This window comes from Sediminivirga luteola, from assembly GCF_014639315.1.
In the GTDB taxonomy this organism is placed as follows: domain Bacteria; phylum Actinomycetota; class Actinomycetes; order Actinomycetales; family Brevibacteriaceae; genus Sediminivirga; species Sediminivirga luteola.
The window spans coordinates 55,337-113,007 of sequence record NZ_BMFY01000007.1; the positions used below are offsets into that span (position 1 = coordinate 55,337).

At 67.4% G+C, this 57,671-nt stretch carries 54 protein-coding genes and 1 pseudogene (1 of these 55 cut by a window edge); 41 read left to right on the plus strand and 14 right to left on the minus strand.

Annotated features, from left to right (window positions below; translation table 11 throughout):
- Positions 1-176: 176 nt before the first annotated feature.
- The 15 genes from IEW13_RS09105 (at position 177) to IEW13_RS09175 (ending at position 19,921) form a co-directional block, all read left to right on the plus strand.
- Entirely contained in the window at positions 177-449 is a 273-nt protein-coding gene (locus IEW13_RS09105; protein ID WP_188550736.1) for a DUF6112 family protein, read from the plus strand.
- 42 nt (positions 450-491) lie between these two features.
- On the plus strand, positions 492-1,904 hold the full coding sequence (locus IEW13_RS09110) for a TrbL/VirB6 family protein (RefSeq protein ID WP_188550629.1): 1,413 nt from the start codon (positions 492-494) through the stop codon (positions 1,902-1,904).
- Between the two features lie 7 nt (positions 1,905-1,911).
- Positions 1,912-3,387: a PrgI family protein gene (locus IEW13_RS09115; RefSeq protein ID WP_188550630.1), complete on the plus strand. Its 1,476-nt coding sequence runs from the start codon at positions 1,912-1,914 to the stop codon at positions 3,385-3,387.
- Positions 3,388-3,403: 16 nt separating this feature from the next.
- The gene (locus tag IEW13_RS09120) at positions 3,404-4,378 is read left to right on the plus strand and encodes a hypothetical protein (protein ID WP_188550631.1); all 975 of its coding nucleotides are present in this window, start codon (positions 3,404-3,406) and stop codon (positions 4,376-4,378) included.
- Positions 4,379-4,441: 63 nt separating this feature from the next.
- Complete coding sequence (locus tag IEW13_RS09125) at positions 4,442-5,272, plus strand: hypothetical protein (protein ID WP_188550632.1); 831 nt, start codon at positions 4,442-4,444, stop codon at positions 5,270-5,272.
- Entirely contained in the window at positions 5,269-6,759 is a 1,491-nt protein-coding gene (locus IEW13_RS09130; protein WP_188550633.1) for a putative type IV secretion/conjugal transfer ATPase, read from the plus strand. The genes IEW13_RS09125 and IEW13_RS09130 overlap by 4 nt, the downstream gene beginning before the upstream one ends.
- On the plus strand, positions 6,756-7,340 hold the full coding sequence (locus tag IEW13_RS09135) for a hypothetical protein (protein WP_229745047.1): 585 nt from the start codon (positions 6,756-6,758) through the stop codon (positions 7,338-7,340). The genes IEW13_RS09130 and IEW13_RS09135 overlap by 4 nt, the downstream gene beginning before the upstream one ends.
- Entirely contained in the window at positions 7,337-9,112 is a 1,776-nt protein-coding gene (locus IEW13_RS09140) for a type IV secretory system conjugative DNA transfer family protein (protein ID WP_188550634.1), read from the plus strand. Before IEW13_RS09135 ends, IEW13_RS09140 begins: the two co-directional genes overlap by 4 nt.
- A 182-nt stretch (positions 9,113-9,294) precedes the next feature.
- The gene (locus tag IEW13_RS09145) at positions 9,295-9,846 is read left to right on the plus strand and encodes a hypothetical protein (RefSeq protein WP_188550635.1); all 552 of its coding nucleotides are present in this window, start codon (positions 9,295-9,297) and stop codon (positions 9,844-9,846) included.
- A 38-nt stretch (positions 9,847-9,884) separates the two neighbouring features.
- Positions 9,885-14,912 carry a helicase-like domain-containing protein gene (locus IEW13_RS09150; RefSeq protein WP_229745048.1) on the plus strand — a complete coding sequence of 1,676 codons (5,028 nt, stop codon included), beginning with the start codon at positions 9,885-9,887 and terminating at the stop codon, positions 14,910-14,912.
- A gap of 117 nt (positions 14,913-15,029) precedes the next feature.
- Positions 15,030-16,067 (plus strand): DUF4238 domain-containing protein, encoded by a 1,038-nt coding sequence (locus tag IEW13_RS09155; RefSeq protein WP_188550636.1) that lies wholly within the window; start codon positions 15,030-15,032, stop codon positions 16,065-16,067.
- A gap of 205 nt (positions 16,068-16,272) precedes the next feature.
- Positions 16,273-16,746: a single-stranded DNA-binding protein gene (locus IEW13_RS09160; protein ID WP_188550637.1), complete on the plus strand. Its 474-nt coding sequence runs from the start codon at positions 16,273-16,275 to the stop codon at positions 16,744-16,746.
- Positions 16,747-16,761: 15 nt separating this feature from the next.
- A complete protein-coding gene (locus tag IEW13_RS09165) occupies positions 16,762-17,397 on the plus strand; it encodes a hypothetical protein (RefSeq protein ID WP_229745049.1) in 636 nt (211 codons plus the stop codon).
- An 11-nt stretch (positions 17,398-17,408) separates the two neighbouring features.
- A complete protein-coding gene (locus IEW13_RS09170) occupies positions 17,409-17,609 on the plus strand; it encodes a hypothetical protein (protein ID WP_188550638.1) in 201 nt (66 codons plus the stop codon).
- Between the two features lie 152 nt (positions 17,610-17,761).
- A complete protein-coding gene (locus IEW13_RS09175) occupies positions 17,762-19,921 on the plus strand; it encodes a recombinase family protein (RefSeq protein ID WP_229745050.1) in 2,160 nt (719 codons plus the stop codon).
- A 12-nt stretch (positions 19,922-19,933) separates the two neighbouring features.
- Here the strand turns inward: IEW13_RS09175 and IEW13_RS09185 are convergent, their stop codons facing one another.
- The 3 genes from IEW13_RS09185 to IEW13_RS09195 all read right to left on the minus strand — a co-directional run bounded on the left by IEW13_RS09185 (position 19,934) and on the right by IEW13_RS09195 (position 21,464).
- Positions 19,934-20,326: a hypothetical protein gene (locus IEW13_RS09185; RefSeq protein WP_188550639.1), complete on the minus strand. Its 393-nt coding sequence runs from the start codon at positions 20,324-20,326 to the stop codon at positions 19,934-19,936.
- A 193-nt stretch (positions 20,327-20,519) separates the two neighbouring features.
- The gene (locus IEW13_RS09190) at positions 20,520-21,092 is read right to left on the minus strand and encodes an ImmA/IrrE family metallo-endopeptidase (protein WP_188550640.1); all 573 of its coding nucleotides are present in this window, start codon (positions 21,090-21,092) and stop codon (positions 20,520-20,522) included.
- 3 nt (positions 21,093-21,095) lie between these two features.
- The gene (locus IEW13_RS09195) at positions 21,096-21,464 is read right to left on the minus strand and encodes a helix-turn-helix domain-containing protein (RefSeq protein ID WP_188550641.1); all 369 of its coding nucleotides are present in this window, start codon (positions 21,462-21,464) and stop codon (positions 21,096-21,098) included.
- A gap of 306 nt (positions 21,465-21,770) precedes the next feature.
- Here IEW13_RS09195 and IEW13_RS09200 point away from each other — a divergent pair, with 306 nt between their 5' ends.
- From IEW13_RS09200 to IEW13_RS09225, 6 genes are all read left to right on the plus strand, one after another.
- Positions 21,771-22,736: an SMODS domain-containing nucleotidyltransferase gene (locus tag IEW13_RS09200; protein WP_188550642.1), complete on the plus strand. Its 966-nt coding sequence runs from the start codon at positions 21,771-21,773 to the stop codon at positions 22,734-22,736.
- Positions 22,733-23,347: a ubiquitin-conjugating enzyme family protein gene (locus IEW13_RS09205; protein ID WP_188550643.1), complete on the plus strand. Its 615-nt coding sequence runs from the start codon at positions 22,733-22,735 to the stop codon at positions 23,345-23,347. Before IEW13_RS09200 ends, IEW13_RS09205 begins: the two co-directional genes overlap by 4 nt.
- Complete coding sequence (locus IEW13_RS09210; RefSeq protein WP_188550644.1) at positions 23,334-24,632, plus strand: HesA/MoeB/ThiF family protein; 1,299 nt, start codon at positions 23,334-23,336, stop codon at positions 24,630-24,632. The genes IEW13_RS09205 and IEW13_RS09210 overlap by 14 nt, the downstream gene beginning before the upstream one ends.
- Positions 24,633-24,655: 23 nt before the next feature.
- The gene (locus IEW13_RS09215) at positions 24,656-25,186 is read left to right on the plus strand and encodes a Mov34/MPN/PAD-1 family protein (RefSeq protein WP_188550645.1); all 531 of its coding nucleotides are present in this window, start codon (positions 24,656-24,658) and stop codon (positions 25,184-25,186) included.
- Positions 25,183-26,487, plus strand: a complete 1,305-nt coding sequence (locus IEW13_RS09220) for an SAVED domain-containing protein (protein WP_188550646.1) — start codon at positions 25,183-25,185, stop codon at positions 26,485-26,487. The genes IEW13_RS09215 and IEW13_RS09220 overlap by 4 nt, the downstream gene beginning before the upstream one ends.
- Before the next feature lie 109 nt (positions 26,488-26,596).
- Positions 26,597-28,105 carry a hypothetical protein gene (locus IEW13_RS09225; RefSeq protein WP_188550647.1) on the plus strand — a complete coding sequence of 503 codons (1,509 nt, stop codon included), beginning with the start codon at positions 26,597-26,599 and terminating at the stop codon, positions 28,103-28,105.
- A 57-nt stretch (positions 28,106-28,162) separates the two neighbouring features.
- On the opposite strand, the gene mobF is transcribed toward IEW13_RS09225, so the two are convergent.
- A complete protein-coding gene (mobF, locus tag IEW13_RS09230; protein ID WP_188550648.1) occupies positions 28,163-31,711 on the minus strand; it encodes a MobF family relaxase in 3,549 nt (1,182 codons plus the stop codon).
- A 369-nt stretch (positions 31,712-32,080) separates the two neighbouring features.
- On the minus strand, positions 32,081-33,136 hold the full coding sequence (locus IEW13_RS09235) for a DMT family transporter (protein ID WP_188550649.1): 1,056 nt from the start codon (positions 33,134-33,136) through the stop codon (positions 32,081-32,083).
- Positions 33,137-33,161: 25 nt separating this feature from the next.
- On the opposite strand from IEW13_RS09235, the gene IEW13_RS09240 reads away from it, so the two are divergent.
- Positions 33,162-34,106, plus strand: a complete 945-nt coding sequence (locus tag IEW13_RS09240) for a LysR family transcriptional regulator (protein WP_188550650.1) — start codon at positions 33,162-33,164, stop codon at positions 34,104-34,106.
- A gap of 393 nt (positions 34,107-34,499) precedes the next feature.
- Here IEW13_RS09240 and IEW13_RS09245 read toward each other — a convergent pair whose 3' ends face one another.
- From IEW13_RS09245 to IEW13_RS09275, 7 genes are all read right to left on the minus strand, one after another.
- Entirely contained in the window at positions 34,500-35,387 is an 888-nt protein-coding gene (locus tag IEW13_RS09245) for a helix-turn-helix domain-containing protein (RefSeq protein ID WP_229745051.1), read from the minus strand.
- A 150-nt stretch (positions 35,388-35,537) separates the two neighbouring features.
- A complete protein-coding gene (locus IEW13_RS09250) occupies positions 35,538-36,194 on the minus strand; it encodes a flavin reductase family protein (protein ID WP_188550651.1) in 657 nt (218 codons plus the stop codon).
- A 152-nt stretch (positions 36,195-36,346) separates the two neighbouring features.
- Positions 36,347-36,772 carry a DMT family transporter gene (locus IEW13_RS09255; RefSeq protein WP_188550652.1) on the minus strand — a complete coding sequence of 142 codons (426 nt, stop codon included), beginning with the start codon at positions 36,770-36,772 and terminating at the stop codon, positions 36,347-36,349.
- Positions 36,773-36,809: 37 nt separating this feature from the next.
- Positions 36,810-37,130, minus strand: a complete 321-nt coding sequence (locus tag IEW13_RS09260) for a DMT family transporter (RefSeq protein ID WP_188550653.1) — start codon at positions 37,128-37,130, stop codon at positions 36,810-36,812.
- A gap of 42 nt (positions 37,131-37,172) precedes the next feature.
- Entirely contained in the window at positions 37,173-37,625 is a 453-nt protein-coding gene (locus IEW13_RS09265; protein ID WP_188550654.1) for a tRNA-specific adenosine deaminase, read from the minus strand.
- A 23-nt stretch (positions 37,626-37,648) separates the two neighbouring features.
- Positions 37,649-38,269 carry a DsbA family oxidoreductase gene (locus IEW13_RS09270; RefSeq protein WP_188550655.1) on the minus strand — a complete coding sequence of 207 codons (621 nt, stop codon included), beginning with the start codon at positions 38,267-38,269 and terminating at the stop codon, positions 37,649-37,651.
- Between the two features lie 94 nt (positions 38,270-38,363).
- Positions 38,364-38,843 carry a MarR family winged helix-turn-helix transcriptional regulator gene (locus IEW13_RS09275; protein ID WP_188550656.1) on the minus strand — a complete coding sequence of 160 codons (480 nt, stop codon included), beginning with the start codon at positions 38,841-38,843 and terminating at the stop codon, positions 38,364-38,366.
- Positions 38,844-39,398: 555 nt separating this feature from the next.
- Between IEW13_RS09275 and IEW13_RS09280 the strand changes: the two genes are divergently transcribed.
- Together IEW13_RS09280 and IEW13_RS17660 are read left to right on the plus strand one after the other, a co-directional pair.
- Positions 39,399-40,106, plus strand: coding sequence for a hypothetical protein (locus IEW13_RS09280; protein WP_188550657.1), 708 nt, complete (start codon positions 39,399-39,401; stop codon positions 40,104-40,106).
- A gap of 245 nt (positions 40,107-40,351) precedes the next feature.
- Positions 40,352-40,486, plus strand: a complete 135-nt coding sequence (locus IEW13_RS17660; protein ID WP_255662370.1) for a hypothetical protein — start codon at positions 40,352-40,354, stop codon at positions 40,484-40,486.
- Positions 40,487-41,084: 598 nt separating this feature from the next.
- Here IEW13_RS17660 and IEW13_RS17665 read toward each other — a convergent pair.
- The gene (locus tag IEW13_RS17665; protein ID WP_255662369.1) at positions 41,085-41,210 is read right to left on the minus strand and encodes a hypothetical protein; all 126 of its coding nucleotides are present in this window, start codon (positions 41,208-41,210) and stop codon (positions 41,085-41,087) included.
- A gap of 97 nt (positions 41,211-41,307) precedes the next feature.
- Entirely contained in the window at positions 41,308-41,688 is a 381-nt protein-coding gene (locus tag IEW13_RS09285) for a MerR family DNA-binding transcriptional regulator (protein WP_188550658.1), read from the minus strand.
- A 52-nt stretch (positions 41,689-41,740) separates the two neighbouring features.
- Here IEW13_RS09285 and IEW13_RS09290 point away from each other — a divergent pair, with 52 nt between their 5' ends.
- From IEW13_RS09290 to IEW13_RS17815, 17 genes and pseudogenes are all read left to right on the plus strand, one after another.
- Complete coding sequence (locus tag IEW13_RS09290) at positions 41,741-43,291, plus strand: MFS transporter (RefSeq protein ID WP_188550659.1); 1,551 nt, start codon at positions 41,741-41,743, stop codon at positions 43,289-43,291.
- A gap of 72 nt (positions 43,292-43,363) precedes the next feature.
- Positions 43,364-43,978, plus strand: coding sequence for an NADPH-dependent FMN reductase (locus IEW13_RS09295; RefSeq protein WP_188550660.1), 615 nt, complete (start codon positions 43,364-43,366; stop codon positions 43,976-43,978).
- Positions 43,979-44,025: 47 nt separating this feature from the next.
- Positions 44,026-44,385, plus strand: coding sequence for a putative quinol monooxygenase (locus IEW13_RS09300; RefSeq protein WP_188550661.1), 360 nt, complete (start codon positions 44,026-44,028; stop codon positions 44,383-44,385).
- 535 nt (positions 44,386-44,920) lie between these two features.
- Positions 44,921-45,748, plus strand: a complete 828-nt coding sequence (locus IEW13_RS09305) for a helix-turn-helix domain-containing protein (RefSeq protein WP_229586863.1) — start codon at positions 44,921-44,923, stop codon at positions 45,746-45,748.
- 236 nt (positions 45,749-45,984) lie between these two features.
- The gene (locus IEW13_RS09310) at positions 45,985-47,100 is read left to right on the plus strand and encodes an ArdC-like ssDNA-binding domain-containing protein (RefSeq protein ID WP_188550741.1); all 1,116 of its coding nucleotides are present in this window, start codon (positions 45,985-45,987) and stop codon (positions 47,098-47,100) included.
- On the plus strand, positions 47,100-48,068 hold the full coding sequence (locus tag IEW13_RS09315) for a bifunctional DNA primase/polymerase (RefSeq protein WP_188550662.1): 969 nt from the start codon (positions 47,100-47,102) through the stop codon (positions 48,066-48,068). The genes IEW13_RS09310 and IEW13_RS09315 overlap by 1 nt, the downstream gene beginning before the upstream one ends.
- Positions 48,068-48,847 carry a DUF2637 domain-containing protein gene (locus tag IEW13_RS09320; protein WP_188550663.1) on the plus strand — a complete coding sequence of 260 codons (780 nt, stop codon included), beginning with the start codon at positions 48,068-48,070 and terminating at the stop codon, positions 48,845-48,847. The genes IEW13_RS09315 and IEW13_RS09320 overlap by 1 nt, the downstream gene beginning before the upstream one ends.
- Positions 48,844-49,293: a hypothetical protein gene (locus tag IEW13_RS09325; RefSeq protein WP_188550664.1), complete on the plus strand. Its 450-nt coding sequence runs from the start codon at positions 48,844-48,846 to the stop codon at positions 49,291-49,293. Before IEW13_RS09320 ends, IEW13_RS09325 begins: the two co-directional genes overlap by 4 nt.
- A gap of 89 nt (positions 49,294-49,382) precedes the next feature.
- Positions 49,383-50,312 carry a hypothetical protein gene (locus IEW13_RS09330; protein ID WP_188550665.1) on the plus strand — a complete coding sequence of 310 codons (930 nt, stop codon included), beginning with the start codon at positions 49,383-49,385 and terminating at the stop codon, positions 50,310-50,312.
- Positions 50,309-51,319, plus strand: a complete 1,011-nt coding sequence (locus tag IEW13_RS09335; protein ID WP_188550666.1) for a ParB N-terminal domain-containing protein — start codon at positions 50,309-50,311, stop codon at positions 51,317-51,319. The genes IEW13_RS09330 and IEW13_RS09335 overlap by 4 nt, the downstream gene beginning before the upstream one ends.
- Before the next feature lie 50 nt (positions 51,320-51,369).
- Positions 51,370-52,059 carry a hypothetical protein gene (locus tag IEW13_RS09340; protein ID WP_188550667.1) on the plus strand — a complete coding sequence of 230 codons (690 nt, stop codon included), beginning with the start codon at positions 51,370-51,372 and terminating at the stop codon, positions 52,057-52,059.
- A gap of 14 nt (positions 52,060-52,073) precedes the next feature.
- Positions 52,074-53,737 (plus strand): annotated as a pseudogene (locus tag IEW13_RS09345) (M23 family metallopeptidase).
- Between the two features lie 6 nt (positions 53,738-53,743).
- Complete coding sequence (locus IEW13_RS09350; RefSeq protein ID WP_188550668.1) at positions 53,744-54,010, plus strand: DUF6112 family protein; 267 nt, start codon at positions 53,744-53,746, stop codon at positions 54,008-54,010.
- A 162-nt stretch (positions 54,011-54,172) separates the two neighbouring features.
- Positions 54,173-54,457, plus strand: coding sequence for a DUF6112 family protein (locus IEW13_RS09355; protein ID WP_370658518.1), 285 nt, complete (start codon positions 54,173-54,175; stop codon positions 54,455-54,457).
- Positions 54,458-54,498: 41 nt separating this feature from the next.
- Positions 54,499-55,911, plus strand: coding sequence for a conjugal transfer protein TrbL (locus tag IEW13_RS09360; protein WP_188550670.1), 1,413 nt, complete (start codon positions 54,499-54,501; stop codon positions 55,909-55,911).
- 7 nt (positions 55,912-55,918) lie between these two features.
- Complete coding sequence (locus IEW13_RS09365; protein WP_188550671.1) at positions 55,919-57,388, plus strand: SCO6880 family protein; 1,470 nt, start codon at positions 55,919-55,921, stop codon at positions 57,386-57,388.
- Positions 57,389-57,486: 98 nt separating this feature from the next.
- On the plus strand, positions 57,487-57,671 hold the start of the coding sequence (locus IEW13_RS17815) for a hypothetical protein (RefSeq protein WP_370658517.1). Its footprint extends 1,024 nt past the window's final position; the window shows 185 of its 1,209 coding nt (coding positions 1-185); its start codon is at positions 57,487-57,489; its stop codon lies off the right edge, out of view.

Genomic DNA, 57,671 nt, shown 5'->3' on the forward strand with positions numbered 1-57,671 from the left:
GCGATCCATGTGCCTTGCGTGACTACTGCGAAGCTCATCGGCGATCAGTCAAGCCGGGAACGAGGGTGCACCTGTCCGACGAGAACCACCTCTCGTCGAGCTTGAAGGAGCACCCCGCCGTGAACACTCTGACCCTCATCACCGAAGCCGCCGCCCTCTACGGTTCGGCGTTGCCGATGCAGATCGACATCAACCCCAACGACTCCGGCCTGCCGGGCATCGGCCAGCTGCGCACCATCGTGGGCGCGGTCATGACCGTCGGCCTGATCCTGTCCGTCCTCGCGCTGATCGTCTCGGCGATCGTCTGGGGCTTCGGCGCCAACAGCTCCAACCCCCATCTCGCCGGACGCGGGAAGGTCGGCGTCCTCGTCTCCTGCGGGGCGGCGATCATCTGCGGCGCCGCGGTCACGCTCATCAACTTCTTCTGGAACGTCGGCCAGCAGGTCTGAGCCCACCCACCAACTCGACTCTGCGTGAAGGAGTGATCTGCGGTGGGTGTGTGCGATGTCCCCATCATCTCGTCCGTGTGCGATGTGGCCGGTGAAGCCGCTGCCACCCTCGTCTCCGCCCCATTCGACTGGCTGGCCTCGGCGATGGGTGCCGCCGCGGGCTGGCTCTTCGAGGCCGTGTGGGCGGTGTTCGACACCACCACTCTGGTCGACGTCACCAGCGATGAGTACGTCGGTGTCTACAACGTCCTGTTCGGCGTCGCGATCTTCATCATGCTGATCTTCTTCTGCCTCCAGCTCATCACCGGACTCATCCGCCGCGACCCCACCGCACTGTCTCGCGCTGCGCTGGGGCTGGCGAAGTCCGTGCTCGGGTCGTTTCTGGTCATCACGATCGTGGCGCTGCTGCTGGAGATCACCGACCAGCTCACCATCGGGATCGTCCAGGCCACCGGGAACACGATGGAAGGCATGGGCGATCGCATCGCCCTGCTCGCCGCCGGACTGGTCGGCATCAACATCGCCGCCCCCGGTGTCGGAGCGATCATCACGATTTTCCTCGCCGGGCTCGCGATCAGCGCGGCAGCGATCGTCTGGTTCTCCCTGCTGGTCCGCAAAGCCCTTTTGCTGGTCGCGATCGTGTTCGCGCCCATCGCTCTGGCGGGTTCGTCGTGGGATGCGACCAAGGGTTGGTTCTCCAAGTGGGCGGCCTTCGTCCTGGCGCTGATCGTCTCCAAGTTGGTGCTCGTGGTGATCTTCCTGGTCGCGATCACCCAAGTCTCAGCACCCATCGAGGCCGACCTGGCCTCGATCAGCGACCCGATCGCCGGGATCGTGCTGATGTTCATCGCCGCGTTCGCGCCCTACATGACCTACAAGTTCATCTCCTTCGTCGGCTTCGACATGTACCACGCGATGAGCAGCGAGCAGGAGGCCAAGGGCGCGATGAACCGGCCCATCCCCACCCCGTCCAAGCCTGCCGGAGAAGGACCGAAGAAGATCCTCGACGACACCTCCGGTAACGGCGGCAAGGGCGACGGCGGTGACGGGGGTGGGGGTGGTGGGCCGACGCCGCCGAAGACCACCCCGAAGAACGCGCCAGCCACCGCCGAGGCAGGCAAGGGAGCGACCGCCGGCAAGACCGCGGGAGCCGGTGCCGGATCTGGCGGCGCCGGTGCCGCCGGTGGTGGTGCGGGTGCCGGTGCTGCGGCCGCGGGGCCGGCTGCCGCCGCGGTGGTGGCGGCGAAGGTCGCCAAGGACTCCGCGACGGCCGGTCCGAAAGCTGGTGCTGCGGTCGGCGGTCATGCCGAGGCCCAGGCAGGGGCGGCGGACCAGACGGCGAGCACCCCGCCACCGGCCACTACTCCTGCGCCGGTGCCACCAGCCCAGCAGACGAAGCCGCCCGCGCCGTCGTCGAAGCCTGTCCCACCGCCGTCCTCGAAGCCGAAGGAGTGACCCTGTGATGGCACGCAAGCACAGCGATCACGATCAACGCGACGACGGCGTGCTGACGCCGGCCAAGTTCTCCCGCCTCACCCGTCGCGGCGTTCTGCTCGGGCTGTCGTTGCCGCAGCTCATCACCCTCGGAGCTGGTGTGCTCTCGGTCGTCGGCGCTCTGTACGCCGGTGGCGGCGTCCTGCTGGTCTACACCGCCCCCGTCTGGGTGGCCTGCGCGGTGCTGACCTGGGTGCCCGTGGGTGGCAGGAAGCTGATCGAGTGGCTGCCGGTCGCCTTCCGGTGGGTCTGGCGTGTCACGGGCGGGCAGCTCTTGTATCGCCGGACGGTGGTCAAGCCGCGCCCCGCCGGAACCCTGGCACTTCCGGGTGATGCCGCGAACCTGCGGGAGTTTCTGGACCTCGAGACCGGGGCGGCGATGATCCACGACCCGCACGCGAACACCCTCACCGCCATCGTCGGGCTGTCCCACCCGGCGTTCGTGCTCCTGGACCCCGGTGAGCAGGAACGCCGCGTCACCGCCTGGGGCCGCGTCCTGGCCACCGCCTGCCGCTCCGGGCGCATCGCCCGGCTCCAGGTCACCGAACGGACCCTGCCCGACTCCGGGACCGGCCTGGCCGAATGGTGGGCCGAGCACGGCACCGACGACGGTTCGTGGACCGCAACCACCTACGGCGAGTTGATCGAGCGCGCAGGACCGGCCGGGGAACGCCACGCCACCACGCTGTCGCTGGCGTTGGACATGAAGAACAGCTCCCGGCAGATCAGGACCGCAGGCGGCGGACTACGGGGAGCCGCCGCCGTCCTGCGCCAGGAGATGACCACCCTGGTCGCCGCGCTGCGTGCTGCAGACCTCACACCATCTGAATGGCTGACGCCAGGTGAGGTGGCGGTGATCCTGCGGGGTGCCTATGACCCGGCGATCGCGGCTACCCTGGAGCGCCACGGCGAACTGGGACGCGATCTGGCCACCGCCGGACCTGTCGCCCTCACCGAAAGCTGGGACCACCTACGCTCCGACAGCGCACATCACGCGGTGCTGTGGATCTCCGAATGGCCGCGCTCGATGGTCTACCCCGGCTTCCTCGCACCGCTCCTGCTCTCGACGGGCATCCAGCGCACGTTCTCCCTGGTCTGCACCCCGATCCGCTCCGACCAAGCAGCGCGGGACATCCGCAAGAAGAAGACCGAGTACATCTCCGACGCCGCCCAACGGGCGAAGATCGGGCAGATCGAGGACGCCTCCCAGACCGCGGAGTACCAGGACGTGCTCCAGCAGGAGGCCGACCTGACCGCCGGCCACGGGGTGCTGCGGTACACCGGCCTCATCTCCGTGTCCGCACCCACCGTCGACGAGCTGGAGGCCGCAGTCTCGGCGGTCGAACAGGCCGCGATCCAAGCCTCCTGCGAGACCCGCCGCCTGGTGGGCCAACAGGCGCAGGCATTCGCGGTCGCGGCCCTGCCGCTATGCCGGAGTGTGTAGTCCCCGTCGGGAACGCGTGGTGGTCGATGATGGGGAGACCATCGACGAGACGGAGACACCTATGGCGGACCTTCCCGACCATGAAGAGCGAGCCATCCGTGACTATGTCGACAGTCAGTCCCCAGCCGACGATCGCGCAGAGCTCGTGCAAAAGGTCGGTTCGCACCGCGTGCTGGGTCATGTGCATGAGGTGTACGACGTGCACTGCACTTCAACGCGCTGGTGGGTCATGACGAACCCAACCAATCTCTACCTCCAGTCCGATTTCCCGCAGGCCGAGCAAGCCCTGATCTTCCATATCGGCCTTGGCGCATTCATGGCGGAGCGGAGCCGAGCCGAGCTTGATGAAGACGCGGAAGAGCACGTCTCCTCGTCATGGCGACGGTTTCGTCAGGCGCTCGAAGCGATGGACGAGGCTTCAGAGTCAGAGGACTTCCAAGCTGTCGGGATCAAGTGCAGGGACGCGCTCATCGCTCTTGGAAAGTCCCATATGGACGCGCCGTGGCTTGGCGAGGTTCCGGGAGCGCCGAAGGCAGCGGACTTCAAGGGTTGGGCGAGCATCTACGCTGAACGCCTCACAGATGGGCGGATGCGTAACTACCTCAAAGCTCTGGCGGACAAGACCTGGGACTTGACGGTCTGGCTCCAGCACTACAGCAATGCCACGCCTGTCGACGCTGACATCGTGCTTGAGGCTACTGCTCACCTCATCGGTACGTTTGGCAAAGTCATCCGGCGACGTGAAGCAGGAGAGCCGGAGCGGTGCCCGCGCTGCGAGTCCTACCAGTTGGCTGAGGACATTCAGCACGACGCGGAACAGCGGGGCTTCTTCGCTTCGACAGTCTGTGGCGCTTGCGGCTGGCGCTCGGATGTGGACTTCACCCCGTGGGCGGAGCATTTCGAAGGATCTGACATCGAGGGCTATCTCTCCAGTCCCGGACTCGGCATCTCGGATCGACTTCATCCCGAAGGAGATGACTCCGCCGGTTAGGGGCTGGCTGGCGAGCGTGCGCACCTGACAGACGTCAACCGTCTGTGAGAAAGGGCGCCGCTCATGCCTACGTTCGATGATCCGATCAGCGACGCCTCGGAGGCATCGGCTGCGCTGCGTGGTCTGGCCCACGCGACCCGTTCCTTCGACGACCCGGCTGACACCTATGCGCTGATCGGTGACCTGCTGGCCGGGGTGCGATCGCTGCGCCAGGTGTTCGATCAGCTCGCTGCCGCGCACCTGTCCCATCAGGCTCGTGCGCACGATGACGACGGTGTCCATGCCGCCGGTGCACGCGATGCGCAGATGGCGGCCGACGACCTGCATCAGGCCGCCGCGCTCGTGGACGGCGCCGAGGAGCGCCTGAACCGGGCGTCGCAGGCGTCGGGGCGGGTCGCGTGGCATCCCGAGCCCGAGCCCGACCACACGATCCCGGAGCCGCGGTGGGTGAGCGTGGTGTTCCTGCAGGGCTCCGAGGCCGACCCGGTACTGGAAATGATCGACCGCGACGGCACCGACACGGCCATCGACCACCTTGCCGGGTGGGACGACGGCGAGGAGACCACGCAGGCGGCACTGGAGAACGGCTACGTCTACGACACGCCTCCGTCTGGTCGGTGGGATCGCGCCGTCACCCGCGGTGACTACACGCTGACCTACGACTACCTGCACGGCCACGTCGGACTGCTGCGCGCCCACGTCCCCGAGCCCGAGTACGCCGAACCCGAGCGATCCGGCGGCGCGCACGCAGGGGCGTTCGGGGTCGGTCAGGGGTTCAGTCAGCGTCGCGCATCGCGGCCGGTCGACCAGGCCGGTGCTCCGAGGCCGGGTCGCTCTGTATCGCCCGTGCGGCATCCGGCCTCGCGACCCGAGGTGCGGGGGTTGGGCCTGTGAGCGCCGAGCGTGAGCGGCTGCACAGCACGGTGCTGGTTGGCCCCAGTGGTGAACCTCGCCGGTACCGCAAGGCCCGCCGTCGGGCGGCAGCAGCGATCGAGACGGACGCTAAACGGGTCCGGACCGCCGAGCTGAAGGCCAAGGCCGAAGCCGAGCGTGCCGAACGCCGAGCCACGACCTACCTGCCCCGGGCCGGTGAGCCCGGCGCCGCCGCGTTGCGGACACCGGGACGGTTTCGGCTGCCTCGCCATCAGGACACCTCCGCGACGTTGGCCGGGGCCTATCCGTTCTTGGCCGAGGGCGGCCTGGGCTCTGAGGGCGTGTTCGTCGGCCAGGACCTGTACTCGGGCGGCAGCTTTGTCTACGACCCGTGGGTGCTGTACCAGCGCGGCATCATCACCGCCCCCAACGTCGTGCTGGCGGGGATCGTTGGCTCAGGCAAGTCCTCGCTGGCCAAGTCCCTCTACACCCGCTCGATCCCGTTCGGGCGCCGCGTCTACGTCCCCGGTGACCCCAAGGGCGAGCACACTCCGGTCGCCGAGCTCGTCGGCGGTAAGGCGATCGTGCTCGGTCATGGGCTGGCGAACCGGCTGAACCCGCTCGATGAGGGGCACCGACCCTCGGGGGTCTCGGACCTGGAGTGGACCACCCAGGTCGCCTCCAGACGTCGTGACCTGATCGGTGCGCTGGCCGCGACCGTGCTGGAGCGGTCGCTGTCGCCGTTGGAGCACACTGCGATCGATGTCGCGCTGACCGCCGTCGTCGCGGGCAACGACGTGCCGATCCTGCCGATGGTCGTCGACCACATCCTCCAGCCCCGCGCCGACGACGACAGCGACGGGCGGCTGGCTGAGGACGGTCGGATGGTCGGCCACGCGCTGCGCAGGCTCGTGGCCGGTGACCTGCAAGGACTCTTCGACGGACCGTCCACGGTGGCGTTCGACCCGAGCTTGCCGATGATCTCACTCGACCTGTCCCGGGTGGCGGAGAACTCCACCCTCATCAGCGTGTTGATGACGTGCAGTAGCGCGTGGATGGAGTCGGCGCTGCTGGACCCGGCCGGTGGGCAGCGGTGGGTAATCTACGACGAGGCCTGGCGGCTGATGTCCCATCCCGCGTTGTTGAAGCGGATGGATGCGCAGTGGCGCCTCGCGCGGCACTACGGGATCGCGAACATGCTGATCTTCCACAAGCTCACGGACCTGGACAACGTCGGCGACTCCGGCTCGGCCATGCGCGCGCTGGCCTCCTCGCTGCTGGCCAATGCCGAGACCAGGATCATCTACCGCCAGGAGTCCGATCAGCTCGGCGTCACCGCTTCCACGCTCGCCCTGACCGGCACGGAGCAGAAGCTACTGCCCGGGCTGGGCACGGGTCAGGGGTTGTGGCGGATCAAGGACAGGTCCTTCGTCTGCCAGCACCAGCTCCATCCTGCCGAATTGGAGGCCTTCGACACTCGGCTCCGGATGACCGGGGGCCAGTCATGAGCCGCCCCCGCTACCGCCGCTCCGGCAACCCCGGTGAGCCGGACGCCGGCCGGACACAGGACCACGACAAGTCGGCGGCGCCGGTGGTGCTGCCGCATGTTCTGGTGCGGGTCGACGACGACGGCACACTCGCGGTCACCGTGGACGGTGAGCCGTTCGAGCCCGAAGAGTTCGCCCCGCCCTGGCGGCGCTCGGGCTTCGGGACGCTGATCGATGCGGTGACCGGTGACCGGCGGGTGCCGGTGCGGGTGGAGGTCCGTGAGGTCGACGGCACCGCGTTCACCGACATCATCACCGCCGCCCGACGGCGCCCCGCCCCCGAACCCGAAGGCGAGTCGGCGCCCGAGGAGGCGACGGCGGCGGTCGAACTGGTGGAGGTCACCGGTGAGGGCTTCGTGCCGGGCGAGGATGTCGCGGTCGCGGTCATCGTCGCTCACACCGACGCCACACCGGCTGGCAACGCCCGCGCGCTGATCGACGCGGCCCAGCTCGACGCCGCCCGCTTGGCCAGTGCTGGAACCGGTGAGGTGTTCCTGCTCGGCAGGGTCTCGGGTGTCCAGGTGATCGTGAGGCCGCGATGAGTGCGCCGCGGACGCCGGGGACGGGTGACGGTCTGGCGAATCTCGCGATCGGCGCCCTGATCGGACTGGCGGGACTGGCTGGGGTGCTGCGCTTGGCGGGCACGATCGCCGCGTTCCTCACAGGCGCCCCACAACCGCGAGCGGGGGTCGCAACCGGGTTCATGGTCCTGGTGCAGCCTGGCGATCCCGGCGCCGCTCTGGACGCCGAGGGGCTGAGCGCGGTGGCGTACTGGATCACCGCGGTCATGCTGCTCGTCGGTTTGGGGGTGCTGGCGTGGTGGGTGTGGGGTCAGGTCCGCGACCATGCCCGCCGGGTCGAGGTCGATCCGCGACGACTGGCGGGCACAGCGACTCGTAGTGAGGTTGCCCGCGCCGCCTCCGGGCGTGCGCTGCTGGGTCGCGCGTCGACGTTGCGGCCTTCGCTCGACAAGCCCCAGACCGGGGATGTCGGCTACCTGCTGGGGCGTTCGCGTGGCGCGAGCGTGTGGGCGAGTGTGGAGGACTCGATCCTGCTCGTCGGCCCACCTCGTTCGGGCAAGGGCCTGCACGTGGTCATCAACGCCATCCTCGATGCGCCCGGCGCCGTGGTGACCACGAGTACCCGGCCGGACAACCTCACCGCGACGTTGAAGGCGCGTGAGCGTGATGGGCGGCCGGTGGCGGTGTTCGACCCCCAGCACTTGGCTGAGGGTGTGCCGGCGGGGTTGCGGTGGTCTCCGGTGCGCGGCTGTGAGGACCCGCTGACGGCGATGATCCGCGCCACCGGTCTGGCCTCTGGCACCGGCCTGTCGGCTGGTGGTGTGGAAGGTGGCGGGTTCTGGGAAGGCAAGACCCGCGCCGCACTGCAAGCGCTCCTGCACGCCGCCGCCCTCGACGGGCGTCCGCCATCGGAGCTGTTCCGGTGGACCCTCGACCCCACCGCCGCCGCCGAGGCCGTCAGCATCCTGTCGAACTCCTCCCAGGCCGCGACCGGGTGGGCCGAGTCGTTGGAGGCGATGATCGAGGCCGACCCCCGCACCCGCGACTCGATCTGGCAAGGCGTCTCCCTGTCCCTGGCCGCGCTGGCCGACCCGCGGGTGCTCGACGCGGTGAGCCCACGGGCAGGTGAGCACTTCGACCCCCAGACCTTCCTCACCGGCTCGGGCACCCTGTATCTGCTGGCCACCGGCGCGGGGGCGGGGGCGTCGTCGGCATTGGTGGCGGCGTTCGTCGAAGACCTCGTGGAGACCGCACGGCGCATCGCGGCCCGATCGGCTGGCGCGCGGTTGGACCCGCCGCTGTTGCTGGCGCTGGATGAGATCGGCAACCTCGCACCCCTGCCGTCGCTGCCGACGTTGATGGCCGAGGGTGGCGGGACCGGGATCACCACCCTGCCCGTCCTGCAGTCCCTCGCCCAAGCGCGGGACAAATGGGGTGAGAACGCCGCGAACGCGATCTGGGACGCCGCGATCGTGAAGATCATCCTGGGTGGGGCGTCGAACTCGCGTGATCTGGCGGACTTGTCGACCTTGATCGGCGAACGCGACGAGTACACCGACTCCACCACCGTCGGCGACCACGGCTCCCGGTCGGCTCAGCGCTCGGTACGCCGGGTGGCGATCCTGCCCCCGGACCGGCTCCGGACGTTGCCGTTCGGCACCGGCATCACCATGCTCCGCTCCGCGCCCCCGATCGTGACCGACCTGCGCCCCTGGACGAGCCGCGACGACGCCACGACGTTGAAGACCGACCGGGGCGCGGTCGAAGCGCTGCTCAGAAGCGAGCGCCCGTGAACCCCCGTCACTGGCGCCAGAGCGGGTGGCACTGATGGCCGCCCGCAGGCGCACGCCCCCGCCGGGTCAGCTCGAGCTGGACCTGTGGGGACTGGACGAGAGCGCGGCCGACGGCGCAATTAGCGACGCGCCGATCGCCGATGACGACGGAGCACCGGCTACGACGAGTCAGGGAGTCGATGATGAACCACTACGCGATCCGGGTCCGGGAGCACTGGACCCTGCACGCCCCGGACCGGGTGGCGGCGCTGGAGGACCCGGAGCGGTTCTTCAGCGACCTGGGGGCGCAGATCGCCGCCGAAGTGGCGGACCTGGCAGGCAGACTGCAGCACAGTCCGGCGTTGACCGTGGAGATGAGGCGCTCTTCGGGGCAGACTTACTTGCAGGACGCATCTCGTCGGATGACGGCGCGCAGGATCGCGGAGGAGATCGTGATGAACCAGCACCTGGCCTGGGCCGGCGATCCGAGCCTGCCGCTGGATCAGGCCCGCGAGGAGTGGGAGCAGACGCGCCCGGCCGACGAGAACCTGATCGCCTGGGCCGAGCGGACGCAGGACTCCCCGTACCCGATCTACTCGACAGCGGAGCTGGAGGACAAGGCGACCGAGTGGGCGCTGCCGACCGAGTTCCTGACCGGGCTCCTGGAGGCGGAGATCCCCCGGATGTACCTGGAAGCGAACCGGGAGATTCTCGCGGAGGCCGCGACTATCCGGTTCCTGCGCGAAGTCCACTAGCACCAGTCGGCGGGCCTGCGGCGGGTGCGCAGCGGTTCGTGCCGTCCTCCCAGGACGACCTGGCCCCCTCGGGTGCGAAAGCACGGTTCGAAGCGAACGTCGCCGCGATCCGCCTCGCCCGCGCACTCACCAAGGAAGACAGGACGGCGACGGCCGAGGAGCAGCACGTGCTGGCCCGGTGGTCCTCCTGGGGTGCGATCCCGGAGGTCTTCGACAACGCCAAGTCGGAGTGGGCGGGCGAGCGTACCGAGCTGCGTGAGTTGTTGAGCGACAGCGAGTGGGATGCTGCCGCGCGGACGACGATCAACGCGCACTACACCGACCCGGCGATCGCACGGCAGATGTGGCGCGCGCTCGGCGCGCTGGGGTTGGACAGCGGGCAGGTGCTGGAGCCGGGCTCGGGGGCGGGCACGTTCATCGGACTGGCGCCCGAACAGGCCCAGGTGACCGGGGTGGAGTTGGACCCGATCACCGCGGCGATCAGCCACGGCCTCTACCCCCACGCCACGATCCGTGCCGAGTCGTTCGCTGACACCCGCCTGCCCGAGGGCCACTTCGACGCGGCGATCGGCAACGTGCCCTTCGCCAATGTCAGGCTGCATGATCCGGTGCACAACCCGACGGGTCAGTCGATGCACAACCACTTCATCCTCAAGTCCCTGCACCTGGTCAGGCCGGGCGGGCTGGTGGCGGTACTGACTTCGCACTACACGATGGATGCCCAGAACCCCGGCGCCCGCCGGGAGATGAACGCTCTGGCCGATCTGGTCGGCGCGATCCGCCTCCCCTCTGGTGCGCACCGGCGGGCTGCGGGCACCGAGGTCATCACCGACCTGCTGATCCTGCGCCGCCGCGAAGACGGCCAGCCCCCGGCCGATGACCTGTGGGAGAGGGTCACTCCGATCACCATCGACGGGCAGCGGATCAAGGTCAACGCCTACTTCGATCACCACCCGGAGCACGTCCTGGGCGATATCAGCATTGGGCAGGGCATGTACGGAGGCGACAGCCTCCTCGTCACCGGCGACCTCGACCGGCTCGACGCCGCCCTGGCCGATGCGATCGACCAGGTGACCTTCACCGCCCGCCGTGGCGGGCTGTCGATGACCGCCCGTTCCGCGGTGCAAGAGTCGCGGCGGGCGGCGTTCGTGCCCTCGCCTCCGGAGCTGTGGGACGGCAGCATCACCACCACCGAAGGTGGCGGGTTCGGCACCGTGGCCGCCGGGACCGTCGAGCCGCTACCGGTGCCCAAGTCCGCGGCGAGCGAGCTGCGCGCACTGGTCGGGCTGCGCGATACCGCGATCCGGCTGTTGACACTGGAAGCCGCGAGCGTCGACGACACCGACGACATCGCCACCGCCCGCGAGGAGCTACGCCGCGGGTATCAGAAGTACCTCGGCACCTACGGACCCTTGAACCGGTACACGCTGCGACGCACCGGCCGCACCAATGAGGCCGGGGAGGACACCTACGCGCGGATCGTGCCCACCCCGATCCGGCTCCTGCGAGGCGACCCCTTCGGGGCGCTGGTGATGGCCCTGGAACAGTTCGACGACACCAACCAGAGCGCCACCCCTGCGGCGATCATGACCCGCCGGGTGGTCGCACCGCGCGCCGAAGTCCAGGGAGTGGAGACCCCGGCCGATGCGATCGCGGTCAGCCTGGACAAGACGGGCGGGATCGACCTGGCTCTGATCGCCGACATGCTCGGTATGGGCGAGCCCGAAGCCCGCCAGGCTTTGGAGGGGCTGGTGTTCACCGACCCCGGCACCGACGACCTCATCCACGCCCCGGCCTATCTGTCCGGGGACGTCCGCACCAAACTGGATGCTGCCAAAGCCCGCGCCGCCGACGAGCCCGCGTTCGGGACGAATGTGGAGGCGCTGGCCGGGGTGCTGCCCGAGGCGCTCGGGGTCGAGGACATCACCGCCCGGCTCGGGGCGGTGTGGATCAGCGCGGAGGTCCACGAACAGTTCCTGAACGAGTTGCTGCGCACGAGCGAGGTGCGGGTGGAGAACCCGCTGCCGGGGATGTGGGAGGTCCGCGGCGGACGCCAAGGGCTGCTCGCGACCAGCGAGTGGGGCACCGAACGCCGCCCGGCACCGGACATCGCGCAGGCCGTGATGGAACAACGCACCCTGCTGGTCTACGACGAGGTCGAAGACTCAGGCGGCCGCAAACGCCAGGTCCTCAACCCGCTGGAGACCACCGCGGCACAGGAGAAGGCCGACGCGTTGGTCGAGCGGTTCGCCGAGTGGGTGTGGGAAGACCCCGAACGCGCGGCAGGCCTGGTGACCGAGTACAACCGGCGGTTCAACTCCATCGTGCTGCGCGACTACACCGGCGCTGGCGAGTACCTGTCCCTTCCCGGTCTGGCGGCGACGTTCACGCCCCGCCCGCACCAGCGGGCCGCGGTCGCACGGATGATCGCCGAACCTTCCGCGGGCCTGTTCCACGAGGTCGGGGCGGGCAAGACCGCGGAGATGATCATGGGCGCGATGGAGATGCGCCGGATGGGCCTGATCGACAAGCCCGTGGTCGTGGTCCCGAACCACATGCTGGAGCAGTTCGGCCGCGAATGGCTCCAGATCTACCCGCGGGCGCGGGTTCTTGCCGCCTCCAGCCAAGACCTGAGCGCCGAGAAGCGTCGGCTGTTCGTCGCCCGCGCGTCGGCCAACGAGTGGGACGCGGTGATCCTCACCCAGGGGGCGTTCGCGAAGATCCCGCTGCGGGCCGAGACCCAGACCGCGTACATCCAGGGGCAGGTCGATCAGGTCAAGCAGGTCCTCGACGACGCCCAGGGTGAGGACCGGATGAGCGTCAAGCGCGTCCAACGCAAGCTGCTCCAGCTGGAGAACAAGGTCAAGGCACGCGTCGACACCGGCCGGGACGCCGGGGTGTGCTTCGAGGACACCGGGATCGACTACGTGATCGTCGACGAGATGCACATGTACAAGAACCTCGCCACCGAGTCCAACATCCGCGACGCCTCCATCGAGGGCTCCGCCCGCGCCTCGGACCTGCACATGAAACTGGACTACCTGCGGTCCCAAGGCCGCGAACGCATCGTCACCGGCGCCACCGCGACCCCGATCTCCAACTCGGTGACCGAGGCGTACGTGATGCAGCGCTACCTGCGCCCCGACCTGTTGGAGGCCGCCGGGATCGGGGCATTCGATGCCTGGGCGGCGACGTTCGGACAGACCGTCACGAGCATGGAGATGGCACCGGCCGGGAGTAACACCTTCCGGATGAAGACCCGGTTCGCGAAGTTCTCCAACGTGCCCGAGATGTTGAAGATGTGGTCGATCTTCGCCGACGTAAAGACCGCCGACGACCTCGACCTGCCCACCCCCGACCTTGCCCCACGTGGCGACGGCAAACGCGCCCCGGCCACCGTCGCCGTGCAGCCGACCGTGGAGCTGGAGCAGTTCATTGAGCAGCTCGGCGCCCGGGCCGAGAAGGTTGCCAACAAGAGCGTGTCTCCGGATGAGGACAACATGCTCGTCATCTCCACCGATGGCCGCAAGGCCGCCCTCGATGTCCGCATGATCGTCCCCAACACCCCATCAGGGCCGACGAAGGTCGACGTCGCCGCCGACGCGATCCACCGGGTCTGGGAGCAGACACGCGACCACGAGTACCTCGACACCCTCACCGGACAGCCCTCACCCATCCGCGGTGGGTTGCAGCTGGTGTTCTCCGACATCGGCACCCCCAACGTCGACCGGTGGAACGCCTACGACGAACTCCACGCCCAGCTCGTCTTGCGCGGGATGCCCGGCGAGGCGATCCGGTACATGCACGAGGCGAAAACCGACACCGACAAGGCCCGACTGTTCGCCGCCGCCCGCAACGGCCACATCGCAGTCCTCATCGGCTCAACCGAGAAGATGGGCGTCGGCACCAACGTCCAGAACCGAGCCGTCGCGCTCTATCACCTGGACTGCCCCTGGCGACCGTCCGATATCGCCCAACGCGAGGGCCGCATCCTGCGGCAAGGCAATCAGAACCCCGAGGTCGCGATCGTCCGGTTCGTCACCGAACGATCCTTCGACTCCTACATGTGGCAAGGCGTCGAACGCAAAGCCACCTTCATCGCCCAGCTCATGCGCGGCCGGCTCGACACCCGCGAGATCGAGGAGATCGACTCCACAGCGTTGTCTGCCGCCGAGGCTAAGGCCATCAGCTCTGGCAACCCGCTGCTACTGGAGCACTCCACCATCCAGAACGAGGTCACCCGGCTGCGCCGCCTGGAACGGGCCTACCACCGCAACCAGTCCATGCTCGTCCACACCCGCGACCGCGCTACTGACGATGCTCGCCGCACCGAAGCCGACATCACCGCCCTACAAGCTGCGCTCCCGAGAGTGCGCGATACCTCGGGCGACGGGTTCCGCATCGACCTCGCCGAGAAGAGCTACACCTCGCGGGCCGATGCCGCCCACGCGCTGGCCGAGTGGTCACACAGCTCGGACCTGAAGTGGGCGCCGCGCTACCAGTCCCGTGACTACGGCACCATCGGATCTATCAGCGGCTTCGACATCACCGTGTCCACCCGGCCCGCGCTCGGTGGCGACCTGGTCGTGAATGTCGCGCTGGCCGGGGTACCGCGCAGCGGGTTCATCGTCACCCGCGAGGCGTTCCTCGACGGCGGCGTCGGTCTGATCCAGCGCATCGAGAACCGCGCCTCCGGCATCCCTGCCCTGCTCGACCACGCCCGCGACGACCTCGCCGAAGCCGAGCAAGCAGCCGCCGATGCCGACCAGCGCATCGGACAACCCTTCCGGCACGCCACCGCGCTGGCTCACAGCGAGGAAGACCTCGCCCGCGTCGAGACACAACTGGCCGCGATGCAAGAAGAGACCGACCAACCCTTAGAACCCCAACCAGCACCCGAAGCCGGACCGTCGTCCTCGCCGGCTGACGCGCTGACCGTCGAGGAGGTCAAGGCCCACCGACCAGCCCTCGGCGTCCGTGCCGACCGGAGCCGCACCGCGATCGCACGAGCGGCCGGGGCAGACAGCTCAGCGGTCACGATGCGGCACCGCGGTCCGGCGTTCTGAATCGGACTCCTGCGCTGAGGTCCGTCTTGTGTTCGATCTGTCGGCGCGAAGTGCTCCCGAAGTCGAGCAAGCGGCACGCTGCCCAACCTGCTCGTTCGGCGGGAGATCATTGGGGATGTGAGCGCTCGCCACCACCTCGTCCCGCAGTTCTACCTGCGGAACTTTGCCAACGGCAACCAGCAGCTCGCCCTGGTCGATCGAGCCCGACCAGACCGAGCGATCAGAAACGCGGTCCGCAAGGCATGCTCGGAAGTTGGCTTCTACCGGATCGAGACCGACGTGCTCGCCCGCGAGCAGGACCGAATCGGTCACGACCCCGAGGTGGTCGAGCACCACTTGAGTCAGTTCGAGCGCGCGGCAGCGCCCGCCATTTACAAGTTGATCCGGACCGGCCTCTCGGACTTCACCAAGGAGGACTGGTACCACCTGATCAACCACATCGCGCTCCAGACCGTTCGCGGGCATCGGTGGCGCGAGGACTTCAACGCGGCTGCCACCCATCAGATGCGGCTCCACCTGGGGCAGACCGTCACCGACGAGCAGATCCGTGCCTGGCTTCGTGAGAGCGATCGGCCGATCACCGACGAGGAAGTGAGCGCGTTCCGAGTTGAACTGTTAGGCCCGAAGGGTCCCAGATTGGTTGCGCCCGAAGCGGTGATGGTTCAGGAGAGCCTCAAACTCGCCCTGAGCGGACTTGGGGAACGCCTGGCAGACGGGATGCACTGGACCCTGATCCGCAGCGACGAGGCCCCGGTCCTGACCTCTGATGAGCCAGTCTGTTGGTGGTCGCCGGGCGATGGGCCGGTTGGATATGCGACGGCCAACGTCGTGTGGTTCCCTCTGAGCCCGCGGTTGATCCTGCAACTACGTGACCGAGACCTCGACCAGCGGGCCCTCGGCCTTCCGACGATCGACACTGCCGCCGGGAGAGATGACCTGATACGCCTCATCAACGGTCAGGTCGGAGGTCAAGCGCACCGCTGGATCATCCACCACCCCGATGACCGTCCCCTCGACCGCCTCCAACTGGCACCCCGCACGAAGTGGGGAGATCAACTCGTGAGTTCCACGCATGAAGGAAGTACGCGTCGCGAGCTCTGGTACCACCGCCGCCTGCCCGAACTGGATGACGGAGACTCCACCTCCAGGAAATGATTCGGAGTGCGGCCACGTCGACCGACATGCACCCGCACATGTATCGCCATGTCGGGTACGACCTCGTCGCCCGAGAGTTCCTTCCGTGGTCGCCTCTGTCCCGACGCAACTGGGCAGGCGTGTGGCGGTCACGCGGGTGCACCTACCAGTCGAGAGACAGTCGCGCCCACTGCGGTCTGTCGCCGACGAGGACAGGAGCAGACCGATGGCTATTCGCACGCAGCAGTCTCTGACGGGGTTCATCGCAACCGATCCGCAGCTGACTTACACCGAGAAGGGCGAAGCGCGGTTCTATGCGCGGGTCGGGCAGGAGAACTACCGGCGAGAGACCGACGGGTCGTTCACCAAGCTGGAGCCGGACTTCCACAACCTAGTGATCTACCGCGCCAGCGCCGAGCGCGCCTATGAGCGGTTCGCCAAGGGCGACAGCTTCGTCGCCGAGGGGTACGCCCACGAGTACTCCTACACCCGCGACGGCCAGCAGATCGAGGGTGAGGAGTTCGTAGCCAAGAAGATCGGCCACGACACGGCCCGCACCACCTACGAGGTCGCGCGCACCCGCCGCGAGGAGCCCACCGTCGAGCGGGCTGCCGAACGCGACGGCCCCGCCCGCAACGCCACGGCCCCTTCCGCCGCGAGCAATGCCAGCGCGAGCCGGCAGCCCGCGCTCGGCCTCTGACCCCGAGACCCGACGATGAATGAGCACACACCACCGAAGCCGCCGGACCTGGACGAGCCCGAACCTGACACCCCGCCTCCTTCTGAAAGCGGTCCGGCTGGTGGTGCGCGGGTGCTGGACGAGCCGCCGCACCCGGTGAACTGGAACCTGCTGACCGCCAAGCAGGCCGCGATCGAGTGGCGGGAGCTGAACGCCTGGGTGGACTGGCTGCGCCACGCCTACGGTCTGCCCGCCAGTGTGGTGCCGCCGTTCTGGTACCGCCACCCAGAGTTGGTGTGGGAGCTGTCGGCGCTGCACGTTCATTGGCTGTGTAGCTACGACCCCGAGCAAGACGGGTCCGCGGGGCTGGGGTGGCATCACGACTTCGCCGAAGCGAGGCTCCGGCTGCGCGACTGGGTCGCCGCGTCCGGAACGCGGGTGGACCGTGACCGGCCGACCCGTCAAGCCGTCTGGCCCGGCCAGGACGCTCCCGAGCCGGTCGAGGAGACCGTGATCGCCGACCGGGATGCGGACTTCGTGGCGTTCGTCAACGTCGACCTCGCCCGCCGTCGCGACGCCGAAGAGGCGTACTACGCCTCCCTGATCGCCCACGCCACCGACGGAGACGGTTTCGGTGAGCAGACCGGGCGCTCCGGCTCCGAGGCCGAGTAGGTGCACGGGCGATGGTGCGTTCCTATGACCGCAAGACCGACCGGGCCGGCGCGGACCGGCCGGTGCGGGTCCGGTTCGTCAGACGCGAGGAGATTGATGCCGAGAAGGTCGCCGAGGTCCTCATCCGTCTTGCTCTGCGCGCGGCCGGGGATGGCACCGCCACCGGACGGGCCGGTGAGCACCTCCGCGGTCTGCTCGAACCGCGGCGGTAGACTGGCGGGGTACGAACCACGATCACGGCGCCCACTGGCACCCGACCGTAAGCCCCACTGATGGGGTGTTCTTTTCGCATATCTGACGTGACCGCCACCCCGGCGCCCCAGCCGCCCGACCCTTGTCGGGCCTCTGAAAGGCGGTCACACCGATGACGCTCACCGACCACACCACCGGCCTGGACCTACGCGCCTTGCGCGCCCTGGCCGCCGGCACGACTCGTCGCGCCGACCACAGCGAGGAGCCGCCGGCCGACGGTCTGGTGCCGGCAGTGTCCTACCTGCGGGTCTCGACCAAGGACCAGGCCACCCGCAACGGCCTCGAAGAGGGCCTGTCCATCCCCGCCCAGCGTGATGCCGCCGCCAGGAAGGCCGAGCAGCTCGGCGCGGTCATCGTCAAGGAGTTCATCGAACCCGGCGAGTCCGCCAAGACCGCCAGGCGTCGCGCGTTGCAGGAGATGCTCGACTACCTGGCTGCGAATGCGGTGCAGTACTGCATCATCAACAAGGTCGACCGCCTCGCCCGCAACCGGCTCGACGACGCAATCATCCACGCCACCCTGCGCGGTGCCAACATCACCCTGGTCTCGGTCACCGAGAACATCGACGAGACCCCTTCCGGGATGCTGATGCACGGCATCCTGGCCTCGATGGCCGAGTTCTACTCCCTCAACCTCGCCCAAGAGGTCACCAAGGGCATGGTCCAGAAGGCCACCCTCGGCGGCACCCCCACCAAGGCCCCACTCGGCTACCTCAACGTCCGCACCACCGACGCCAAGGGCCGAGAAGTCCGCGACGTGCAGGTCGACCCCGAGCGTGCCGAGCTGATCCGGTTCGCGTTCACCGCCTACGCAGGCGGCGAGCACTCCCTCTCATCGCTGGCGCGGGAGTTGAAGACCCGCGGCCTGACCACCCGCCCCACACCGTCCCAGCCCGCCCGGCCCGTGACGACCACCGCGTTGCACAAGATCCTGACCAACCCCTACTACCAGGGCACCGTCACCTTCCGCGGCATCACCTACGACGGCGCCCACACCCCACTGGTGGATTCGGAGACCTGGCTGCGCGTGCAGACCCAGCTCGATGCGAAGAACGCCGTCGGAGAACGCCCGCAGAAGTACGACCACTACCTCAAAGGCAACCTCTACTGCTCCTGCGGCGCCAAGCTCATGATCGAACGCCCCCGCGACAAGAACGGCGAACGATACGAGTACTTCACCTGCTCCGGCCGCCGGAAGAAGACCGGCTGCACCCGCTCCGCCGTCCTCGCACCGCGAGTCGAGGACCGGATCGACCGGGACTACGGCACCAACGGCCTCACCACCGCCGAAGCCGAACAGATCGCCTCGGTGCTGCACCATGTGTTCGCCCAGCTCGAAGCCTCCAGCGACGACGAACGCAAGCTCCTCCAGACCCAGCGCGACAAGCTCGACGCCGAACGCCTCAAGCTCGTCCAGGCCCACTACGCCGACGCCATCCCCCTCGACCTGCTCAAGGCCGAACAGGACCGCATCCGCACCAGCCTGGACGCGATCACGAACCGTCTCGACGGCCTCGCGACCACCTACCGCGACGCACACGACGGGCTCGATCAGCTCCTCGGCGTCCTCACCGACCTTGGCGATCTCTACGCCCGATGCGAACCCACTGAACGCCGGATGCTCAACCGCGCCCTCTTCAAGCGCATCGTCGTCGACGAAGACGAGAACATCACGTTCTTCCCCACCGAGCCCGCAGCCACCGTCCTCGCCCACGCTCGCAGCGGTGGGACCACCGAACCCAGCCCGGACGCGAAACTGCCCCGTCATCAGACGGGGCAGGTTTCGAATTTCTCGACTTACGTGGACCTCCGTAGCAGCTTCTCAAACCCCCGGAAGCCGCTCGGATCGCTGATTTCCCGCGTCCTACGGAGATCGCCGGGTCGTCGGCCGCACACTCAGCGTGCTCAGATCGCCGATGGGCGCGGTCCGGTGCGTGAGAATTCGCGTCAGTCTCAAACCCGTTTGAGCGTCTCCAATCGAGCCGAGCTGGTCGCCGGTTACGCCGCTGGTGTGCCCGTGCGCGAGCTGGCGACACGATTCAACGTGCACCGCGGCACCGTGCGGGAGATAGCTCGGGAGGCGGGCTTGGCGGCGCGTCGCCCGGAGTTGCCCGACGCGATCCGAGTGGACGCCGCTCAGCTCTATGCGGGTGGGATGACGCTCGCTCAGGTCGCCGCGCGACTCGGAGTAAGCCATGAGGCCGTGCGCTCGGCGGTGCTCGCGTGCGGCGGGACCATCCGTGTCGGCGGTCGTCGCCGGGTCGGCGCCTGAGTTCTTCACACCTCACCGGATACCTATCGCGTCCACCACGGCCCGCTCTTTTGCGTCGTCTGCTTCGCTGGGCGAGCTGGCGCGCTCGCGACGGGCGGTGACGGACTCGCGGACACGGGCGCGGATTAGGAGCACAGCGCTGACCGGCCCGATCCAGAGCATCTTGAGCATGTTCCAGATCGCCCACAGCACTGCGAGGTGGAGCCATCCGGGTGCGCCGTCCTCGATGAGTTGGACACAGACGTTCGCGATCAGGATGTACGGGACTGCGAGCAGCATCGCGGGGATACCCCACTTCAAGCCGCGTCGGTGAGTTCGGATCGCATCCAGCAGGATGTTGGTGGGCATGTAGCGCCGCAGGAAGTAGCGGGTGTGGACGCTGACGGTCCAGATCAGACGGATCATGGTCTTCCTCTCCATCGCACAGTTAATATGACGAGGCGGTGCGTTGAAGAGTGACCCGAGGGTCTGCCGCGAGCGGCGCATTACAGAGGAGAAATCCGCCTCGAGGCCAAGTCTACGCCTCGGGCCGGACGTGAAGGAAGGGACGGGCGAACTCGCACCGAGCCCAGGCCGATCGCCCGCTGCTGGGTCGCAACTATCGGTAGGAGCTGGGCGCCTTAGACCACTTGGCGCGAGCGCGTTCCATGACCTTGCGGGCGCCGCTGTGGTTCATCCTCCAGCGGGCGACAGCGAGGCTGACGTGGTAGGCATCCGCGGCCTCCTCGTCGGTGGCGTTCGCTCGGGCGAGCCGGAAGGCTCCGTCGTTGGGGATCAGCATCTCCCCCGAGAGCCAGTCGGCTTCGGCTTCTTGGTCGCCGCCCAGCCCACACTTCCTCTCGTCGGAAAGCGAAACGCCGAACTGGTGCTCCAGGACGACGTGGGCGAGTTCGTGGCACATGGTGGTGCGCCGACGAGTCAAGGGCTGAGCATCGTTCTCCAGGATGACCACCCCGCTGCCGTTCGGGATCAGCGCCCCGGATAGTGCGCTCCCGTCCGCTCGTAGGAAGTGGTCGCGCGCCACACCATCGAGGTCGCTGAGCTGGACGACGGGGATGCCGTACTCAGACGCGAAGGCATAGGGGTCGAACGGCGCGTGCGCGTCGAGGCCGATTTCGGTTCGTAGCTCCAACGCGAGGCGCTTCGCCTCGGTCTTGAATCCTCGACGCACGAGTCATCCCTGGGCCCGTGCACGTTCGATGGTCGCGCCGATCACCTGCTGCAGGTACTTGACGTCGGTTTCGCTGAGGTCCTTCCGGGCGCGCAGGAGCGGTGCGAGCTGGGCCATGAGGTCGGGTTCGCGAGTGTCGTCGGCGTCACGTTCTCCCTCGTGCTCGAAGAAGTCCTCGGCCGGGAGTCGGAGCCAGGCGATGATCGTGGCGAAGCCATCGGTGTCTGGCTTGAGGCCGTTGCCGAGCCGGGAGAGCAAGGAGGGGCTCACGCCGATCTCACCGGCCAGTGCTCGCCAGGAGAGTTGGCGCTCTTGACGCGCGGCGTCTAGGGCGGAGTACAGCGCGGCCGTGTTGATCGTGGTTTTGGCCATACCCCCAGTGTGTCACATCTGCGACAGTCCGTCGCCTCCGACACGGAGTGTGTTAGAATTGAAACGCAGCATCGAGTCTAGAACACCGAGGAGGTGAGGAGCATGGCAGGCAAGCGAGGGCGCAGCGCGGTCACGGGTCGGTTCGTGAAGCAGTCCACGGTGAAGCGTCACCCGAAGACCACGACCAACGAGACCACCGGCAAGCGCAGCAAGAAGAAGTAGGCAACGAGCCGCACCTGCTCGACGCAGCAATGTCGGTGGCAGTAACTACGGTGATCGAACGACGAACCAACCAGGAGAACGACTATGAGTGTGACGGACGCCTTCAAGACCTTTCAGGACGTCGTGAACGCTGACATCACACACGTCCGCGAAGCGCGCGCCCGGCGCGATCTCTTCAAGAGTGCCTTCGGCACCGAGGACGATGTGGAGGAAGTCATCGCGTCCGGATCGCTCGCGCGAGGGACGCACAAGGACCCGATCCATGACGTCGATGTGATCGTCGTCTTCGATCAGGACGATCATCCTGAGTGGGGAGCGCCGGGAGGTTCCGCCGCGGACGCTCTCGATCACACGCGCGAGCGTGTCAACGCGCTGCTCGGGGCGACGAACGGCACCTACGACCACGCCGTCCGACTGGCCCGGTGGCGCAACCATGCCGTCAAGTGCTTCCTAGATGACCCTGACGATCCTGACGCTTTCACGGTTGATGCCATGCCAGCACTTCGCCGCGATGGGCGGCTCCTCATTCCTGAAGCACTCTCGGAAGACTGGGTCGCTTGCGACCCCGAGTCCCTGATCGCCGAGGTCGCGGATAGGCACGCACAGTGGAACAAGTTCGCCGGCACTGTTCGGATGCTCAAGTGGTGGGCCGCCGAGCAAGACACCAAGATCAAGTCTCTCGTCATGGAGGTCCTCGCGCTCGACTTCCTGCCGACGGACGTCAACCAGCCCGCTGCGATCAAGCAGTTCTTCGTCAGCGCCTGCTACCACATTGAGGGTGGGAACGAAGTCGCCGATCCTGCTGGGCTCTGTGGACCGATTCAGCCTGACATCGACTACTGCGAGTTCGCCGATTCCCTTGGATCTGCACGAGATAACGCGATCAAGGCCTTCCAGGCACAGGCGAACAACGACACTGCCGCTGCGATTAAGCACTGGGGTGAGGTGTTTGGGGACGACTTCCCGAAGCCTCCCGCCTCCACTGGCAACCCGGCGCCTGCGGTCGTACCAGCGGCGCCCCGACCGGTGAAGGACACTCCGCAGGGATGACTCGCGCAACAGGGCCGGATCGCGGCGCGGGCACCGCGGCGCTCAACCCCGTGCTCTGGACTGAACGTGAACCTGTGCGACTGGCGCGCGACCAAGATGAAGTCCAGGCTTTCGCGCCGTTGCTCGAATACCAGAGTCCAGCAGACGACGGCTTGCCGCACGGCGGATGGATCGGCGTGCTCCCCCGCTGGCCGTTCGAGCGGCCGCAGCCCAATGCTCTCGACGAGCTGCTCGGGGACCAGGAACTGCGGGTGCTCGTCGCCTACTCCGCGGCGCACCCGATGGTGCCGCCGACCATCTACTCCCTCGATCCGGAGCCGTCGATCTGGGAACAGACACAGTCCGCATGGCACGTAGCCCCAGGAGGATCGCTCTGTCTGCTCCAGAGCGATGGCGGCTGGCAGCCCGAAGCCAGCCTCACCGAGCTTCTGGCGAAGGCATCGGGGTGGCGAATCGAGTACGCCCTCATGAAGGCTGGAGTCATCAATGAGATGTCGGTCCATGGCATCGTCTCTGACCCCTCACACGACCACCTGATTGACCGAGCGATTCAGCGAGCAGCTCCAACACCGGACCCGACCGAGGCGGGAGACACAGATGTCTCCCCATAACCCCTACATCGTGATGCCCAGAGACGCGGTCACCAAGATCGCAGGCTCCGACCTGTCGGGCGGATCGCTGGTGCTCCGCCGCGTTCCCGCGGACGATATGTATGTCGTCCAGACCGTGGAAACCGGCAAAGACATCCGTCTTCCAGCCGAAGTCCCACGCGAGTACGCCGCGCTTCGTTCAGGCGACCCTCACCATGCCGCTCAGTGGATCAGGGTGGCACCGAACGACGCCCATCTTCACCATCTCTTCTTGTCCAGACGCCCCGATATCTCCATAGGGTTCAAAGAATTCAGGGAGCTGGTGCCGGGCGTTGGCGATCCCGGCAACCACCTTGGCGTGGTCGTCACTCACGACCCCGATCTTCCACCGGAGCTGGTGGAGGCGGGTGCCTCGGAGTTTGCGGGATGGGCTGTCCGGCGCAGCGGTGTGGAACCTCTCGCTATCGAGATAGAGCCAGAAGTTGTTGGCCTGGCACAGTTGGCTGGCAAGTGGCCGATCGAGCAGCTCGCCGCCAACAGCGTCATGGTCGTGGGCTGCGGCAGCATCGGCAGCGCCGCAGCAGAAGCGCTCGCAGGATATGGAGTCGGACGTGTGGAACTGGTCGACCCGGACCGATTCCTCTGGCACAACATGCTCCGCCACACTCTCGGCGCCGAAAGCGTCGGGCGGTTCAAGGTGGCGGCCATGAAAGATCACCTCGCCCAGCACTGGCCGCAACAGACAGTGCTTGCCCACCGACGCGACGTGGTTGCCGAGGCGCACTACATCCGGCCTATCGTCGACCGCGTCGATCTGGTGCTCTGTGCCGCAGACGGTATTGCTCCCAGGCGTGTCGTCAGCCACCTCTCCAGGCGCGCACGGAGGCCGGCGATCTTGGCGTGCGTGCTCGACAATGGCTCGATCGGAGAAGTCATCAGGCTGCGACCAACACCCCGGTTCGGATGTCTCCTCTGTCTACGGCAGCAGCTTGCAGATCAGGGAGCGATGGACGCTGAGGCGGATCAGGAGTTGGATTACGGCACCGGGCGCGTCCACCAGCCAATGACGGCTGTGCCGCCTGATCTCCGATACATCGGCACGTTCGCCGCAAAAGTAGCGATCGCGACACTGCTGGAATCGCTTCACGGTGACCACACCCAGCAGGTTCCCGGCGAACACGCCATCATCGGTCTTCGACCAGCAGGTGACCTCGCAGCCCCTTTCGACCTCAGCCAAGCCGGCGATGTTCGGTGGTCGTCCATTCCCAGACCTCGTGCATCGTGCCCGACCTGCTCGCCAGGATGACAGGTCGAAGAGAGGTGCCTCCGGTGACGATCACTGACGTCGCACTCAGCACGATCGCGCGCGAGGCGTTGCGGTCCGTCGATGGACTCGAAACTGGCGGCATCCTGCTCGGGAACGACGCGACTGATGGGATCGACATCCGACACGCCGGCGGACCTGGACCCAACGCCACCCGCGGCGAACGCACCTTTATGCGAGACCTCGACCATGCCCGGCGTCTCGCGGACTACGCCTGGTCGGAGGACCGTAGCCAGTGGATAGGCGAATGGCACACCCACCCGACCGGAGGACTCTCCCCGAGCGAGGTTGATCTCCACTCCTACATGCGCCATCTGCACGACCCCGAACTGGGGTTCGACAAGTTCGTCGCGATCATCGCTGGATTCGATTCATCGACACGAGTGGTCGTTGCAATTTGGCTCGTAGAACGGGACCGCATCTTGGCAGTGTCACCCGAGAGGCTTCCTACGGCGCCTGCTGTAAACAGCCCGCACGCCAGTGACGCGGTGAGGCACGCCACCTTCGTAACTGAAGAACACAAGGAGACGCCATGACATCCGATTCCGCCGCCCCTGACCCAGCAGACCCTGTCTTCATCTCGTACCGCCAGAAGGACGGTACTGGTGTTGCTACGGAGCTCGCCTGGCTCCTCCGGGCCGCCGGCATCCCTGTCTGGCGGGACCGAGACGATCTGCCGCCAGGCGACACCGAGGCCCGACTCAAGCAAGCGATAGCGGCCGGCATCTCCGGCGGCGTTCTCGTGACGACACCGGACGTGGTGAACAGCAGAGTCGTGAAGACGTTGGAAGCACCTCAACTCCTTGAGCTACACCGCGACCACGAAGTGTTTGCACTTGGCATCATCAACTCGGTGAAGACAGACGACGGCGGAACAGATTACGACGCTCCCGACCGGCTCCTAGAGATTCGTCCCGGCACCTTGAGCGGTGTAGATCAGCAATCCGCCGAGCGCGATGGTCTGCTGGCATTGATCCGCAGTTTGGTCTGGCACCGGATCGCGTCTCTTCGCAAGCGAATCGAGACAACCGACCAGACGTTCCACCTGAGCCTCCAGACCAGGAACACGCCACAGGTCTATGACCGAACCGGTGACGAACTGGACATCCGGCTCATGCCCTCCGATCACGAACGGCTTCCGAGCGCCGATGGGCTCCGAGACCTCAAGGACACCATCGGTCTCCTCCCCGATGCCGTGACCCGTTCCGGGGCACATCGCCTACGTGTTGCTGGAGGGGCTCATCTCTCCGTGGCCTTCGCGGTCGGGGCGGCCTTGCCTTCGTCTCGAATCGGACACATGGACGTGATCGACCAACAGGGCGCCACCTGGTCGAGCGATGGCGAAGCGCGGTTCATCACGCAAACGCAAGTGCAAATCGCAGATCAAGGCGGCGAGCCATCGGCGATCACGGCCGGCCGTCCCTCCGTAGCCGTGTATGTCGATCTCCTGCCCCAACTCAGCGACACCGCCTTCACCCGCTATATCGAAGACCATAGGCCGTTTCTCGCGGCCTGGCGTCATCTCACAAGTGCGAGCGGCACGCTCCTCGACCCCACTGATGCAGGCCTGATCGCCGCCGACGTCGCCGCGCACATCCGTGCCCTGTCGAACGACAACTCCAACGCCGAGGTGCACCTCCTGCTGCGGTGCCCGTTCCCACTTGCGCTTCTCATCGGGCGATTGACCAACACCCTGCGTGTAGTAGTCCATGAATGGGACGACTCCGACCCCATCGACGGTGAAGACTACCGCGCAAGGTACGTGCCCACCATGCGTTTACGTACGTCTGCAAGATCAGGTGTCATCGAAGATGTGCTCCTCCCGGATGCGTCTTGACTGCGCCAACCGACCTCGCGGTCGCCCGTAACACCATGTTGAGCGTCACTCTCGCGTGGAGGATTCGCTCGACGTCTAGACAACGGCGCTCCGAAGGACACGGACGTCTATGAGCTTCTCGCGCGATCCGGGCTTGCCCTACTCGGCATTCACTCAAGCGTGCCGCGCCTTCAAACCCAGCGAGCTGATCCCGGCGATCGCGCAGGCCTCGGCCTCGCTCGGCGAACCGCCGTATCCAGATGCTGTGAAACATCGGATGCCGCCGTGGGGATTGGCTGCGGCCGCGCGAGATTCGCTTCTCTACGGCAATGAGTATCGCTCAAAGGCCGTCGATGAGAAGGCGCTGCGGAAGCTGATGCACAAGTTCCAGATCGCGATGGACATCGACGATGCTGATGTGGGGTCCGAGGACTTCCTCGTCAAACTGATGACTCGGGTCACGTACGAGCAGTTCCCCTACCAGGAGTCGATGTTCGAGGAACTTGCTCGCTCCCACGCCTGGATGGTCGAGGGTCTGCCCGACGTCGAGACCCGAGTGATCACGGAGGACTCGCTGGCGGCCATGCTCGACGGAATTCCGTTCCGCGAGGCGATCGGCGCGACGTTCTTCCTCCAAGTGGGTGCCTTCCAGAACGGTGGAGCATACAAGCCTGGCTGGCTGGATCAGCCAAACTTCACTGAAGTGCTGAAGCTCTATCCGCGGACGAACATAGAGAAGATCGCCTCTCGACTCACCACGACACCCGCAGCCTTTCGGACTGCTTTCAACGACCACTCGGTCGGAACAGCCACAGCGGCCCGATTCGATTACAACCCGTTGATGGCGACGCCGTTCGTGGACATGGGCGACGGGGAGCCTGTTGCTCCAGCGACGCGTCTGATCATGCGGACGGTCACGCCGGGAGGCTTGTACTACGCCGGGATGACCAAGCACGGCAAGGCTTTCGCGGATGATCTCGGAGGCCTGTTCGAGCACTACATTGGTCGACAACTCAACCTGATCGAAGACGCGGAGGTCGAACCCGAGATTGTCTTCGGCAAGGGTGGCGGTCACAAGAGCGTTGACTGGTTTGTGATCCTGCCCAATCTGGTCATCTTAGTGGAGGTCAAGTCTCGCCGCCTCGCCCCGGCAGCACGGGCCGGCGATGCGACGCTGATGAACTCGCTCAGCGAGACCCTGGGCGGCGCACGGAAGCAGTTGACCCGGACTGTCAGCCATCTTGCTGACAGTCACCCGGCGTTCACGCACATCCCAACGGACCGCCCCATGTTGGGGTTGATCGTCACGGCGGAGCCGTTCTATACCGGGGCCGCGTACCTTCTCGACCATGACGTTGCGGTCATCCCCGGCGGGAGGCTCCCAGATGTTCCTGTAGCCGCGGCGAGCGCGCGTGAAGTCGAGTGGCTCGTGACGCACGGCAAAGACGTTGAGCCGCTGCTCCTCGCAGAGATAGCGAAGAGTGCAGGAGGTGTCGTCAGCCTGCGTGACATCGGTAAGAACGCTGATACCGAGAATCCGATTCTGCTGAACGCTTGGAATGCGTATCCCTGGCCGACCGGCGAAGGTGATGGCGATGGCGATGGCGAATCATCAGCGACGCCGTTCGGCAACGGCTGACCCTCACAATCGAATCAAGTCGACTGCAAGCTTCGGAAGTGCCGAATTGCGCCACACTTACAACGAGCGCTCGATGTCCTCGCGTCCCGGTGAATGCTGCGGTACATCGCTCGCTTGGATGATGAAGCCACGTGCTCGATCGAAAGCAGTTCGTGCACGGGCGGCGTCAATGCTCTGCGCCGTGGACTGCGGCGGCGGTCCCAGAGGTCGGGCATCCGTGACGCCGTATCTGTCGCGGTAGGCCGCAACGGTGCGCCCGTAACGTCGCCACGCAGTGGCTTGGCGCTGATCGCGGGGTGGCTCGCCAAGATGCTGCACCCACGCTTCGCCGGTCTCGCGTGCGGTGTCGAGCACGGCATCAGCGCGAGCTTCGATCATCTCGCGCCGCTCATCGAGGGCCTGCCGCATATCGTCGGTCATCGGGCCGTCCGCAGCCGGGATCAGTCCGGCGATCAGCCGCGGCGTCTTGCGAGCACGACCCGAGCCCGCCGGGCGGGCGGTGGCGCGCGCAACGCGGTAGTGCAGCACGGAGGCGATGTCGTCGGCGTCGGTGAATCCGCGCGCGGCGGCCAGGCGCGGAAACAGGGTGTCGACGTTGTGGTGGTTGGCCTCGGCGCGGCGCAGTTCGGCGGTGAGTGCGCCGAACGCCTCGGACTCGATCGCGGTGTCGGCTTGTTCGGCGGTGAGGCCGGAGGATCGGATGAGGGTGGCCCAGCGGTCTCGTTGGGCTGCGGCGGCGATGGTCTCGTACTCGGCGGCGAGCTGGGCGATCGACCCCCAGTTCTCCTGTTCGGCAGTGATGGTCTGGTGCGCGGACAACTCAGCACCCACATGCTGGAGCACCCCGAACAACACCGACCGGCCGGTGGCGTCGGGATTCTCGCCGGGATGCGGCTGGGCGTGCTCGTCGGCCCGGTCGAGCATCACGTAGGCGTGGTTGGACTGCTTGCCGCGGGTCATCGCGACGTAGAAGTTCTCCCTCGTCGTGGTCGGCTCCACCAGCACATGCGCGGTATCGACAGTGACGCCTTGCGCCCTGTGGGCGGTGACCGCGTATCCCAGATCGACGTGATCGGCCACGTAGGAGGCGGGGAGGGCAATTGAGCCGCCGAACCGGTGGCCGGTCTTGCGGATCGTGACCGAGCCGTCGTCGCGGACGCCGGTGATGGTCCAGGTGTCACCGTTGCGCACCCACGTCTTCCCGTTGCGGAGGCGGCGGTCGTTGCGGCGGGTGATGATCGTGTCCCCGACCCCAGCAGTGGTGCCGTCGTTAAGCTTGACCTCCCGACCAGGTGTCAACGTGCCGTCGAGAATCAGATCGGCACGAGCGCGCTGGTTGAGGGCGCTCACGTGGTCGCGGGTCTCGGCGACCAGCACCGACACCAAGCCTTGGTTCCGGTCGGCGCGCCAGGCGGTGTAGGCGGCGTCGGTCATCGCCTCGGCGTCGCCGTCGTGGATGCGGTCGTGGGCGAGGTAGGTGTCGATCACCTGCGTGCGACCGTGGCGCAGTGCCAGGGAGGCGATCTTCTCCCACTCGTTGGTGAACCGGTGCACGTCGACCAGCTCGGGCGCATCGTCCCGGTCACCCACGAGGAGCCCGAACGCGCCACCGGCGTCCACCGACTGGAGCTGGGCGAAGTCGCCCACCAGCAACACCTTCGCCCCGGCCCGCTCGGCCAGGTGCGTGATCCGCTCCAACGAGAGCGTGCCGGCCAGAGAGGCTTCATCGATGATGACAAGCTGACCCGCCTGGAAGTCGGTGCCGTGGACGAGGTGGTTCTGCCACCACTTCGCCGTGTTCTCCGTCGCGATTCCCAAGTCCTCGGCGAGGACCTGCGCGGCCACCGCGGACGGTGCCAGCCCGACCACGGACCCGGCACCGTGCGCCTTCTCCCACGCCCGCCGCAACGCCGACATCGCCGTCGTCTTCCCGGCGCCGGCCGGGCCGACCAGCACGTCGAGCAAGCGCCCGGAGACCGCGATGCGTGTCAGCGCCTCCGCCTGGTCGGCACCGAGCATCCGTCCCTGACGGTCGGGCTTGGTGGTGATCTTCTCGACCGTCGCCACCGACACGGTCGGCGCGGTCAGGGTGCGGGTGCGGTCGAGCAGCCGGTCCTCGGCCGCGAGGAGTTCCTCGGAGGAGAACACGGTCGAGTGCTTCGGCCGGAACACGCTGGTGCCGTCCACGCGGCGGAACACGGCTGGGCTGGTCGCCAGGTCCGGCGGTGTCAGCCGCAACGACACAGCTTCGGCGGCGTCGGCGACCATCGCGACGATCGCCTCCCGGTCCTGCATGGACGCGAAGCGCCACCCCATAGTCTGCCGGGACGCCTCGGCCATCAGGTTCCACCGCCGCCACGTCGAGCGCTTCTCACCCACCACGCCGATCACGCTCCGGCCGAGATCGGCGACCACGTCCAAAGGCACGTCGTCAGCGCGCAACAGCAACGGCTTGTCGTTGTCTGTCACCTCACGCGCCCAGGCCGTCGCGTCGGTTCCGAGCACTCCGGCGGCGCGGGTGCGCCACTCGGTGGTGAGGTCGGCAAGCGACCGGACCTTCTTCTCCGGACGCGTGGCGAGGGTGGCTTGGGCGCGGAGCTTGATGATCGTCGCCGTCGAGGGCTGGCGGCCGTGCCGGGCGACGTAGTCGGCGATCAGTCGGTCCTTCTCCACCTCGATGTGCCGCGCTCGGGTGGAGAACTCGGCTACCAGCTCCTCCGGCACGCTGCTGATCGCCCAGGCGGGATTGCGGTCCCGGCCCATGTCGCGAGCCTCCCATTCGACGCCGAAGCTGCGGGTCATGTGGTCGGCGAACACCGCCTCGTGCAGCTCCGACAGGGCGACCACCGCGGCGTGCATCGGCCGCCCATCCAAGCTCCGCCACTTCCCGTCCAGCACGGTCTGCACCTTGTTGCTGATCACGACATGGGTGTGCAGATGAGGATCACCCGAGCGGGAGTCGAAGTGATCGAACGCCGTCGCCACCAAGCCGGCGACATCGACCTGCGCAACGGCCCCGTCGCCCGCGGTTGCACCGGTGCGGGTGGCCGCAACCTCCCGCTCCATGAACGCAACCACCTCCGCAACCGCCCGATGATGCGCCTCCCCGATCAACGCCTGGGTGCCGGCGTCGGCCACCGCCCACAACGCCGAGGCCGACTTCGGGACCGAGAACGTGAAGTCGAACCCCGCCACCGCACGACGCTTCCCACGCTCGGCCTCCTCGGCCTCGATCCGCGCGACCGCCTCACCTTTCGCGCCCGGACTCAGCGATGGGTCGAGATCGGCGATCCGCGCCTCGACCCGCTCCGGAACCGACTTGTAGACCGGGAACGCGAGGCCGAGCGGGTCGCCGGTGATCGGATCACGGCCCATCCCCATCACGAGCTGAAGCTGGGCCTCCGACACCCGATCACCGACCGCGAGCTGACCCTTGCCGAGCGCGGCGACCCCAGAGCCGAGCCACTGCCCCGGTGGGGTACCTTCCTCCGCGTAGTACCGCGTCAACGGCGTCGAAAGCGACCGATCACCGTCCGCTGCCGCAACGGAGCGCAGCAGGTATTTGTACCCGTCCCCAGCACTCATCACCCGCATCGACACCGTCATGGTGACAAGGTGCGAGCTCCAGTTCACGGCAGCGGGCGGCCGACAGTTCACAGCGGAGGCGGGCGCGCGCGGCGACACCACGAGTGCCGCCGTGATCCCGTGGGCGCCCTGATTCGCAGAGGCGCTCTTTCACACCGCCGTGAGGCGGTGAGGCTAGCAAGTGGTGTTCATGGCGTCTGTCCTCGGGCTGATGGCACCAGTAACTCCGTCAACGACCGGCTCCGAGAGGGCGGCCATGAGCCGTCTGGTGTCATCCATGCCCGCCAGCAACCACAGCACTTTCGCTCGGGGACGCCGACCTCGACCCTCGTAGCGAGGCCGTCGAGGATATGCCCGTTCTCGTCGCGCACATCAGCGGCCGCGTGAAAGCTAGAGTCCGCATCCATAGACGTGGCCGCTCGGTCGCTTGGCGGCGGAGTTGGCGGTGAAGTCTCCGGACTGACGGCTGGGGTCGCTCCGGTGCAGGTCGGTTATCGGGCGAGCCGATGAAATCCCCCTCCGCCGGGCAGCGAGGCTCGCGCTGACATGCGGCGCGATTGCGAACCCCGCGCCGACTAAGCAGAGGAGACCACCAAGAGCCGCCAGGGGCGGAGGAGTTTCGCCGAGGACCACCCACGACATGACGACGACGAGCGCGGGCACGACGAGCGACGAGGTGCTCAGCACTCCCGCCGGGGTGTGAGTCAGCGCGTATCCCCAGAGAACGAAGGCGATCGCGGTGGGGAAAACGCCGAGGTACACGATGACGAGGACCGCCCCGAGCGGTGCCTCGGCTACCTGTCGGCCAAGCTCCGGGGCAAATGGCACGCACGCCAGGGCGGCGAACATGATCCCGATCACCGTCATCGTGGTCGAGTCGATGACGCGAAGAATCCGCTTCTGAGCGAGGACTGCACCGGCGTAGATCAGCGCGGCGACCACAGCCAGAACAACACCGATGATGGAGATCCTGCCGGTCGAGGTGGCGGCGGTGATGAGAGCGATGCCACCGAGTGCGACCGCAATGCCGCATAACAGACGCACGTTCAGGCCCTCACCGAAGAACAGGCCGGAGACCACCGCGACGATGAGAGGTGCAAGGTTCACCAGCATCGCGGCCGTCGCAGCGTCGAGGTCGCGTTCGGCAGCATTAAGGACGACCGTGTAGACCGCGAACCACAGAAGTCCCCATAGGCACACCGTGCACCAGGTCCGCCACGAGCGCGGCAGGCGGATCCGGGCGACGAAGGCGAACGCGAGCATGACGGCGGCGGCTGCGCTCATGCGCAACAGCGCCATCGGCCCCGGCTCAAAGTGCTCGGCGCCGGCACGGATGACGACGAATGACGAGGCCCAGAACAGCATGGTGAGTCCGCAGGCGAACCAGGGCAGCCAGCCTGGCGCGGTAGCGAGCGAGGACGAGAGGCGCGCGGAGATGTGGCTCATAGCTCTCAGCTTGGCCTCCGCGTGGATGAAAGAGAAGCGCACGTTTGAGCACAACTGTGCAGGAATTGCGTACGCTCGGGACATGCGCGATCTCCGTCAGCTTCAGTCCTTCCGTTCGACAGCGCTGTGCGGGTCGGTCCGCGCGGCCGCGGAGCGGCTGGGCTATACGCCCTCGGCCGTGAGCGCCCAGATCCGAGCCCTGGAACGCGACATCGGCTTCGATCTGTTCGTTCGCGGCGGGCGCAGACTGATCGTCAGCGAGGCCGGGTCCGAACTGGTGGCAGCGATCGACGAAGTTTTCGGCGCCGTCGCCGTGCTGGACGAGCGAATCGCCGATCTGGCTGCAGCGCGGTTGGGTTGCTTGACGATCGGCTACTTCTCCTCCGCTGGCGCCCGGTGGCTACCGGATCTCGTGGCATACCTCGAAAACACCCATCCGGCCTCCGGAGTGCGCCTCGAACTCACCGACGGCCACGTGAAGCCAGCAGGCTTCGAGGTGCAACTTGTCGTGACAGCGGAACGCGAACTCGCGACGCCCTCCGGGATGAGCAGTCGGATTCTGCTCGCGGACGACTATGTGGCCGCCGTTCCGACCGGCCACGAGTGCACTCGGCTCTCCGCGGTTTCCCTGGCGCAGTTGCGCGCTCTGCCATGGATCGACAACGAACTGCGCGACAGTAGCTGCAGACAGATGCTGATCGACGCCTGCCGGTCTGCCGGCGTTGAACCGGTGTTCCGGCATCAGGCACACGACTACGCCACAGCGCTCGACATGGTCGACCGGGGACTTGGCGCCACGGTCCTGCCGCGGCTGGGACTCCGCGGAACTCGGGAGCACGTCTCGGTAATCGAAATCCTCACCCCGCGCCCGGTCCGGTTCATCCACGTCGTCTACGTCAACAACGGACCGCTCGCGGCGATGGCCGCCGATGCCGTCCGCGCTCTCGGAGATCTCATCACCCCCGGCTGAGGCACGTTCTCCCCTGAGCTTCCAGAATTCACATTGCTGAGCCGTCTTCCATCGCATGGCCACCACCAACGTAAGCATTCGCCCGGCCAGCACCTACCTGCGCCCTGCTCGGGTTACGAGTTGAGGCTGCAGCACCAGCACCAAGTCCGGGTAAGGTTCCAGCGATCAGGACGCAGCTACGTCTGCTCCCCTACGGGGTACCTTCCTCCGCGCAATACCGCGTCAACGGAGTGGAGAGCGAGCGGTCGCCATCCGCGGCGACCACGCTACGAAGCAGATACTTGTGGCCGTCGCCGGCGCTCATCACCCGCATCGAGACCGTCATGCACGTCAGGTGCGCACTGCGCCGGTAGCCTCACGATCGTTATGCAGCGGGGCGGCGGTGGCTGGCCGCTACAGGGTCGTGCCCGTGAGCGGGCAGCTTTGCTGGCCGCCTATGGGAAGATGCGAATGTCCTGTGGACGGTCCTTCGTGGACGAGGCGTCGGTACCGACTCGGGGTGACGCCGACGGCCTCGCGGAACACCCGGGCGGCATGTCCACGGCTGTGCCATCCCACTTCACGCATCGCGGCCTCGATGGGGAGGTCGGTCTGTCGCAGGAGTCGCGTCAGGTTCTCCACCCGGATTGTTGCGAGGCAGCCCAGGGGTGTCTTGCCGTAGGTCTGGACGAATACTCGGCCGAGCTGGGACGGCGAGAGATGCACGGCTGCGGCAAGCTCGCGCAGGGTCCATCGCTTGGCTGGTGCGTCACGTAGCAGGTCGATCACGGTGCGGACCTCCTCCCGCAGCGGCGCAAGTTGTCGGATCTCCGGCGCGCCACGGCGTGTAGTGCCGCGCTGAATCGAAGGTGGTGGTGTCGGCGTCGTTGTCACGTAGGGAGCGATGACGTCGAGAACGGCGAACAGCAGCGCTTGGGCGCGGTAGAAGCGTTCCGGGGCGGGGCGGTCGAGACTGAGGGTGGTCAGCTCATCGAGCCAGGGCATGATCATTCCTAGCCGTTGTTTGCCGAGCCGGAGGATCTGAGCGGGTGGGCAGAACAGCTTTGCGAGGATGTCCTGCGCGGCCCAGCGATCTGTCAGGAGGTGGGCGTACTGCCAGAACACCTGGTCGGCGACGTAGCCGCGGTCGAGGTAGATCGTCGTGACGGTGACCGCGTGCTCGGGCTCGCTCCCGCATAGCGTGCTCGCACTGAGCAGGATGACGTCGCCGGCGCTCACCGGCTTCTCACCGAACTCGCTCAGCAGGATCGCCGAGCCTGACCGGACCGCGATGAGCTTCACCCTGTCGTAAGCCACCGGTGTGATCGGGGCATGGATCGTCGTGGTCCTGACGACAATCGGAGTGAGTGCCCCACCAGCAACCGTCACGGCGTGGTGCGGCGCCAGGCCGGCTCGTGCGACATTCTTCACTAGGCGGTGTGGACGGCCTGTTTACGGCGATGATCGGCGACCATCAGGCCCGGGGCGGAACATGTCGAAGCGGTGGTGTTCGTCGAGTGTGAAGTAGGTGCCTGGCCCGCCGCCGCGCAGGACCGGGTCGGCCAGCGCGGTCTGGTAGATGCCCTCGGCCAGCAGGCCGCGGTCAATATGCACGCCCACCACCTCACCGAAGACCACGCGGGTGTCGGTGAGGGTCCCGGTGGCGGTGTGGAGGGTGACGATTTGTGTGGCGCGGCATTCGAACACCGCTTGGGATTCGGCGACGTGCGGGGTGTCGATGATGCGCGACGGCGCGGGGGTCAGGCCGGCGAGGGCGAACTCGTCGACCTCCGGGGGCGCTGCCGCCGAGGTGACGTTCATCGCTTCTGCGAGTTCTCGGGTGACCAAGTTCCAGCAGAACTGTCCGGTCGCTTCGACGTTCGCAAGAGTGTCCTTCGAGCCGTTGCTGGCGAATCCGATGATCGGCGGGGTGTAGTGGAAGGCCGTGAAGAAGCTGTACGGCGCCAGATTCAACACCCCATCGACGTTCCGGCTCGATATCCAGCCGATCGGCCGAGGCGCGATGATGGCGTTGAACGGTGAGTGCGGAAGCCCAGTCCCGGATGCGGGCTCGTAGAAGTAGTAATCTCGCTCTGCCTGGACAGTCATTGACGCCCCCTCCGTCGTTACCGTGCGGCACGGTGGTCCCTGTCGTGGAAGTGACTTTCCCGGCCCGTCTGCGCGGTCCGCACCCGGCGTGGGGACACCTGGTTTCTCGTTTCGCCCCGGCGGCCCCACGCCGCGCTGCTCTTGCAGCATGGTCAGGACTGCTGATCGGACGCTCCCGGTTCGGAATCTGTCTGGTGGGCGGTGAGCTTGGGGCTGTCGGCGAGCTTGAGCCACACAACGCCGCCGATGATGACCGCCAGCCAGAACGCCTTGGTCATCGTCAGGGTCTCGTCGAAGAAGACCGGGCCCAGGAGTGCGGCACCGATGGCGCCGATGCCTGCCCAGACGGCGTAGCCGATCCCGACGTCGATGCCTTTGAGGGCGACGCTGAGGAAGAACAGGGTGAGCAGGAAGAAGACGACGGCGACGATGGACCAGACGAGGTTGGTGAATCCCTGGCTGCCGTTGACGCTGAGTGCGTAGCCGACCTCGAACCCTCCGGCCAGCAGCAGGGCGAGCCAGGGGCCCGTCTTCTTCTCGGCGGTACCCGATGCCGGGGTGTGCGTCGTGGTGGTCATGGAGTATGTCCTTTCACAGTGTTTGCGCGGGGGTGGTTCAGGCGGTGCTGGCGAGGTTGAGCCCCACGACGCCGCCGATCACGATGGCGATGCCGAGGAACTTCTTCCACGTCAGGCGCTGGCTGAGGAAGAGTGCACCGACGATGACGATCCCGACGCCGGCCAGCGAGGTCCACAGCGCGTAGCCGACGCCGACGTCGAAGGTCAACAGCGCGAGGCTGAGGAAGAAGGTGGCAATCCCTCCGCTGACCAGGGTTGCGATGGTCCACCACAGCCTGGTGAAACCCTGCGCCTTGCCGGCAGAGATGCCGACGGCGACTTCGAAGATGACGGCAATGCCGAGGTAGAGCCAGCTCATGATGGTGTTCCTTTACGTCAGTTCGTTGTGTGAGCGCCCTTGTCAGCGCCCGTGAAGTGTGTAGTTGTGGAGGTACCTGGTGAAGGGCTCTGCGCCCCGCTCAACGGGCAGGTGACGCAGGAGGCCGGCGCGCAACTCGTCGGTGATCTCCAGCGCCGGGTAGCTGCCGCGGTAGTCGAAGCCGAAGTCCGCGACCGCATCGCGGTCAACGGCGACGTGGATGGCGTCAACGCGGTGGTCGATCGCGAAGCGGTAGCACAAGCCGCAGGGCTCCCCGGTGGCCAACAACGCGGTCCCGGCCAGACTTTGAATCCCGTGCGAGACCATCGCGTCTCGCATCGCCACGATCTCGGCGTGTGCGCTCGGGTCACCGGTTTCATGCACCCGGTTGACGCCGAACTCGGAGACGACCCCGCCCTGATCCACGACGACGCCGACGAAGGGCAGACCACCGGTCGTAACGTGCGCGATGCACTCCTCGACCGCCCGCTCCATGACCGCCCGCAACCGGGCCGGCCTCACGGCTCGGGCCTCGGAGGGACGTCCTGTGCGGTGAGCTGGTCGACGACCTTCTTCAACCGGGTCGCGCTGGGCACTCCACGCAGCAGTTGGCCCTCGACAACGATGCCCGGCACCGCTTCGATCCCGACGGTGTTCACCGCATAGTCCTGATCAGCGCGCTGCCGGTCCCGGCGCTGATCGCTGTGCAGGGCCTCTTCCACTTGGGAGCGGTCCAAGCCCACCGAGAGCGCCACCTCGATGATCACGGCGTCGTGGCCGATATCGCGGTCGTCCTGGAAGAACGCTTTGAACATTGCCTCGGTGTACTCCTCGGCCTTGCCCTGTTCCTGAGCCAGCTGCAGCACCATGAACGCCTTCTCGGTGCGCGGCTGCGGAGAAATCGACGGCAAGGTGATATCGACGCCCAGACGCTCGGCCATCGGATACACCGAGGACTTCCACACCCGCGGCAGGTACTCATCCTCCGGCCGCAGAGTCGGCACCGGATCAGGCCGTAGCTCGAACGGCCGAATCCGCACTTCCACATCCCGGTCACGCTTCAACTCCTCGACCGCTCCCTCGACCAGGAAGCAGAACGGGCACACGTAGTCCACGAAGACATCGACCTGCGTACTCACCTGATGGGCTCCTTCTCGCGTTGTCATTCTTGCCGATTTACTTACATGTACATGCATGTACTACTCCAAAGGATCTGGCGGGTGCCGTGCGGATTCAGGACCCGATCACCGCTCCGACCTCATCCAGGGCGCGGCCGAGCTGCCCCGCATCAAGGTGCGGAAAGTGCAGCGACGGCCGGTCCAGCAATTCCCGAACCCGGCCCTCGTAGGGTTCCCGCACCTGGCGCAGCAGCCCCTCTCCCTGCTCAGTAATCACTGCGTACACACCGCGCCCGTCGTCCTCGCAGACATCTCGGCGAGCAAACCCCTTGGCCTCCAACCGACTGACCAGGCGGGTCGCCGAACTCTGGGTCAACCCCACGCGCTGCGCGAGGTCATTGACGCGCAGTTCCTTGTCTGACGACTGACTCACGAAGACCAGGGCGCGGAACTCCGTCAGCCCGACCCGGTGCGTGTCCGCGAGCCACTTGTCCAAACTCGCATCCACCGCCGACGCGAACGCGGCGACCTTCGACCAAGCGGCGCTGACACCGCTGCCGAGCGAAACCTCTGTTGCGTCTGTCTGCATGTGCATGCATGTACCGTATCACGACCTATCCCTGCCAGGAAACGGGCCGGTCGCCTTCACCGCGCAGGGTCGAATGCCGAGGTGCTCACCCCTGGTCGGACGCGAGCTTCTCAAGGCGAGATCAGGTACGGACTGAGCGTCCTCCCCAATACGTCAAGGCCCGCATCGGCAAGTTGCTGGCGAAGGTTCACTCCGGCGACCGCGCTCACTTGGTGATCGCCGTCTACGACCATCGTCTCATTACGCCGATCCACCGAGGATAATCCGCCGACCGCGAGGCCGACGCGTGCCACCGACACTGGCCACCCTGCACGACGCCAGTGTTCGAGTCGGCATCGAGCAATCACGACGCGACTACTTTTGCTCCCCTACGGGGTGCCCGCCTCCACGTAGTACCTCGTCAGCGGCGTCGACAGCGAACGGTCCCCATCAGCGGCGGCCACCGTGCGCAGCAGGTACTTGTAGCCATCGCCGGCACTCATCACCCGCATCGAAACCGTCACGCTGCGAGGTGCGCGCTCGCCCACATGCCAACGCCGGTCACATCGATAGAGTCACAGCATGAGAAAAGCGTCGCCCAACGATGTAGCTGCGGCCTTCACCACGGCGACGGCCGACGCACTCGCGGACTGGGAGACGATCGACGCAGCGCTTGCGTCGCAGTCGCTTAGCCTCCGCCGTCGAGCAGCCTCTGACGCCTTCCTCTCGCTAGCTGTCTCGTGGGAGTCGTTCCTCTCACGCTGGTTGGTCGCCGCAGTGAACAAGGATGCGTCGCAGGCCGTGAGGCAACTCGCAACCCGCTTGCAAGAGCACGCGGAGGAGGAGCTTCGTGTCCCTAGCTCACATCTTGCAGCGACCCTCATCACGCAGTCTCACTTCAGCCTGAATCTGGTTCGCCAGCTATTGGACCCGCAGGAGAACAACATCGTGATTCGTGAACACGGCGATCTCGATAAGTTCGCTCGGCGGTGGCTCGCCGACCCTTACCGGACGGCACTGGGTGGAATCTCCTCGTTTCAGTTCAAACCCGTGCTCGCCACCCGACTCATTCGCAACGCGCTCGCACACCAGTCTGAGTCCGCACTCAAGCGAGCGAACGATGAGCTACGGAAGAGCACAGTGCCTTTAGGCCTTCGAGTGACTGGAGATCGTCGGCTCAGCGTGGACGGATGGCGGCGCTATCTTCTTTCAATCAGCAGCACCCGCCCGAGAATCGCCGTGCTACACGACGAACTTGTGGCAGTCGCGGGTCTGCTCGTCGTTCCGTGACGCGGCTGGCCGTACCGTAGCGGCTCGATCTACCTCGACCTGCAAGACGCGTGGCAGTTCCGATGGTGGGCTGAGCGAGAGACGGATCGGGGTCGGGCCGACGGCCGGGAGTGGGCGTGCCTGGTCGTGTTGTCAGCGAGGCATCGGCGGCCGTTGATCGGGGTCGCGCACCTGGCAGGTGATCAGCCCGGCGAAGGGGTCCGCGAGGGGTTCGGGTCCGGGATCACCGAACCGCCGGAGCCCTCATGCGCAACCACTCGGTTCCACCCGAGGGCTGTCGTCTGCGGGTCGGGTCGCTGTTTTCCGGATACGGCGGCCTCGACTTCGCCGTCGAGCACGTCTTCGACGCTGAGACGATCTGGTTCTTCGAGATCGATTAGCCCTCACCCGGGTCTTCGCCCACTACTGGCCCGACGCGCCGAACCTAGGTGCCGTCACCACCATCGACTGAAACGCCGTCGAACCGGTGGAGATCCCCTGCGAAGGATTCCCCTGACAGAACGTATCCACTGCCGGCAAGCAGGCCGACCTCGCGCCCAGCACTCACTCGGGGTTCTGGTCGCACATGGGGCCGCAATCGAGGCCTTGCCCCCGGAGTTCGTGGTGATCGAGAACGGTCGTGGTCTGCTCTTCGCACCGGCAGTCCGCAACCTTCCCGGAGGCGCAACCGATTCCCGATGCAACCCCACCACCGCAGCCCCGGCGACGATGCAAGTGCGATCCTTCGCCAGGTGGAACCCGCCCCGTGGCAACTGGGAGAGGGCTCAGTCCGGGGCTGGCGGGTAGGGCACGGAGCACTTGGTGGGGTCCACCGGGGTTCAGGACTTCTGGGGGTAGGTCGATGGGTTCGCCGCCGAGCGGAGCGCACGGCGGTGAGGCGCAGCCAGACGTGTTCACGGGGTATCGCGTTGCAGGGCTGGCGCCGGAGGAGACGCCGAGCCTGAGTCGTCCGCCGCTGAGTAGGTCGGCGGTGGCGGCTTACTCGGCGAGCTTGCCGGGGTCTTCGCCGGCGAGCGGGATCACCCCGGCGCCCAGGCCGATCGGGCTGGTCCCGCGTGCGGCGGCGAGGAGCGCGAAGGGTGCGGACAGGGTGCGTTCGTGCATCTATCTATTCAGTTGGCTAGAAGTGGTTGGAAGAAGCGCGGGCACCACTAAGGAAGCGTTGCCGTAGGGGCCCGGGTGCGAATGTGGAAGTCAGGACTCAGCGACCGGGAAGGTCGCAGCGCTTGGTCTCGGATTTCAGGTCTGCGAGCACGGCGTGGAGTTCGGCGATCCGGCGTTCGGCGTCAGCGATGAGGTGGTCGGTCAGTCGCTGCCAGTCCTCGGGTGTCGGCTCATCCGGAACATCCTCCAGCACCTTGGCGATCTCCTGCACGGACAACCCAACGCGCTGGGCCACTCGGGCCACGCGAACCACGCAGGGAACCCAGGGCTGGTAGCGGCGCTGGTTGCCGGAGGTGCGCTGTGACTCGATCAGTCCTTGCCGCTCGTAGAACCTGATCGCTGAGGTTGCGGTGCCGCTGAGCTCAGCCGCCTCGCCGACCGTCAGCAACTCGGGGGCGTGAGTCTCGATGGTGGTCATGGTTCCAGCATGGCTTGACTTCAACCAATGTTCAAGTTCTAGCGTCGTGGGTATGAAGATGAATCCGCGCCAGCGTCTGGCCCTGACCACGTTGCTGCTGCCGGTAGTGGTGGTGTCGATGGATCTCACGGTGCTCTATCTCGCGGTGCCGTCGCTGAGTGAGCAGTTGCGCCCGTCGGGTTCACAACTGCTGTGGATCATGGACGCCTACGGGTTCGTCCTGGCTGCACTCTTGATCCCGGCGGGCAGGCTCGGGGATCGCATCGGACGCCGCCGCCTGCTCGTGATCGGGGCGGTGCTGTTCGGGCTCGCATCGTTGGCTGCCGCGTTTTCGACCTCAGCCGGGTGGCTGATCTTCGCTCGCGCGATGATGGGAGTCGGCGGTGCCACGCTGATGCCCTCGACGCTCGCACTCATCCGCACGACGTTCACCGACGAGCAGCAGCGTGCTAGAGCCATCGGCCTGTGGACGGCAGCGTTCGCGGCGGGCGGTGCGCTGGGGCCGGTGGTCGCAGGCGGACTGCTTGAGTTCTTCCCCTGGGGGTCGGTGTTCATCATCAATGCCCCCGTCGTGGCGCTCCTGCTGCTCGGGTTGCGGCTGTGGGTGGCGGAGTCTCGCGCCGAGGCCTCTGCGCCGTTGCCCCTCGTCGGTGCTCTGATCGGTCTCGCGTTGGTCGTCTCGGCGATGGCGTTGCTGAAGCAAGCAACCTCCGGCGGCTGGGGTGTGACCGAGTGGCTGCTGCTCGCTCTCACGCTGGCAGCGGGTGTCGGGTTCGTGTGGCATCAGCGCCGCGCACGGCATCCCCTGATCGACCGCGACCTGATCCGCGTGCCCGGCGTCAGGCTCGGACTGCTGATCGTCGCGGTCGGAATGTTCGCCCTCACCGGGCCGAACATGTCGCTGGCCCAGTACCTGCAACTCGTACTCGGCCTCTCTCCGCTGCTCGCATCACTGGCGATGATCCCGATGGCCGTGTTCGGCATCGGCGGCGCGATCCTGGCCAGCGTCCTCATCACCCGGCTATCGAAACCGCGCGTCATCGTCCTCGGGCTGGGTGCCGCAAGCCTTGGCCTATTCGGTATCGCCTTGGCCACCCCCACGCAGTCACTCGTCTTGGTGCTGCTGAGCGGTGTCGCACTGAGCGTTGGCGTGACCGCGTTTCTCTCCCTGGCCACTGACCTCACCGTCGCTGCCGCGCCGCCCGATCACGCGGGGTCGGCTTCGGCGCTCTCGGAGACCAGTTCCGAACTCGGCGCAGCGCTGAGCATCGCTGTCCTCGGCACTGCCGCCTCGGTGGTCTACCGCAACGGACTCTCGCTTCCGTCAGAGCTAAGTGCCAGCGATGCCGAGCAAGCCGGGCAGTCACTCCAGAACGCCGTCACAACTGCCGACACCCTTCCCGAAACGGTCGGGAACACGCTATTGGAGGCGGCGCAGTCGGCTTTCAACGCTGGACAGTCCACCATCACCGCCGGTGCCGCCGTCCTGCTCCTGGCGCTGGCCTGCGTCGTGATGATGACCAGCAGGGGCAGGTCTCTGAAAGACGGACAACCTCCCTCACCAGCGCCAGCGAACGCTGGCGAACGGTCTGCCGATGGCTAGTCGTTCATCCCACTCGCGGTTCAACGACCGCCCTTGACTTCAACATATGTTCAACCCTCAGTCTGGAGAAATATGACATCACCGAGACCACAGCCCACCGAGCAACAAACTGCTCCCGCACCCGCTCAGAGCCGGATCGCGGTCATCTCTTCCAGCATTCGCGACGACCGTATGAGTCCGAGCATCGCCGACTGGGTGCTGACCTCCCTGGCCGAGAATCACGGCATCGAGGTCGATCTGATCGACCTGGCTCAGATCGCACTGCCCGATGACAACCTGCTCTCCCCAGGCGGCGGACCAGCGACAGAGGTAGGCGAGCGGATCGAGGCGGCTGCTGCATTCGTCTTCGTCACCCCGGAGTACAACCACTCCTACCCGGCGTCGCTGAAGCGGCTGATCGACTGGCACTACACCCAGTGGAAGTTGAAGCCCGCCACCATCGTCGCCTACGGCGTACACGGCGGATACTCGGCGATTGAGCATCTACGCGGAGTGCTGGCCGAACTGAACATGGTCACCACCCGCCGCTGTCTCGGACTGCCCGCCCCGTGGGAGGCCGTAGACGATGCCGAGCGCTTTGCACCGAGCGAGACCGTGGCCAAGGCGCTGGAAGGTGCCCTGGCGGAACTGGCTTGGTGGGCCGACCTGCTTACCGACGCCCGCGCCCACCATCCGTTTCCCAACTGAGCGCGGCGCTATTGCCGCGATCCGAGCATTCACAGAGGAGCTTCCCCATGACCGATCAGCGGCACCAGAGTCCATCCATCTCGATCAACACGTTCACCGCTGTTGAAGGCGGCATCGACGCACTGACTGTCTTCCAGATAGCCGAAATGGAGGACATGAGAGCAGAGGCCACCGCGCACGGCTGGCTGGGCAACGAGGTCTATCGCTCAGACGACGACACCAGCCTGATCGTCCTCACCCGCTTCCGATCCGCAGAGGCTAAGGAGAACTGGGCGCAGACGGATCGCTTCCGACGGCACTTCGAAGGTCTCAAGCCACTGATCCAGAACGGCACATCAATCCCCGTGACCTTCGTCGTGGCCCATGGCCAGAATCTCTCACCCCAAGACTCGACAGATTGGCCCTGAACTCAGGGCATGTCTGCGCCCTCGACTCCGCACAGCCCGGTGTTGCTTTGAGGATGGTCGTCGGCCCACCGGTCCTAGCCGCTGCAGCCGTGGGCGGCGCCTTCGCCACCGTTGCGTTGAACGTCGGTGCCGTCGTCGGACCCATCACCGACCGCCTCGCTATCGAAGCCATCGGCGTGCGCGGCCCGGTCTTCATCAGTGCGGTCCTGGTGATTCTCACCGTCCTCCTGTGGCGCACCGTGTCAATGCTCTCGCGCCGCGGCGGGCCGGCACCAGTAGCTCGATAGCCAGTTGGTCGATCCTCGATGACCGGCGCTTCGGTACCACCACGAGCTGGGACCGTGAGGCGCGCTAGCAGCTTCGGGCACAGGCCGGACCAGCCGGGGAACAGTCAGCCGGGGCCGAGATCGTGAACGACGGCGAACCACTGCAACGGTGCCCAGAGCGGTCAGCGCTCGATGAGGCCACGTTTGCGCCCATCGTGGCACGCTCCACCACCGTTTCGTCGGCGCGGCCACCAGTCGCCTACGACTGCGTGAAGCTCATCTTCGTCCGGTACGGTTCGTCGATCCTGCTCAGCGAGTTCGGCGAGCGCCACGTCAAAGTCGGTGATGTGATCGCACTGGCTGCGAACACGCTGTGCGGGAGCGAGCCCGAGGGGTCGATCACCGTCACAACGCTCTATCTGGATCGGGACTATGTGACCGATCAGGTGTTCTGGCAGCACGCAGGGCTCTTGACCGACAGGCTCGACGCCCAAGACTTCACCGCTGAACTGTACTCCGACCCGGCGCAGATTCTCCGCCTCGGCGAGGAACGTGCTGGGATGCTCATGCCCTGGCTGGATGAACTGGTGGCTCTGAGCCTGGACGGACCATCACCGGAACGGTTCTACCGGATGCAAGCGCTGCTGTTCGCGGTCCTGGACGTGATCGCGCCCTACGTGAAGACCACCGCGGTGCGCCGCTCGCCGACCCAGCGCAGGACGGCGCACCCGAGTAGCCCGCGCCACCGTAAGTTCGTGCCCCTGCGGGAAGAGGCGCGAGAAGCCGTCGAGTTGCTGCGTGCTGATCCAGCCGGGCGGTGGACACTCCAGGGTCTGGCCGAGGCGGTGCACTTGTCGCCTTCGCAGCTCGGCCGGGTCTTCGTCGACGCTTACGGCAAGACCCCGATGACGTACCTGGTGACCATCCGCGCGGAGCAGCTCGCCCGGTTGTTGCGTGAGACCGACCTGCCGATCGAGGAGGCGATGCGACGGGTCGGCTGGTACAGCCGAGGTCACGCTGCTCGGATGTTCCGCCAAGCCGTGGGCGTCACCCCGGCCCGCTACCGCGAACTGAGCCGACAGAAGACTGCCGCCTGAGAAGGCGCGGGCGATACAGATCGCCGCAACGCCGATACAGGTATCCGCATCATCGCCGGCCTCGGCGCCCGAGACCGCTGAGGGGCTGATAGTCCGGTACGGACTCGTCGGGTTCGCCACACGCCTGACGGTCACGTCATCCGTTGTCCGTCTCGTCATTGCTGGTGATCCCGGCGCACCTGGTGGTCACCGGGGCCTGGTTCGGCCCGGTGCTCAGGGTATCGGAGGACACGACGATGGCGACAACACGGGAGCAGGCCAAAGCCGCGCGGGAGGCGAAGCTCGACGAGCTGCACGAGCGTCTGACCGGTGCGGTCGAACAGCTCGTCTCCGATGAGGACTGGGCGCGGGCGCTCGCGTTCGCGGCACGGTTCAGGGCAAGATCGTTTTCCAACACGCTGCTGATCTGGGAGCAGCACCAAGGTGCTTACGAGGCTGGGCTGGTGCCCGAGCCGTTCCCGTCGTATGTGGCCGGGTATCGGCAGTGGCAGGGCCTGGGTAGGCAGGTGCAGAAGGGCCAGTCGGGGTATCAGATTCTCGCGCCGGTCACCGGACGTTTCGCCACCGCCACCCCGGCGGATGCTGAGTCGTGGCGGCGCCTGGGCAAGGGCGAGAAGCCTCGTGCCGGTGAGGTCGTGCGCACGCGGATGGTCGGCGTCCGGCCCGCCTATGTGTGGGACGCCTCCCAGACCGCCGGCGACCCCATCCCCGAACCACCGGCACCGAAGCTGCTGGAAGGCCAGGCCCCGGCAGGGCTGTGGGACGGGCTGGCGGCGCAGGTCGAGGCAGCCGGGTTCACGGTGCTGCGAGTGCCGCACGAGGGCATGATCCACGGCGCCAACGGCATGACCGACTACACCGCGAACACGGTCGCGGTGCGGGAGAACATGGACCCGGCCGCGCAGGTCAAGACCCTCGCCCACGAACTCGGCCACGTCCTCCTCCACGGCCCCGATCAGGACGAGGCGCGGCAGCATCGCGGCATCGGGGAGGTCGAAGCCGAGTCCGTCGCGCTGATGGTCGGCGCCGCGCACGGGATGGACACCAGCGGTTACACGATCCCGTACGTCTCCACATGGGCGGCACGGGTTGATGGCAAGGAGCCGGTGGAGGTGGTCAAGGCGACCGGGGAGCGGGTCCGCAAGACCGCGCTGACGATCCTGGACCAGCTCGACACGACGCAGGTCGGTGACGGCACCCCGCCGGGTCTGGACCGAGACGCGACCCGCCGCGACGCAGCCGCGCAGGCATCGCCGGTGCCGGAGCCGGCTTCGCCGCGGCGGACGGCTCCATCGCTTGAGCCGGCCGCGCGACCCGCCGCGGTGTCGGCGGTCGTGGGGCGGGGGCTGTGATGATCGAGCACGGAGTCGTTTCCTCGGTGCTGCTGCGGATGAACGCGGCGTGGCCGCTGTCGGCCGCCGCGCGGGAGTTCGCCCGTGCGGGGGTGCCGGTCTTCCCCTGCGCACCGTGGGGGAAGCGTCCGGCCACCGGACACGGGTTCCACGACGCCACCACGGACCTGGATCAGATCGAGGCGTGGTGGCGGCAGTCGCCGGGCGCGAACATCGGGGTTCCGACCGGCGCCGCCTCGGGCGCGGTCGTGGTGGATGTCGACGTGCACGGCCCGGTCGATGGGCGGACCCGTTTCGATCGCGCCGCCCGTGCCGGGCTGGTGGAGGGGTGGGAGCTGCTGGTGCGCACTCCCACGGGCGGGATGCACGCCTACTACCCGGCCACGCCCGGCACGGAGCAGCGGTCGTGGCAGGCGGCACGTGCTGGGATCGACTTCCGCGGCGACGGTGGCTACATCGTCGTCCCGCCCTCGGTCCGCTCCATCGAGGGCACCACAGTCGCCTACGAAGTGGAAACGATCAACACCGGCCCCGCCAGCAGCACGCTGGATGCGGGAGGGCTGCGGGACTTCCTCGACCCCCGCCCCACACCGCGCCCCGCGCCCGCGGGTCTGGATCGGGGTGCCGATGTATCGCGGCTGACAGCGTGGGTCGCTGCCCGTGATGAGGGCGAGCGGAACCGTGGACTGTTCTGGGCGGCGTGCCGGCTCGCGGAGAACGGGCTACCTGCGTCGGAGGCGCTCGATGTGCTGACCGCGGCCGCCGGTCACGCCGGGCTCGCCGAGCGCGAGATCACCGCCACGGTCCGCTCCGCCTACCGCACCGTCCACCCCACCCCCGCCCGGCGCGGCGCACACGATGGGTCGTCGCCGGCGCGGGGTGAGCCGCCGCTGGCCGCGGACGGCTGGTTCGACCGCAACACCAGCACCCGCCCGTCGGCGGGGTCGTCGAGGGTGCGGGGGCTGTGATGACCACCCCGATCACGAGCAGCACGGTCGCGAGCAGGGCGGCGGGTCGCCGCTGGGCGGTGGTGACGGCGGTGTCCGGGACGGTGTTCATCGCCGCCGGCGCCTTCTGGCTGTCCTTCACCGCGTTGGCAGACCTCGCCGCCAGGTCCGGGATCGGTGCCGGGCAGGCGTGGGCGTGGCCGCTGATTGTGGATGGCATCATCGTGGTCGCCACCGTCGCCGTCGTCGCACTCGCCGGCCAGAAGACGGCGTGGTATCCGTGGGTGCTGCTGATCGGCGGCGCCGCGGTCTCGGTGACCGCCAACGCCCTCCACGCCGTGGTCGCCGCCGACGCCGACGTACCGGGCGTGCTGGCCGCCGCAGTGGCGGCGGTGCCGCCGGTGGTGCTGCTGGCGATCACCCACCTGACCGTGATCCTCACCCGACCACTCCCAACAGCCGCTGAACTCGACACGGGCGCAGTCGACCGCGAGCAGCTCGCGCCCGTGGAGCATCCGACGCAGTCGCCTGTGCCCGTCGAAGCCCCGGCGGAGAGTGCCGCAGATGGGGACAGCGCGCCAGTTGCCCCGCCACCGCCACCGCAGGGGGTCAACTCACGCCTGCGGGCCGGCGCCACGAGCTCGGATCGGCGTGAGCGTGCCGCGAGGCTGCGTGAGCAGGGGTGGTCGAACAAGCGCATCGCCCGCGACCTCGGCGTGCACCCGTCCACGGTCGGCCGCTGGTTCACGTCCGCGCACCTTCCCGACAAGCAGACCGTCGAGGAGGCGAAGACACCATGAATACCACAGACCAGGCCCGCCACCAGCATGAGCGCCGGCAGAACGCACCCGAGCCGACCAAGGACCACTCGGTCCCGGAGGAGCCGGAGAAGGCGGGGACGCCGGAGGCGGTGCAGGCCGCCAAGGTCGCCCAACGCAACCGTCCCGACAAGGCCACGATCGCGGATAGCGCGCGGCGGGCGCGGAGTGTGGAGTGGATGCGGCCCACCGACCTGCTCGCCCGCCAGTCCGCGGCGGTGGCGGGGCGGGGTATCGACTTCGAGGTCGAACTCGCCCGCCGCACCCGCAAGCTCACCAGCCGCGTCACGCGCGCCAGCGGCCGCGGTCTCGGCAAGGCTGGCAAAGCCATCAGTGAGCGGGCGCGGCGGCTGCCCGATGTTTCGGAGTTCGGCCGTAGCAGTCGGCATCAGTCGTGGGTGTCTCGTTCGGGGATCGGGCTGGGGTGACCTGAGATGCGCGCCCCCACCACAACGTCGCCGACGCTGCCGGTGGTGTGGGGACGTGCGCGCACCTCTCTGTCAGGAGGTGCCAGACCATGACCACGACCACCAACCGACACACTCCCGGCGGCACAACCGGGGAGGACTTCGCCACCAGCAACGGGCTCCGCACCCTGCTGCACCGGCTCCACGACGCCGGGCCAGGCTCGTGGAGCCATGATCCGACGGCCGCGGAGCTGATGGCCCACACCGCGACCAAGTACGAACCCCTCGCCCGCAAGCACGGCCTCGACCCGTGGGAAGCCGCCAGCGCGGCGTTCAAGGTGATGATCACCCGCGCCGCCCGCGAAGCACGCGACCCCTGGGCGGTGATCACGCACGCGGTGCGGATCACCTGCATCTTCGAAGAACGCGCCCAAGGCCTGCTCTGCTCGGTGCATCAGGCTCGTCGTCCGCACGTCTCGGCGTTCCACGATCCGGAGCGGTTCTCCGACCGGGAGAACGCGTTGATGGACTATCACCCGGCCTTCCAGATCACCGACCCCCACTACCACGCCACCGGCGACGCGGAGACGGACGCTGGCGGGGCGGGCTCCGATGATGGTGGGCGCGGTTCGGATCGGGCGTGCATGTCCGCTGGGTCGGCGGCCGAGGACGCCATCGCGCTGTTCACGCTGCTGGGCTGGGACCCGGCGACCGCCCGGGCCGGGGTCGAGCATGTCTGCGTCGCGTTGACCAAGACCGGCACCCGCCAAGCCGCCTACGAGGCGTTGCGGCGGGACAAGCACGCCCGCGCACTGCTGGACGTACCGCGTTCCTCGTGGACGGCGCTGCTGCGCGCCTTGTTGGGCAACCCGCACCCCGCCTACGCCGCTACGACCGCGGGGCGGGGTGTGCTGTTGCGGCTGCTGATCGGCGAGACCCTGCCGGTGCTGCTGCGCGATGACGACCTCATCCTGACCATCTCCCTGGCCGCACCCGGCACCCATGAGGACCCCGACGATTCTGGTGGTGGTCGGTCGTGACCGCACCGGCCGGGTACATCGAGCTGGAACGCACCGTCGACTCGATCCGGGTCGGGCGCCGACACCGGACCGCGTTCGGCAACATCGACGAACTCGCCGCCTCGATCGGCCGGGACGGGCTGTTGCAGCCCATCACCATCACCCCCGACGGAGTGCTGGTGTGCGGGGCGCGCCGGTTGGCGGCGATCAAGAAGCTCGGCTGGCGCAAGGTCAACGTCTGGGTCCGCTCGGGCATCTCCGACCGCCTCGGGCACCTGCTGGCCGAGCAGGACGACAACGTGCTCCACAAGCCGCTGACTCAGATCGAGGCGGCCGCTCTGTATCGGGAGCTGAAGACGCTGATGGCCGAGGACGCCGACCGCAGGAAGGCAGCGACCCAGTTCAGTGCCCAGAATCAACCCGGCGCTGACGGTCCCGCAAATTTTGCGGGACCGTCAGGAGCGTTGGGCGAGGCACGTCAACAGGCGGCAGCGATGATCCCCGGTGGTGCCTCGCACACGACGTTGGAGAAGATCGGCTACCTCCAGAAGATCGCCGAAGACCCTGCCCAGCCCGCCGCGCTCCGGGCACAGGTGAGCGCTGAGCTGGAGCGCATCGACGCCGGGGCTCCGGTGCATCCGATCTTTGAGGCGATCCGCGCCGCCGGCCAGAGCGCGCAGGCCGAACGTGAGACCGACCTGCATCAGCTCGCCGCCGACGCCCTCGCCCGCGCCAAGCAGACGAAGACCGGTAAGCGCCCGCTCCGGCCCCGACCGGTCACCGACGACGGCGAGCCCGCCCAGTACCCGGTGCGGGCATTCGTGCTCACCTGGGGCGAGCTGGACGGGTGGTGGAGGCACTACGACGTCGAACATCTCGCCGCTGAGCTGAGCGATGAGCAGATCGAGTTGTTTCTGACCACCGTCGAGGGAACCAGCCGCTTCGCCGAGGAACTGCGCGCCCTGCGCGACCGCGACACTGCTGACGATGAGCCGGTGCCGGCCCGCGTGCATCTGCGCGCCCTCTGACGGCCACCCTTGACCTGCCTCGGTTGGTGGTGGGAGTGCACCTGGTGGGTATGAAGACTCCCGACCTCTCCGAACCTCGTACCCGCCGCCGACTCATCGCCGCCCTCACCGCGGCGGTCATCGTCCTCGTGCTGGCCGGTGTCGGCGTTTACGGCCTGCTGGTCGGACCACCCAGCCCGGGCCGGGACGATGACGGCGGCAGCCCTGAGCCGAGTGTCACCGCGCCGTCCGATCCGGTGCCCACGACCACGCCGCGGCTGCCGGCGGTGCGGGCGTCGGACGATCCGCAGACCTTCGCCCGCAACGTCGCCACCGTGCTGTTCGAGTGGGACACCGCCAGCGGGTTCATGCCCCTGGACTACACCAGCGTGGTCCTCGATGTCGGCGACCCCACCGGCCAAGAGCAGGCGGGGCTCGCCTCGGACATCGCCTCCTACCTCCCGAGCCGGGATGCCTGGCTGGAGCTGCGGCAGTACGCCACCGCCCAGCACATCACTATCGACAACGCGTTCGTCCCCGACGCGTGGGCGGCCGCGGTAGAGCAGGCCCAGCCTGGTCAGCTTGGCGAGGGCACGGTCGCGGTCACGATCGAGGGCACCCGCCACCGCACCGGGCTGTGGAACGACGAGCAGGTGACCTCCGAGCACGCGGTGGCGTTCACGGTGTTCGTGGTCTGCGGCCCGACCTATGAGACCTGTCATCTGCTGCGGCTGTCCCAGCTCGACAACCCCCTCCGATAGGTCGGTGACGCGTTGTGTTGAAGAAGCTCGCCATCGCCGCCCTCGCACTGGTCTTCCTCGCGCCGTCGCTGGTGCTGATCGGGATCGGGGTGGTGATGAACCCCGCCCTGACGGCCACCGGCTCCTGCACCATCCCCGGCGGCTCGAACGTCACCGTCGGGGACGTCCCCGACGAACTGGAGGTCACCACCGCGAACGGTGAGACGTTCACGCTGAACCGGACCCAGCTCACCCATGCCGCGACGATCATCGAGAGCGGCAGCAGCATCGACGGGATCACCCGCGATGGGCTGGTGATCGCGCTCATGGCGGCACTGACCGAGTCCACGCTGCGGATGCTGTCCAACACCAGCGCCTACCCCGAGTCCGCGGACTATCCCAATGACGGCGACGGCTCCGACCACGACTCCCTGGGCTTGTTTCAGATGCGGCCGCAGTCCGGCTGGGGCACGGTCGCGGAGCTGATGGACCCCGTCTACCAAGCGCAGGCGTTCTTCGGCGGCCCCACCGGACCCAACCACCCCTCACCTCGGGGACTGTTGGACATTCCCGGGTGGGAGGAGATGGACAAGGGCGAGGCCGCCCAAGCCGTCGAGGTCAGCGCGTATCCGGACCGGTATCGCAACTACGAGCCGGTCGCTGAGACCATCCTGTCCACCCTCACCACCACAGCGTCCGGCACGGACGCGTCCGCCGGCGATGCTGTGGTCCCGGCTGCCCAGACGACAACGGCATCCACGTCGCGGGTGGTGTTCCCGATGCCCGAGGGCACCTGGGTGCTCACCAGCGAGTACGGCCCGCGAGTGCATCCGATCACTGGCGAGGACTCCTTCCACACCGGCACCGACTTCGCCGCACCCGACGGCACACCCCTCCTGGCTGCCGCGGACGGGACCGTGACGGTGGCGGAGTTCTCCGGCGGCTACGGCGGCCTCATCGTCATCGAACACACCATCGACGGCGACACGGTGGCCACGGCGTATGCGCACATGTGGGAACACGGCATCCACGTCGCCCCCGGTGACACCGTGACGGCTGGTCAGCACATCGGCGACACCGGCAGCTCCGGCAACAGCACGGGGCCGCATCTGCATTTCGAGGTCCGCCTCGGCGGCACGAACGGTGAGCACACCGACCCCGCCGCCTGGCTGAATGCCCACAACGCCGCCGACCTCCCCGAACCCGAAACCGGAGCGCCCAACGGCGACTGCGACACCAGCAACGGCACACCCGGCGGTGACCCGGACCCCTCGACGGCGAACCCGACCGCCTGGTCGACGATCCGACCTCGGATGGGCAGATCACCGCGCGGATGCTGCACCTCTACACCCAGACCATCGCCGCGTTCCCCGACACGAGCTGGGCCTGTTACTCACCCCGGCCCGGCACCGTCTCCGAGCACCCCCTCGGGCGCGCCTGTGACGGGACGTTCGGCAACGCCATCGGCGAACACCCCACCCCGGAGCAGCGCGAACTCGGGTGGGAGGTGACGAACTGGATGCAGGACCACGCCCAGACCCTGGGCGTGGAGTACCTGATCTGGGACGGCCTCATCTGGTCCCTGGCCCGCGATGCCGAGGGCTGGCGTCCCTACGACGGCGGCGGCATGCACGACCCCGACAGCATCACGGGCTCGCACGCCGACCACCTCCATGTCACCGTCCGGGCGGGGAGCTGAGTCGTCATGGACGTGTTCCCCAACTTCGAAGGTCTCGGTGGGATCGGTGACCTGCGTGAGGTGATCGGTGCCCTGCTCACCTTCGTGCTCATCATCGCGGTGCTGATGCTGATCATCTGCATCATCGTGTGGGCGCTGTCGACCGCGAACGGCCATCACGCCGCTGCCACCAAAGCACGTGTCGGCGCCTGGACCGCCCTGGGCGCAGCAGTCCTCGCCGGGGGTGGCGTGGCCTGGATGAACTGGCTGATCGACCTCGGCCAACAACTCTGAACACACCCCATTCGCGGACCCCTTCATGGTCCCGACTGTGTGGGGCGGGCGGTGCACCTGATCGGCGAGACCCACTGTTTCGCCGACGCCCCGAAGGAGCACCCCGCCATGACCGTCCTGAGCCTGCTCACCGAAACCACCGCCACCGCCACCGCCTTGCCGATGGTGCTGCCGGCCAACATCGACATCAACCCCAACGACTCCGGACTTCCCGGCATCAGCCAGCTCCGCACCATCGTCGGCGCCGTGATGACCATCGGGCTGATTCTGTCCGTCCTCGCGCTGATCATTTCGGCGATCGTGTGGGGCTTCGGCGCCAACTCCTCCAACCCGCACCTGGCGGGCAGGGGGAAGGTCGGCGTCCTCGTGAGCTGTGGCGCCGCCGTCATCTGCGGCGCCAGCGTCACGCTGATCAACTTCTTCTGGGACGTCGGCCAGCAGGTCTGACCCCACCCACTCGACTCTGCTTCGTGAAGGAGTGATCTGCGGTGGGTGTGTGCGATATCCCCCTTGTCTCAACTGTCTGTGACACCGCCGGCGAGGCCGCCGCCTCGCTGGTCTCCGCTCCGTTCGACTGGCTCGCCGGCGCGATGGGCGCCGCCGCCGGCTGGTTGTTCGAGGCCGTGTGGTCGGTGTTCGACACGACGACCCTGGTCGACGTCACGTCGCCGGAGTATGTGGCGGTCTACAACATCCTGTTCGGCATCGCGGTGTTCGTGATGCTGCTGTTCTTCTGCCTCCAACTCATCACCGGACTGATCCGCCGCGACCCCACCGCGCTCAGTCGTGCAGCCCTCGGCCTCGCCAAGTCTGTGCTGGGGTCGTTCGTGGTCATCACCCTGACCGCGTTGCTGTTGGAGATCGTCGATCAGCTCTGCATCGGGATCATCCAAGCCGCCGGCGAGACCACCGAGTCGATGGGCGACAAGATCACCCTGCTCGCCGCAGGGCTGGTGGGGATCAACATCGCCGCACCAGGGGTCGGCGCGATCATCACCATCTTCCTCGCCGGGCTGGCGATATCGGCCGCCACCATCGTCTGGCTCAGTCTCTTGGTCAGGAAGGCGCTGCTGCTGGTCGCGATCGTGCTCGCCCCGCTGGCGTTCTCCGGCGCCTCCTGGGATGCGACGAAGGGGTGGATCAGCAAGTGGGCGATGTTCGTCATCGCCCTGATCGTCTCCAAACTCGTCCTGGTCGTGATGTTCCTCGTTGCCATCACCCAGGTGTCGGCACCGATCGACGGCGACCTGGCCTCCGTGGCGGACCCGATCGCCGGGATCGTGCTTATGGCGATGGCCGCCTTCGCCCCCTACATGACCTACAAGTTCCTGAACTTCGTCGGGTTCGACATGTACCACGCCATCGGATCGGAGCAGGACGCCAAGAACGCCCTCAACCGCCCCGTCCCCACCCCCTCCAAGCCCGGCGGCAACGGGAACGAGCCGAAGAAGGTGCTCGACGGCGGTGACGACAAGTCCGGTGGAGGCGGGAGCGGCGGTGGGGGTGGAAAGAAGCCCCCGGAGCCGAAGAACCCGAAGCCGCAAGCATCCAGCGGCACCGCTGGCTCGGCCGGGGCCGGTGGCGGGAAGGCGGCCGCGAGCAGCGGTGCAGGTGCTGGGGCTGGGGCTGCAGCGGCGGGGCCCGCAGCAGCGGCCGTGGTGGCGGCGAAGGTCGCCAAGGACGCCGCGACCGCCGGACCCAAGGCCGGCAAGGCCCTGGGCAACCAGGGCGAGACCGCGGCCGACTCCGCCGGGCAGACCGGCAGCACCCCGCCGTCCGCGCAGGCACCCCCGTCGTCGACGCCTCAGCCCAAGGCGCCCACTGGTGGGGCGTCGGGGACGGAGGCGCGTCCGCCGAAGCAGCCCCCACCGCCGGCACCAAAGCCGACAGGGAAGGAGTGAATCCGCAATGCCCACGAAGCAGACCGAGCCCGCCACGTCGGCGGAGTTGGTGCCGGTGAAGTTCTCCCGGCTCACCCGCCGTGGCATCCTCCTGGGCCTCTCGCTGTCTCAGCTCATCACCCTCGCCACCGGCATCCTCTCCTTGGTCGGGGCCCTGTATGCCGGTGGCGGCATCCTGCTCGCCTACACCGCCCCGGTCTGGGCGATCGCCGCCGCGCTGACGTGGATACCGATTGCCGGCCGGCCCGCGGTGGAGTGGCTGCCGGTCGCGTTCTGGTGGCTCTGGCGTTCGACCGGCGGACAACTCCTGTACCGCCGTCGGGTCGTCACCCCACGCCCGGCCGGGGCGCTGGCGCTGCCCGGTGACATGGCCAGGCTGCGCGAGTACACCGACCCCGAAACAGAGGCCGGGATGATCCACGACCCCCACGCCCAGACCCTCACCGTGGTCTGCGAAGTGTCCCATCCGGCATTCGTACTCCTCGACCCCGGCGAGCAGGAACGACGAGTCACCTCCTGGGGCCGCGTCCTGGCCACAGTCTGCCGCTCCGGACGCATCGCCACGTTGCAGGTGCTAGAGCGGACGCTGCCGGACTCCGGCACCGGACTGGCCGAGTGGTGGGCCGCCCACGGCACCGCCGACGACACCTGGGCCGCGACCACCTACGCCGAGCTGATCGACCGCGCCGGACCAGCCGGCGAACGCCACGCCACCACCCTGAGCTTGTCGCTGGACATGAAGTCCTCCGCCCGGCAGATCAGAACCGCCGGCGGCGGCATCCGCGGCGCCGCCGCCGTCCTGTGCCAAGAGATGTCCACCCTCGTGGCCGCGCTCCGGTCCGCCGACCTGACACCTTCGGGATGGCTGTCACCGGGCGAGATCGCGGTGATCCTGCGCTCGGCGTATGACCCGGCGATCGCCGCCACCTTGGAACGCCACGGCGAACTCGGCCAATCCCTCGCCACCGCCGGGCCGGTCGCGGTCAACGAGTCCTGGACCCGCATCCGCACCGACTCCGCCCACCACGCCGTGCTGTGGGTCTCGGAGTGGCCCCGCTCGATGGTGTATCCGGGGTTCTTGTCCCCGGTGCTCTTGTCGACCGGCATCCAGCGGTCGTTCTCGCTGATCTGCACCCCAATGCGCTCCGACCAAGCCGCACGCGACATCCGCAAGAAGAGGGTCGAGCACATCTCCGACCAAGCTCAGCGGGCAAAGATCGGGCAGATCGAAGACGCCGCCCACACCGCCGAATACCAAGACGTGCTCCAGCAGGAAGCCGACCTCACCGCCGGCCACGGCGTCCTCAGATACACCGGCCTCATCTCTGTCTCCGCCCCGACAGTGGAAGAGCTCGAAGCGGGGGTGGCGGCGATCGAGCAGGCCGCCATTCAGGCCTCGTGCGAGACCCGGTTACTGGTGGGCCAGCAGGCCGCGGCGTTCACCGCCGCCGCACTGCCGTTGTGCCGCCGCGTCTGAGCTGACCAGCCGGGGGTGGGTGCCGGTGTGCACCTGAGGGGTGAGCCCGAACTACCGGGTTCGCCCCTCTCTGTTCGCCCATCGTCTTGGAGGCTGTGATGCCCACGTTCCACGATCCGCTCGCCGATGCGGCCGAGGCCTCCGAGGCCCTGCGGGGCCTGGCCCACGCTTCCCGCGTGTTCGATGATCCGGCGGACACGTACCGGGTGTTCGGTGACCTCGTGGCGGGGGTTCGGTCGCTGCTCCAGGTGCTCGACCAGCTCGCCAGCACCCACCTGGGTGC

Excerpts from the sequence above, each read along its gene's own strand:
- IEW13_RS09105 (WP_188550736.1), top strand. The coding sequence starts at position 177 with ATGCAGATCGACATCAACCCCAACGACTCCGGCCTGCCGGGCATCGGC.
- IEW13_RS09115 (WP_188550630.1), top strand. The coding sequence starts at position 1,912 with ATGGCACGCAAGCACAGCGATCACGATCAACGCGACGACGGCGTGCTG.
- IEW13_RS09125 (WP_188550632.1), top strand. The coding sequence starts at position 4,442 with ATGCCTACGTTCGATGATCCGATCAGCGACGCCTCGGAGGCATCGGCT.
- IEW13_RS09135 (WP_229745047.1), top strand. The coding sequence starts at position 6,756 with ATGAGCCGCCCCCGCTACCGCCGCTCCGGCAACCCCGGTGAGCCGGAC.
- IEW13_RS09140 (WP_188550634.1), top strand. The coding sequence starts at position 7,337 with ATGAGTGCGCCGCGGACGCCGGGGACGGGTGACGGTCTGGCGAATCTC.
- IEW13_RS09145 (WP_188550635.1), top strand. The coding sequence starts at position 9,295 with ATGAACCACTACGCGATCCGGGTCCGGGAGCACTGGACCCTGCACGCC.
- IEW13_RS09160 (WP_188550637.1), top strand. The coding sequence starts at position 16,273 with ATGGCTATTCGCACGCAGCAGTCTCTGACGGGGTTCATCGCAACCGAT.
- IEW13_RS09165 (WP_229745049.1), top strand. The coding sequence starts at position 16,762 with ATGAATGAGCACACACCACCGAAGCCGCCGGACCTGGACGAGCCCGAA.
- IEW13_RS09170 (WP_188550638.1), top strand. The coding sequence starts at position 17,409 with ATGGTGCGTTCCTATGACCGCAAGACCGACCGGGCCGGCGCGGACCGG.
- IEW13_RS09175 (WP_229745050.1), top strand. The coding sequence starts at position 17,762 with ATGACGCTCACCGACCACACCACCGGCCTGGACCTACGCGCCTTGCGC.
- IEW13_RS09185 (WP_188550639.1), bottom strand. The coding sequence starts at position 20,326 with ATGATCCGTCTGATCTGGACCGTCAGCGTCCACACCCGCTACTTCCTG.
- IEW13_RS09195 (WP_188550641.1), bottom strand. The coding sequence starts at position 21,464 with ATGGCCAAAACCACGATCAACACGGCCGCGCTGTACTCCGCCCTAGAC.
- IEW13_RS09200 (WP_188550642.1), top strand. The coding sequence starts at position 21,771 with ATGAGTGTGACGGACGCCTTCAAGACCTTTCAGGACGTCGTGAACGCT.
- IEW13_RS09205 (WP_188550643.1), top strand. The coding sequence starts at position 22,733 with ATGACTCGCGCAACAGGGCCGGATCGCGGCGCGGGCACCGCGGCGCTC.
- IEW13_RS09210 (WP_188550644.1), top strand. The coding sequence starts at position 23,334 with ATGTCTCCCCATAACCCCTACATCGTGATGCCCAGAGACGCGGTCACC.
- IEW13_RS09220 (WP_188550646.1), top strand. The coding sequence starts at position 25,183 with ATGACATCCGATTCCGCCGCCCCTGACCCAGCAGACCCTGTCTTCATC.
- IEW13_RS09225 (WP_188550647.1), top strand. The coding sequence starts at position 26,597 with ATGAGCTTCTCGCGCGATCCGGGCTTGCCCTACTCGGCATTCACTCAA.
- mobF (WP_188550648.1), bottom strand. The coding sequence starts at position 31,711 with ATGACGGTGTCGATGCGGGTGATGAGTGCTGGGGACGGGTACAAATAC.
- IEW13_RS09235 (WP_188550649.1), bottom strand. The coding sequence starts at position 33,136 with ATGAGCCACATCTCCGCGCGCCTCTCGTCCTCGCTCGCTACCGCGCCA.
- IEW13_RS09240 (WP_188550650.1), top strand. The coding sequence starts at position 33,162 with ATGAAAGAGAAGCGCACGTTTGAGCACAACTGTGCAGGAATTGCGTAC.
- IEW13_RS09250 (WP_188550651.1), bottom strand. The coding sequence starts at position 36,194 with ATGACTGTCCAGGCAGAGCGAGATTACTACTTCTACGAGCCCGCATCC.
- IEW13_RS09255 (WP_188550652.1), bottom strand. The coding sequence starts at position 36,772 with ATGACCACCACGACGCACACCCCGGCATCGGGTACCGCCGAGAAGAAG.
- IEW13_RS09260 (WP_188550653.1), bottom strand. The coding sequence starts at position 37,130 with ATGAGCTGGCTCTACCTCGGCATTGCCGTCATCTTCGAAGTCGCCGTC.
- IEW13_RS09265 (WP_188550654.1), bottom strand. The coding sequence starts at position 37,625 with ATGGAGCGGGCGGTCGAGGAGTGCATCGCGCACGTTACGACCGGTGGT.
- IEW13_RS09275 (WP_188550656.1), bottom strand. The coding sequence starts at position 38,843 with ATGCACATGCAGACAGACGCAACAGAGGTTTCGCTCGGCAGCGGTGTC.
- IEW13_RS09280 (WP_188550657.1), top strand. The coding sequence starts at position 39,399 with ATGAGAAAAGCGTCGCCCAACGATGTAGCTGCGGCCTTCACCACGGCG.
- IEW13_RS17660 (WP_255662370.1), top strand. The coding sequence starts at position 40,352 with ATGCGCAACCACTCGGTTCCACCCGAGGGCTGTCGTCTGCGGGTCGGG.
- IEW13_RS17665 (WP_255662369.1), bottom strand. The coding sequence starts at position 41,210 with ATGCACGAACGCACCCTGTCCGCACCCTTCGCGCTCCTCGCCGCCGCA.
- IEW13_RS09285 (WP_188550658.1), bottom strand. The coding sequence starts at position 41,688 with ATGACCACCATCGAGACTCACGCCCCCGAGTTGCTGACGGTCGGCGAG.
- IEW13_RS09290 (WP_188550659.1), top strand. The coding sequence starts at position 41,741 with ATGAAGATGAATCCGCGCCAGCGTCTGGCCCTGACCACGTTGCTGCTG.
- IEW13_RS09295 (WP_188550660.1), top strand. The coding sequence starts at position 43,364 with ATGACATCACCGAGACCACAGCCCACCGAGCAACAAACTGCTCCCGCA.
- IEW13_RS09300 (WP_188550661.1), top strand. The coding sequence starts at position 44,026 with ATGACCGATCAGCGGCACCAGAGTCCATCCATCTCGATCAACACGTTC.
- IEW13_RS09310 (WP_188550741.1), top strand. The coding sequence starts at position 45,985 with ATGGCGACAACACGGGAGCAGGCCAAAGCCGCGCGGGAGGCGAAGCTC.
- IEW13_RS09315 (WP_188550662.1), top strand. The coding sequence starts at position 47,100 with ATGATCGAGCACGGAGTCGTTTCCTCGGTGCTGCTGCGGATGAACGCG.
- IEW13_RS09320 (WP_188550663.1), top strand. The coding sequence starts at position 48,068 with ATGACCACCCCGATCACGAGCAGCACGGTCGCGAGCAGGGCGGCGGGT.
- IEW13_RS09325 (WP_188550664.1), top strand. The coding sequence starts at position 48,844 with ATGAATACCACAGACCAGGCCCGCCACCAGCATGAGCGCCGGCAGAAC.
- IEW13_RS09330 (WP_188550665.1), top strand. The coding sequence starts at position 49,383 with ATGACCACGACCACCAACCGACACACTCCCGGCGGCACAACCGGGGAG.
- IEW13_RS09340 (WP_188550667.1), top strand. The coding sequence starts at position 51,370 with ATGAAGACTCCCGACCTCTCCGAACCTCGTACCCGCCGCCGACTCATC.
- IEW13_RS09350 (WP_188550668.1), top strand. The coding sequence starts at position 53,744 with ATGGACGTGTTCCCCAACTTCGAAGGTCTCGGTGGGATCGGTGACCTG.
- IEW13_RS09355 (WP_370658518.1), top strand. The coding sequence starts at position 54,173 with ATGGTGCTGCCGGCCAACATCGACATCAACCCCAACGACTCCGGACTT.
- IEW13_RS09365 (WP_188550671.1), top strand. The coding sequence starts at position 55,919 with ATGCCCACGAAGCAGACCGAGCCCGCCACGTCGGCGGAGTTGGTGCCG.